The 41,829-nt window shown below is 38.1% G+C and carries 35 protein-coding genes and 2 tRNA genes; 17 read left to right on the top strand and 20 right to left on the bottom strand.

Translation table 11 applies throughout. The annotated features are described in order from the left end of the window. Positions 1-371, top strand: a 371-nt coding sequence (locus QNI22_RS39515; protein WP_314520102.1) for a T9SS type A sorting domain-containing protein, incomplete at its 5' end; no start/stop codon positions are given. An 87-nt stretch (positions 372-458) separates the two neighbouring features. On the opposite strand, the gene QNI22_RS39520 is transcribed toward QNI22_RS39515, so the two are convergent. The 6 genes from QNI22_RS39520 to QNI22_RS39545 form a co-directional block, all read right to left on the bottom strand. After that, entirely contained in the window at positions 459-815 is a 357-nt protein-coding gene (locus tag QNI22_RS39520; protein ID WP_314520104.1) for a carboxypeptidase regulatory-like domain-containing protein, read from the bottom strand. 59 nt (positions 816-874) lie between these two features. After that, positions 875-1,576, bottom strand: a complete 702-nt coding sequence (locus tag QNI22_RS39525; protein WP_314520107.1) for a methyltransferase domain-containing protein — start codon at positions 1,574-1,576, stop codon at positions 875-877. Between the two features lie 106 nt (positions 1,577-1,682). After that, positions 1,683-2,783: a type III polyketide synthase gene (locus QNI22_RS39530; protein ID WP_314520109.1), complete on the bottom strand. Its 1,101-nt coding sequence runs from the start codon at positions 2,781-2,783 to the stop codon at positions 1,683-1,685. A gap of 159 nt (positions 2,784-2,942) precedes the next feature. After that, positions 2,943-4,547: a hypothetical protein gene (locus tag QNI22_RS39535; protein WP_314520111.1), complete on the bottom strand. Its 1,605-nt coding sequence runs from the start codon at positions 4,545-4,547 to the stop codon at positions 2,943-2,945. A gap of 140 nt (positions 4,548-4,687) precedes the next feature. Beyond that, on the bottom strand, positions 4,688-5,098 hold the full coding sequence (locus QNI22_RS39540) for an EVE domain-containing protein (RefSeq protein WP_314520113.1): 411 nt from the start codon (positions 5,096-5,098) through the stop codon (positions 4,688-4,690). A gap of 111 nt (positions 5,099-5,209) precedes the next feature. Next, entirely contained in the window at positions 5,210-5,695 is a 486-nt protein-coding gene (locus QNI22_RS39545; protein ID WP_314520114.1) for a hypothetical protein, read from the bottom strand. 257 nt (positions 5,696-5,952) lie between these two features. On the opposite strand from QNI22_RS39545, the gene polX reads away from it, so the two are divergent. Continuing rightward, positions 5,953-7,638, top strand: coding sequence for a DNA polymerase/3'-5' exonuclease PolX (gene polX, locus QNI22_RS39550; protein ID WP_314520117.1), 1,686 nt, complete (start codon positions 5,953-5,955; stop codon positions 7,636-7,638). Positions 7,639-7,687: 49 nt separating this feature from the next. Here polX and QNI22_RS39555 read toward each other — a convergent pair whose 3' ends face one another. Then, a complete protein-coding gene (locus QNI22_RS39555) occupies positions 7,688-8,425 on the bottom strand; it encodes a tetratricopeptide repeat protein (RefSeq protein ID WP_314520119.1) in 738 nt (245 codons plus the stop codon). A 73-nt stretch (positions 8,426-8,498) separates the two neighbouring features. On the opposite strand from QNI22_RS39555, the gene QNI22_RS39560 reads away from it, so the two are divergent. Together QNI22_RS39560 and QNI22_RS39565 are read left to right on the top strand one after the other, a co-directional pair. Next, positions 8,499-8,571: transfer RNA gene (locus tag QNI22_RS39560), tRNA-Lys, on the top strand. A gap of 176 nt (positions 8,572-8,747) precedes the next feature. Next, positions 8,748-8,820 (top strand) — tRNA-Lys (locus QNI22_RS39565). 186 nt (positions 8,821-9,006) lie between these two features. Here the strand turns inward: QNI22_RS39565 and QNI22_RS39570 are convergent. Then, positions 9,007-10,056, bottom strand: a complete 1,050-nt coding sequence (locus tag QNI22_RS39570) for a serine hydrolase domain-containing protein (protein ID WP_314520120.1) — start codon at positions 10,054-10,056, stop codon at positions 9,007-9,009. A 216-nt stretch (positions 10,057-10,272) separates the two neighbouring features. On the opposite strand from QNI22_RS39570, the gene QNI22_RS39575 reads away from it, so the two are divergent. After that, positions 10,273-10,812: a dihydrofolate reductase family protein gene (locus QNI22_RS39575; RefSeq protein ID WP_314520122.1), complete on the top strand. Its 540-nt coding sequence runs from the start codon at positions 10,273-10,275 to the stop codon at positions 10,810-10,812. Between the two features lie 125 nt (positions 10,813-10,937). Here QNI22_RS39575 and katG read toward each other — a convergent pair whose 3' ends face one another. Further along, a complete protein-coding gene (gene katG / locus QNI22_RS39580) occupies positions 10,938-13,211 on the bottom strand; it encodes a catalase/peroxidase HPI (RefSeq protein WP_314520123.1) in 2,274 nt (757 codons plus the stop codon). A 343-nt stretch (positions 13,212-13,554) separates the two neighbouring features. On the opposite strand from katG, the gene QNI22_RS39585 reads away from it, so the two are divergent. Both QNI22_RS39585 and QNI22_RS39590 read left to right on the top strand, forming a co-directional pair. Next, entirely contained in the window at positions 13,555-14,388 is an 834-nt protein-coding gene (locus QNI22_RS39585; protein WP_314520124.1) for an oxidoreductase, read from the top strand. A 73-nt stretch (positions 14,389-14,461) separates the two neighbouring features. Beyond that, positions 14,462-15,370: a helix-turn-helix domain-containing protein gene (locus QNI22_RS39590; RefSeq protein ID WP_314520125.1), complete on the top strand. Its 909-nt coding sequence runs from the start codon at positions 14,462-14,464 to the stop codon at positions 15,368-15,370. A gap of 513 nt (positions 15,371-15,883) precedes the next feature. Here the strand turns inward: QNI22_RS39590 and QNI22_RS39595 are convergent. Beyond that, positions 15,884-16,114 (bottom strand): hypothetical protein, encoded by a 231-nt coding sequence (locus QNI22_RS39595; RefSeq protein ID WP_314520127.1) that lies wholly within the window; start codon positions 16,112-16,114, stop codon positions 15,884-15,886. Between the two features lie 483 nt (positions 16,115-16,597). On the opposite strand from QNI22_RS39595, the gene QNI22_RS39600 reads away from it, so the two are divergent. After that, on the top strand, positions 16,598-18,223 hold the full coding sequence (locus tag QNI22_RS39600) for a sensor histidine kinase (RefSeq protein WP_314520128.1): 1,626 nt from the start codon (positions 16,598-16,600) through the stop codon (positions 18,221-18,223). Between the two features lie 19 nt (positions 18,224-18,242). Here QNI22_RS39600 and QNI22_RS39605 read toward each other — a convergent pair whose 3' ends face one another. The 3 genes from QNI22_RS39605 to QNI22_RS39615 form a co-directional block, all read right to left on the bottom strand. Further along, the gene (locus QNI22_RS39605) at positions 18,243-18,629 is read right to left on the bottom strand and encodes a hypothetical protein (protein WP_314520129.1); all 387 of its coding nucleotides are present in this window, start codon (positions 18,627-18,629) and stop codon (positions 18,243-18,245) included. A 338-nt stretch (positions 18,630-18,967) separates the two neighbouring features. After that, the gene (locus QNI22_RS39610) at positions 18,968-20,023 is read right to left on the bottom strand and encodes an Atu2307/SP_0267 family LLM class monooxygenase (protein ID WP_314520130.1); all 1,056 of its coding nucleotides are present in this window, start codon (positions 20,021-20,023) and stop codon (positions 18,968-18,970) included. A gap of 716 nt (positions 20,024-20,739) precedes the next feature. After that, positions 20,740-21,108 carry a DoxX family protein gene (locus QNI22_RS39615; protein ID WP_314520132.1) on the bottom strand — a complete coding sequence of 123 codons (369 nt, stop codon included), beginning with the start codon at positions 21,106-21,108 and terminating at the stop codon, positions 20,740-20,742. 120 nt (positions 21,109-21,228) lie between these two features. Here QNI22_RS39615 and QNI22_RS39620 point away from each other — a divergent pair, with 120 nt between their 5' ends. Genes QNI22_RS39620 through QNI22_RS39630 form a run of 3 tightly spaced genes read left to right on the top strand, consistent with a single transcriptional unit; the run spans position 21,229 to position 22,686 of the window. Next, positions 21,229-21,636, top strand: a complete 408-nt coding sequence (locus tag QNI22_RS39620; protein ID WP_313988479.1) for a winged helix-turn-helix transcriptional regulator — start codon at positions 21,229-21,231, stop codon at positions 21,634-21,636. A gap of 22 nt (positions 21,637-21,658) precedes the next feature. Further along, entirely contained in the window at positions 21,659-22,354 is a 696-nt protein-coding gene (locus QNI22_RS39625) for a hypothetical protein (protein ID WP_314520135.1), read from the top strand. Positions 22,355-22,380: 26 nt separating this feature from the next. Further along, positions 22,381-22,686, top strand: coding sequence for a hypothetical protein (locus QNI22_RS39630; protein WP_314520137.1), 306 nt, complete (start codon positions 22,381-22,383; stop codon positions 22,684-22,686). 187 nt (positions 22,687-22,873) lie between these two features. Here QNI22_RS39630 and QNI22_RS39635 read toward each other — a convergent pair whose 3' ends face one another. The 3 genes from QNI22_RS39635 to QNI22_RS39645 form a co-directional block, all read right to left on the bottom strand. Then, positions 22,874-24,040: a DUF8202 domain-containing protein gene (locus QNI22_RS39635; protein WP_314520140.1), complete on the bottom strand. Its 1,167-nt coding sequence runs from the start codon at positions 24,038-24,040 to the stop codon at positions 22,874-22,876. Continuing rightward, positions 24,019-24,801, bottom strand: a complete 783-nt coding sequence (locus tag QNI22_RS39640; RefSeq protein ID WP_314520143.1) for a hypothetical protein — start codon at positions 24,799-24,801, stop codon at positions 24,019-24,021. The genes QNI22_RS39635 and QNI22_RS39640 overlap by 22 nt, the downstream gene beginning before the upstream one ends. 424 nt (positions 24,802-25,225) lie before the next feature. Further along, the gene (locus tag QNI22_RS39645) at positions 25,226-26,344 is read right to left on the bottom strand and encodes an NHL repeat-containing protein (RefSeq protein ID WP_314520145.1); all 1,119 of its coding nucleotides are present in this window, start codon (positions 26,342-26,344) and stop codon (positions 25,226-25,228) included. Between the two features lie 563 nt (positions 26,345-26,907). Between QNI22_RS39645 and QNI22_RS39650 the strand changes: the two genes are divergently transcribed. Next, complete coding sequence (locus QNI22_RS39650) at positions 26,908-29,016, top strand: PAS domain-containing protein (protein WP_314520146.1); 2,109 nt, start codon at positions 26,908-26,910, stop codon at positions 29,014-29,016. A gap of 175 nt (positions 29,017-29,191) precedes the next feature. On the opposite strand, the gene QNI22_RS39655 is transcribed toward QNI22_RS39650, so the two are convergent. Next, on the bottom strand, positions 29,192-30,319 hold the full coding sequence (locus QNI22_RS39655) for a TlpA disulfide reductase family protein (protein WP_314520147.1): 1,128 nt from the start codon (positions 30,317-30,319) through the stop codon (positions 29,192-29,194). A gap of 647 nt (positions 30,320-30,966) precedes the next feature. Between QNI22_RS39655 and QNI22_RS39660 the strand changes: the two genes are divergently transcribed. After that, complete coding sequence (locus QNI22_RS39660; protein ID WP_314520150.1) at positions 30,967-33,558, top strand: PAS domain S-box protein; 2,592 nt, start codon at positions 30,967-30,969, stop codon at positions 33,556-33,558. 193 nt (positions 33,559-33,751) lie between these two features. On the opposite strand, the gene QNI22_RS39665 is transcribed toward QNI22_RS39660, so the two are convergent. Beyond that, entirely contained in the window at positions 33,752-35,119 is a 1,368-nt protein-coding gene (locus QNI22_RS39665; RefSeq protein WP_314520152.1) for a Gfo/Idh/MocA family oxidoreductase, read from the bottom strand. 342 nt (positions 35,120-35,461) lie between these two features. Here QNI22_RS39665 and QNI22_RS39670 point away from each other — a divergent pair, with 342 nt between their 5' ends. The 3 genes from QNI22_RS39670 (at position 35,462) to QNI22_RS39680 (ending at position 39,048) form a co-directional block, all read left to right on the top strand. Beyond that, on the top strand, positions 35,462-36,811 hold the full coding sequence (locus tag QNI22_RS39670; RefSeq protein ID WP_314520154.1) for an SBBP repeat-containing protein: 1,350 nt from the start codon (positions 35,462-35,464) through the stop codon (positions 36,809-36,811). Positions 36,812-37,102: 291 nt separating this feature from the next. After that, positions 37,103-37,780: a response regulator transcription factor gene (locus tag QNI22_RS39675; protein ID WP_314520156.1), complete on the top strand. Its 678-nt coding sequence runs from the start codon at positions 37,103-37,105 to the stop codon at positions 37,778-37,780. Continuing rightward, entirely contained in the window at positions 37,777-39,048 is a 1,272-nt protein-coding gene (locus QNI22_RS39680) for a sensor histidine kinase (RefSeq protein ID WP_314520159.1), read from the top strand. Before QNI22_RS39675 ends, QNI22_RS39680 begins: the two co-directional genes overlap by 4 nt. A gap of 205 nt (positions 39,049-39,253) precedes the next feature. On the opposite strand, the gene QNI22_RS39685 is transcribed toward QNI22_RS39680, so the two are convergent. Together QNI22_RS39685 and QNI22_RS39690 are read right to left on the bottom strand one after the other, a co-directional pair. After that, a complete protein-coding gene (locus QNI22_RS39685; protein ID WP_314520160.1) occupies positions 39,254-39,793 on the bottom strand; it encodes a carboxymuconolactone decarboxylase family protein in 540 nt (179 codons plus the stop codon). Between the two features lie 301 nt (positions 39,794-40,094). Then, a complete protein-coding gene (locus QNI22_RS39690) occupies positions 40,095-40,661 on the bottom strand; it encodes a hypothetical protein (protein ID WP_314520162.1) in 567 nt (188 codons plus the stop codon). 976 nt (positions 40,662-41,637) lie between these two features. Between QNI22_RS39690 and QNI22_RS39695 the strand changes: the two genes are divergently transcribed. Further along, a partial coding sequence (locus tag QNI22_RS39695) for a hypothetical protein (protein ID WP_314520164.1) occupies positions 41,638-41,829 on the top strand: 192 nt, incomplete at its 3' end.

Below are 41,829 nucleotides of genomic sequence, written 5' to 3' on the forward strand. Positions count from 1 at the left end.
TAACATATTCATTTTTGGATAGTTCACCACTATCAGGAGTAAATTATTATCGGTTGAATCAGATAGACAGAGATGGGAATGGTTCGTATTCAAAAGTAGTGACTGTGAAGATAGGTCAGAGCAGTGGAGGATATAACTTTGCTTTGTATCCCAATCCGTCAGATGGTCAGAGTTTGTATTTACATACAGATTACAGTGGAAAGGCGGTGTTGAATCTGTATACGATTCAGGGTGTATGTGTGAAGAGTATGGAGTTGGAAGTAGGTGGTGGAGAGACTTTGTTACCGGTAAGTGGTTTATCAGCAGGAGCTTATCTAATGCAGATCACCACTGACAAACAAGTGTCTCATCAGAAACTTATTATCAAGTAAGGAGTATTTAATAAATATATTCAATAAAAGAAAGACGCCCTATATATAATCATACAGGGCGTCTTTCTTTTAACAAAGTAAATATCATTATTCAATAATGATATTTACTTTGTTTACTGCTCCTGATTTTAATTCTTGGGTTTGTGTAGAACCGCCTGAATTATCCAGATCGCCTTTGCTAACAGAAACATAGTAAATCTTTGGTTCCAGACTTCTAAAGATAACAAACCCTTTATTACTGGTAGTCTGAGCTGCCGAAACAGGATTTTGTTCTTTTTCAAAGTCTTCCTGTGTTTTATATAATGTTACTTTAGCTCCTTCCTGAATATTTCCTGCATCATCCAGAACAGTCACACGTAAAGCTGTAGTTGTTATCTGTTTAGGTGTTGTAAACGCAAATGAAAGGAGAGTGAAAATAAATAATCCAAGTGCTGCTTTTTTCATAGGTCTAGAAGAATAAAAGAAAATAATAGAATAGATCGCTTTGTATACTACCATATATGTCAGGCAAAAATAACCAATCGCCAGCGAAAAGCCCAGCACCAGGTTAATTCATATTTTTTGATACCTGCCTGATTCAGGATCCTTTCCCAGTCAGAGCGAAGAAACCCCCTCTTAACGGATAACTTTGCATCATATCTGACCATCTCGGATCGTGAAAACCATCGGGTCAGCCATTTAATAGAGTGATAGGCAAACCAGTGGCGATGCAGATCGTTGATCACTATTCCTACGCGAACCTGTTGTTTGAGGTTACGAAAAAGTGAAATGAGTTGTTCATCTGTAAAATGATGACAAAACAAAGTACCCGTGACAATATCATACGATAGCTGCCTAAAGTCATCAGAGAAGACATCCAGATTGAGATAGGATATTTCTGGATAAGGAAATGTGTGTTTCTGGGCATACCCGACAATATACTCATTGGCGTCGATGCCTGTAAACTGAACAGGTTGTTGCCGTTTTCTTACCCATTGAGACATACATATAAGCATGTCGCCACCCCCACATCCGAGGTCTGCTATTTGTAGCGTTTTACTCGATGTATTATAATGCTGAAACAATTTTGTAAGACCTTGCAGAGTTACTTTATTACCTCCCAGCCACTTGTTGATAAACCTGAGTTCCCGAAGAGTCTGGTCCATAACTTCCCCACCCGTACTAAACTCGTCCATGATCTCTTTCTCATAACTGCGTGTTTTCATAAGTCATCTCCTTACATAAATAAAATAAGTATAGTAGCTCTATTTCGTATACTAACAGACTATTCTTTAGTGAATTTTTGACACATACAGCTGTCTGCTCAAGAGATTAGTGTACCTGTAACAACATTGATTCCAAGGTTAGGCCAGGGCCAAATGCAAAACTTAGTATCCGCTTGCCTTTGTCTGCAAGCTCTAATGTTCTTTGAATAGACTGAAGTACAAATAAGACAGTTGGAGATGACATATTCCCATAGTTACGAAGTATCTCATAGGCGTGGTAATTATCTTCAGGTGACAATGCGAGTTGCTTCTCTATAACTTCAAGAATTCGTTTTCCTCCTGGATGGATGGCAAAGAGTGAAATATTTTCTAATGAGACAGTGAGATTTCGGAAAAGATTTTCAGTAAGAACCTGAATACCTTGTTCAATCAGATCAGGTACATAGGCAGATAAAGTCATTTCAAACCCAAAGTTGGAAATATGCCATGCCATATCTTTTTTACCTACCGAAATGAGATCTCCATAGAAGGATTCCATATATAAGGATCCAGGAGTTGGAGTAGATTGTACCAGTACTGCTGCTGCACCATCTGCAAACAAAGCATTCGCCAGCAAATGATCATCCGTATTATGTTTTTGAAAATGAATGCTGCATAACTCTACACATACAATCAGCACTACCGCGTCTGGATTAGCCCTGCAGATATGGTCTGCTGTTTTCAGAGCTGGAAATGCAGCATAACATCCCATGAAGTTTATGGCAGTCCGTTGTACATTGGTAGGTAAGCCAACTTGTTCCACAATTTCAATATCAACACCGGGTGCATACATGCCTGTGCAACTAACTGTAATCAAATGTGTGACACGTTCTTTCGCAAAGCCAGGCATTTGTTCAAAACAGTTTTCAATGGCTTGAATACATAGTGGTGTTGCATTTTTGCGATATAATTCCATTCGCTGGTCAATGGCGGGGAATGGTTCCATCCCAGGATTATTACCATAAAATTCAAACTCGCCAGAGGTATGTGTGTAATCTGACAGAACAGTGTGTCGTGTATGTATCCCTGTAGCACGATACAATGCCCGTAACCGTCGGGATGCTTCCGAATCTATTTCCAGAGCATTGGACATAAAATCGGCTACCTGTAATTGAGTAATCTGATAAGGTGGAACAGCTGTACCTATGGCTGTAATATGGCTCTTCATGAATAGTGGATAAAACAAAAATCAAATATGTACAAATGAAAATACTTTTCGGGGCATTTTGTTCGAATAGTATAAAAAATCGTGCTGTCAGATAGTATGTACAATAAAAAACCCGTGAGATAAGCTCACGGGTAGCAAATAGCTGAATAATCTGGACTATTATAAATCAACTTTTTCCAGATAAAAGACTTCCCTGCGGCCTCGTGCTTGCGCATTTTCGTCGTTTCTGATACGTTGATATCCCCAGGCAAGGAAGTGATTTCCATACCAGTACTCAATGTCATCGGTAAGAGATCTTTTTATTTTATCTCCTGTATATTCCGTACTTAACTGTACAGACTCTTTTCCTTCCACTACTTCAGTACCACGAATCACCTTAGTCCGAAGCTTTCCCCCCTGATTGTAGGCAAGAGTAACCTGATCATTACTATCAAAATTAACTTTAACCTTCTCTTTTAATACAAAGGTTTTGACATCATTAATTTCAAAGCTATTATCCCAGAGTAGATTACCTTGTAAATCAAAGCCTGCAATGACTGCATGGGTATACACATATCCATCAAATACAGGATAGCTACGATACCCGGAATAAGGGCCGTAAGACCATGGACTCCCAAACCCGATACCGAACCCTCCCATTCCAAATCCACCTACCATAGGTGAGCCAAATCCACTATTGCTATTCCGATATTCCGGATAATATGCCTCGGCAATCATGATATATTGATTGTTTCGCTGAATGATATCGTGTACCAGCAAGCGATACTGCAATTTCAGATCTTTTCCTTTCTTTTTCTGTTTTTCAATTCGGGCCGCCATCTTTTCCTGCTGACGTCCACTCATGAATTTGAAAAAGTTTTTGAAGTCCGTAAAGCTATAATATCGGGTAAACTTTTCCTGGCCTTCTTGTAATTTGGTGATATACAGTCCTTGCGAGTAATCAGCTGTACCTGTAAAGACAGAGCCCTGCCCCATACCCCAATAGTTATAGGTTGAAGTCCTGCTATATACGGGTCCTTGCGTACCAAAAGTGCCTATGACCAGCTGGTTGGTACTATCAAGATTGGAAACTTTTCCTCCCAATAAGTCATATCGAATTTCTTTATCTGCTGTAAGAGTTACATTATGAAGAACATTACCTTCTGGAGAATATGTTTTGATAAAAACATTTTTATCCTTGCCTTTAGTGGTAACAAATACAGCATTGATAACTCCATGCAGACTATCTGCCTCTATGGATTGCAGATCAGTGCGTGCCCGGAATGCTGTTGGTAATACCTTGGTTTGGCGTTCAAGTAGGTTAATACGTACCAACACAGGCTCATTACGGGTTTTGCCTGCCATAAAGATGTTATTGTCAATAGCATCAAAGTCAATAATATCCAGACGGTCTATTGAGCTAAACTCATATTTAGCTGCAAATCCGGCACGTACATTTAGTTTTACTACCTGATAGATAGGCGTTTTGTAACGACTGAACAGAAGATATAAAGCTTTGTTTCTGTAAACATATCGGGTTAAGTCCAGTGAAGGATTTACCAGACAATCTACTGACCAATCCTGTTGCAGATCTGTGTTATACCGGGTAAATACATACTTGCCACGATCAACTTCTGAAAATAGCACAACTCCTTCTGACTCAACTGGGACAATGTGCATATTTTCTGCTTTTGTACGGGCTTGTATCTCTACTCTGCGTCCGCTTTGGGCATAGCTTACAACCACACAGAATGTGAGAAAAATTATAACAAACGATTTCTTCATAGGTGATAGGAACGATTTTTTATCTTGTAAGATACTAACGAATTTAAAGCAAAAATCGTGTCAGAGGAGTCAGAATAAGAAATAAATCCAGCTAAAAGTCATGTCCAGTCTGGATTTATCTGCAAATATCTATATTTTTTTCATTCTTTACTTCCTAAACCTACAATTATGTCAAACTCTTCAGCCTTAACAAGCATGACAGATAAGCGACTTTGACGAATCAATCCAATCTGGTTGAGGCGATCATCTTTTTTTATCTGCTCAAGCGTAACAGGTTTATCTAATTTTTGTTCTGGTTCCAGATCTACTACTACCCATGCTGGGTCCTCTGTAGTTGGATCTTGGTAGGCTTCACGTACTACTTTGGCAATGCCTACTATTTCTTTCCCCTCATTGCTATGGTAAAATAGTACTCGATCATCTATTTTCATGGCTTGCAAGTTATTGCGTGCCTGATAGTTGCGTACTCCATCCCAAAAAGTCCGCTTATCTTTTTCAAATTTTTCCCAAGGATATTTGACAGGTTCGGATTTGACGAGCCAATAGTTCATGCTAAGAATAAAGGTTGTATAATGGATTGCAAAAACAAAATCACGCAAATCTATGCAAAAAAGCCAGATCTGCGTGATTTTGTTGGATGATATCAATAGGATGGGAAATTATCAGATCTCTGATTTGCGTTTTACTTTCAGTATATCTTTACTTACAGAAATAACTTCAAGAAAGTATACGCCACTTTCAGCACCTTGTACTGTTACTTTCATAGTATTACCAAACTTAGTTCGTTCCCACTGACCCATTACTATCTTCTGTCCATCTGCGGGTCCAATATCAAACCGGACTACCATACCCTCTTTTTGAAATTTAATAGCTTTGCGTCCACGGGCAGGAGGGAACGCATATCCTTCCGGGCGGTAAACTTCTATCCCATCTCCTTTTTCATCTTCAAAGGAGTTTACCCATTTTTGATAGAGAGCTGTATTATTAACTGATGCAGATCCGGTAGATGTAGTAGTCTTGGCAGAAGAGGTACTCTTGGATGTTGAAGCTGTTGTTTTGGATTTCTTTGTTTTACTTTTGGGTTTAGTCTGTGAATAGGCAACAAGTGAAATCAATGTCAATAGTACAATGAGTGAAAGACGTTTCATAAAAACGAAGATGTTAAATGTGAAAATTATTATGTATAGATTTGAGGTAGTTACAAGTATAGATTATAGGCATGTAAAAACAGATCCATAACACTGTATCTGATTTCTATTTTCTTATTGGAAAACAGTGTGCAGAAATCTTCTTCTGCCTTATTTTTAAGGGAAAATAGGATAGGGTTTGTCTGAAATGATTCATAACCATTACTTAACTTACTGCCAATCTTCTTTTTGGTATCTGAATCTAAAAATAAATACAAATGGAAAACAATGAAATTATCCGGTTGTTTGAACTTACTACCAAATTGTTTGAACTATATGACGAAAATCCATTTAAAATACGGTCATACACCAATGCGATTCTGGCTCTTGAAAAAGTAAGCCAACCTTTAGGCGCACTCTCTGTTGAACAACTGACCCACATTGAAGGGATAGGTAAAAGCATTGCTGATAAAATATTTCTACTGAATACGGAAGGAACCTTTCCAGAGTTACAAAATCTGCTTGCTCAAACTCCTGAGGGAATAATTGATATATTGAATATCAAAGGGTTGGGGCCAAAAAAAGTGAAAATATTGTGGAAAGATCTCGGAATAGAGACCACAGATGCCCTTCTTCAGGCTTGTGAAGAAAACAAAGTAGCCACTTTGAAAGGATTTGGTGAGAAAACACAGGAGAATATCAGGCAAGCATTGCTTTTTCAACAAGCCAATACAGGTAAGATGCATTATGCTGATGCCGAAACATCCGTAGCTTTTCTGCTAAAGACATTCAGTGATTGGAATATAACAGCACAGCTAACCGGACAGATGGCCAGAAAGAGTGATGTGGTTGAAAAGATACAATTGGTAGTGGCGACGGATTCACCTGCCAGTGTTGAACAAAAGTTAGATCAGTTACCCGAACTGGAAAAATCCAGCAATTCAGGACCTTTTGCATGGCGGGGACACCTGGCTGCCAGCGGATTACCCATAGAAATACTTTTTGTGAAACCAACTGCATTTGTAAGCATTACATTTGTATACTCAGCCACTCCTGAGCACTCAGCACATATTACAGAACTAGGTAAAACATTATTTCAGGTTGCTGTAGGAAATTCTTATACAGATGAGAAACAGATTTATGAAAAAGCTGGATTGCCTTATATTATTCCAGAAATGAGAGAAGGATTGGATGAGTTTACCTGGATGAAGACTCATGCTGCAGAAGAGATTGTTGAGTTGAAGAACCTAAAGGGAACTTTACATAATCATAGTACATACAGTGATGGAAAACATACACTTGAAGAGATGGCAACCTATTGTCAGTCTATGGGATATGAATATCTTGGTATTTCAGATCACTCCAAATCCGCTTTTTACGCCAATGGATTACAGGAAGATCGTGTAGCACGTCAGCAGACTGAAATTGATGTGTTGAATGAAAAATTAGCTCCATTCCGGATCTTTAAAGGAATCGAGTCAGACATTCTGAATGATGGGTCGCTGGATTATGATCAAAGTGTGCTGAAGACTTTTGATTTCATTGTGGCATCCATTCACTCTAATCTTCGTATGGATGAGGATAAAGCAACTCAGAGACTGATTAAGGCTATTGAAAACCCCTATACAACTATATTGGGGCATCCTACCGGACGATTGCTTCTACGTCGTGAAGGCTACCCGATTGACCATAAGAAAGTGATTGATGCATGTGCTGCCAATGGTGTGATTATTGAGATCAATGCAAATCCCTGGCGACTGGACATTGACTGGCATTGGGTACCATATTGCATGGAAAAGGGAGTGATGATAAGCATCAACCCTGATGCACATGAAACTGCTGGATTGCATGATATGGCTTATGGAGTGCATTCTGCCCGTAAAGGGGGATTGTTGACTTCGATGACATTTAATGCACTGTCTTTGACTGATGTTGAGGCATACTTTCAGAAACGTCGTTCCTGATAAAGAACCTGTAGATACAGGAAGGTAGAAAAGTTGCTTTCCTGTATTCTTACTCTATCAACCACACATTCTGCTTGCGTATAAACGCTGGCTTGCCAGCCCACTCAGTCCGTATCCAGATATCCTGTTCGCCTTGAACATTGACACGATGTCCCTTACGAATAACCCGAACCAGCCTGGCTCCAGCAGATGGTGCATTCATCAGGTATGAATAGTCTTCAGATACAATAGCCTTGCGGTTATTAAATTGTAGATTAAAAATGGCTAGAATCGCTCCTAGAAAAAAGATTAGTGCCAGTCCATGTCGACCTGCGACAAATGTGCCTCTTATTTTTTTGCGAATCATCCCAGCCAGCATCCAGAGGCTAAGCAGACTTAAACCAAGTACCACAAACAAATAATAACGCTGGTAGAAAATCAGAAAGAAATCCCAGTCACTGTAGTCATATCCTATTAGGTTATTGCGCATGGCTATTTCGTTCATTTTTATAGCTGCCTGCTGACTAGGGTGACGCTGGTAGTACAAGTTAAGATAGTGCAAACTTCGGGTATAGTCTCCAAGACTTTCTGTAATAAATGCCATCTTTAACAACATTGCGGAAGATACTTCCTGTTGTTTTTGCATGATATCTTCATAGATAGCTAAGGCTTGAGTGTAGTTTTTTTTTGCAAAAAGGGAGTCACCTTGTTGGATACTAGAGACAGCTAATGCTTTTTGAGGAAATATATGGCTTATAATCAGCGCAATACAAATAAGTGTGATTTTTTTTGTGAGAGATGCTTGCATTGTGTTTCTGGAGTTCATACCTTTGCACCGCAATTTACGGAAAAGGGGTAAGAAAAAAAGTAAAAAAGTAAAAGATTCCGTAGCTCAGCTGGTAGAGCAATACACTTTTAATGTATGGGTCCTGGGTTCGAATCCCAGCGGGATCACAAGTAAAGTTGCCTGGAGCCTGCAAAAGACGCAGGTTTTTTAGTTTATCTGATTCAAGTGTTACTTGAACTGGGGAAGTAGTACGTCATTGGTTTGTTAAGAATCTAAGAATTGCATTTGGGCTATAAATAATAATGTAGTCTATTTGAAAGAAAGTGCTTGAAAGAAAGTGCCAGATTCCGTAGCTCAGCTGGTAGAGCAATACACTTTTAATGTATGGGTCCTGGGTTCGAATCCCAGCGGGATCACTAAAAAAGCTCTGAAGACATTGTTTTCAGAGCTTTTTTTATACCCTTCTTTAAAAGCAATATTTGTTTTATGGAGAAATTCTAACAGTACTATTTCTGGTTTGAAAATAACAAAAAAATAAATAGTATATACGTTCCAGCAGCAGACAAGGGTCGTTGTATATATGGTTCAAAAGAGCAACCTTGTTACTTGTTTTCTTGTTTAATTGCAGGAATAATATATTTCAGGATTATCTCGAAAGGAAGCTTACCTCTCCAGTTGCCATAATTGCTACCTGTAAACACCATTGTTAGATTATATTCTGGAAGCAACATCATATATTGTCCACCATTTCCAGAAGCAAATAAGATTTCCGTATTGATATCTTTGTATTTCAAATTCTCTCTGTACCAGAAGAACCCATAACGTGCACTTTCATATTTTGCGTTTGGGATTCTGGAATAGCGGGTAAATGAAAAATCAATGATAATGTGGCAATTTGTAGATAGCTTTATCCAGTCTGTGCTTATAATCTGTTTGCCTTTCCAATTCCCATTGTTTTGGACCAAATATATGATTTTGAGCATGTCTGTAGGCTTCATGTAAAAGGAGCCTGCGGTCATACCTTGGCCTTTGGGTGATATGGTCCATTTATAATCATTGATTCCTAAAGGTTGAAAAAGATTTACTTTTGCAAATTCCATAACGGTCATTCCACTAGCCCTTGCTATGATTTCTCCTACAAGCATGGGTTCATTGGAATTATAAGACCAGTTTAGTCCTGGCTCTCTAACTAAGTCAACTCCCAGGCAGTAGGATACCCAATCTTCGGTTTTAGACATTTCCTCTTCGCATTCCGGTCCCATACCATAAAACTCTTCGCAGTTTAATCCTGAGCGCATTTCTAATAGATTTCGAACACTGATATTGCGTTTGGCTTCGTTTTTAAGTTCAGGAAAAAAACGCCCTAGTTTGTCATCAAGTGAAATTAGTTTTTTGTCGATGGCAATTCCTGCCAAAAGACTTGTTATGGATTTAAAAGATGAGCGCATGTCGTGTTGACTGTCTTTTTTAAATTCATTAAAATATTCCTCTATAATAATCTTATCGCCATGTTCAACTACAATAGCATCAATCTTAGGGTATATTTTGCTGGCTATTTTGGCTTTTAACTCTTCAACGAGTGAATTATTTACTTGCTGTGCCTGGCAGTTTACAAATAGTAAAATCAAGACAGCAAAACATATAGGTTTCATAAAGTATGGCTATTATTGGTCGATTATAAAATGTGAAAGTCAAGGTTAGGTACTAAGAGGATGCAATTTGAATAAGATAGGTTGCATGATTTTCTGATATAATCTCAATAATCTTTCTATCCATTTGAGGAATATACACCTGTTATAGGTTTTGTTGTAACTTGTTGCAGAGTTACTTATTGATATTTTTATACTTCAATTTTAAAGAGGATTGTTATGAATAAAAGAAATCTTGTATTTATTGCCACAAGTATAGATGGATATATTGCAGACAAAGATGGTGGAATAGATTGGCTTCATTCAGTCCCTAATCCAGACAACGAAGGCATGGGATACAGTGAATTTATGTCTCGTATTGATGCGATTGTAATGGGACGTAAAACGTTTGAAGTAGTTTGTGGATTTGATATAGAGTGGCCTTATCAAAAGCCTGTTTTTGTTTTAAGTAACAGTATGGTAAGTGTCCCTAATAAATATAAGGATAAAGTGTCGTTAGTGAAGGGAGAATTGAGAGAGGTTTTAGGTGAAATTCATAGAAGAGGATTTTATACCCTATACATTGATGGTGGAGTAACAATTCAAAGCTTCTTAAAAGAAGATCTGATTGATGAAATGACAATCACGCTTATTCCTTATCTATTGGGTGGAGGTGTTCCATTATTCTCAGATCTTTCTGAACAGTTATCATTCAGATGTATTGATACAAAAATCTTTCTAAGTAAAGTTGTTCAGAATCATTTTTTGCGAGAAAGATAATGTGTTATGCGTGTAAGATAGTTCAAATGCTGGTTTTAAGGAAGGCAATAAAAAAGGGGCATCAAATCACGATACCCCCTTTTGGTTATTATTCATTAATAATGGATCACAAATTTGATTTACAATTAGGCCAAGTCAAATCTGTCCAGATACATCACTTTAGTCCAGGCTGCAACAAAGTCTTTTACAAACTTACCTTGAGCGTCTGCACTTCCGTATACTTCGGCGATAGCTCTCAGTTCAGAGTTAGAGCCGAATACCAGATCTGCACGGGTGGCAGTCCACTTCGGCTGACCAGTAGCACGACTGTTCCCTATATACAGTTCCTTATCTTCGGAGATGGCTTTCCATTCAGTACTCATATCGAGCAGGTTCACAAAGAAATCATTCGTAAGCTGACCTGGACGTGTAGTGAAAACACCATGTTTGGAGCCATCAAAGTTAGTGTTCAATGCACGCATACCACCTACTAACACTGTCAGTTCAGGTGCCGTAAGTGTAAGTAAATGTGCCTTATCTATCAATAATGCTTCAGTTGCTACAGAAGATTTTGATTTGCGATAGTTTCGGAATCCATCAGCACGAGGCTCCAGGTAACCGATTGATTCTACATCTGTTTGTTCCTGTGATGCATCCATACGACCTGGTGCAAAAGGAACAGTGATTGGCTGTCCGGCATCCTGTGCTGCTTTTTCAACTGCAGCACTACCTGCCAGTACAATTAAATCTGCCAGAGAAACTTTTTTATCTCCTGTTTGTGCACTATTGAATTCTTTTTGGATACCCTCCAGTTTACTTAATACTTTTTGCAACTGTGCCGGATTATTTACCTGCCAGTCTTTTTGTGGAGCCAGACGAATACGGGCACCGTTTGCACCACCACGCTTATCAGAACCACGGAAGGTAGAAGCTGAAGCCCATGCTGTGGAAACTAGTTCTGATATGGTTAATCCAGATGCTAATACTTTTGCTTTCAGGGCTGCAATATCATTCTCATCTATTAACGCATGATTAACAGCTGGGATAGGATCTTGCCAGATCAGCTCTTCCTGTGGTACTTCAGGACCTAAGTAGCGTGCACGAGGTCCCATATCACGATGTGTTAATTTAAACCATGCCCGGGCAAATGCATCTGCGAAAGCATCAGGATCGCTTAAAAAGCGACGGGAAATTTTTTCGTACTCTGGATCCAGCCGTAATGCGAGATCAGTTGTGAGCATAGTAGGACGATGTTTTTTTGAACCGTCATGTGCATCAGGAATAATACTGTCTGCATCTTTGGCCACCCATTGGTGGGCGCCACCAGGGCTTTTCGTTAATTCCCATTCAAATGCAAACAGGTTTTCAAAAAAGTTATTACTCCACTTAGTAGGAGAGATTGTCCAGGTTACTTCCAGACCGCTGGTAATGGTATGAGCGCCTTTTCCAGAACCAAAGCTGTTTGACCAACCAAAGCCTTGCAGTTCCAGATCGGCTGCTTCAGGCTCTTTGCCTACATGTTCAGAAGATGCTGCACCATGAGTTTTACCAAAGGTATGTCCTCCGGCAATAAGAGCTACAGTTTCTTCGTCATTCATCGCCATGCGGCCAAAGGTGACACGTATGTCATGTGCTGCTGCAATAGGATCAGGATTACCATCAGGCCCTTCTGGATTCACATAAATCAGACCCATATGGGCTGCAGCTAGCGGCTCCTCCAGATTACGGGAGTGAAAGTTTCCATCAGCATCTTCATCAGAAGGCAATACTCCATGATCCGATACACCTGTTACCCCTTTAGCATAACGGTTTTCGTTACCTAACCATGTAGTTTCAGATCCCCAATATACATCTTCACTTGGTTCCCATACATCTGGGCGTCCACCTGCAAAACCAAATGTTTTAAAGCCCATTGATTCAAGAGCTACATTACCTGTAAGGATCAGTAAGTCAGCCCAGGAAAGTTTGCGACCATATTTTTGCTTGATAGGCCAGAGAAGTCGGCGGGCTTTATCAAGACTTACGTTGTCTGGCCAACTATTAAGAGGTGCAAAACGTTGCTGTCCTTCACCTGCACCACCTCGTCCATCTGTTACACGATAAGTACCTGCACTGTGCCAGGCCATACGAATAAACAATGGTCCGTAATGCCCAAAGTCTGCTGGCCACCAGTCCTGTGAGTCAGTCATAAGTGCGTGGAGATCTTGTTTTACCGCTTCCAGATCCAGACTTTTGAATTCTTCAGCGTAATTAAAGTTTTCTCCCATTGGATCGGATAGAGAAGAATGCTGGCGCAGAATGTTTAGTTTTAATTGGTTTGGCCACCAGTCACGGTTTCTGGTTCCGCCACCTCCAATATTTTGTTTCATGCTACCATTGTGAAATGGACATTTGTCGATACCATTTGATTCTTTTTCCATCTTTGTAAGTTTAAGATTTATGTATTAGGTGAATGTCTTTTGTACTACAGTGGTAGTACAGGACTATAAAAGTATACTATTAGAAAATATAATCACAATCAATTGTTTCTATAATTTAATAGTTAAAATCTATTAGTTGAGTCTTTAGCTGATTTACCTAACTATATTGGAGAAGTTTGTTTACCATGGAGGCTAGTGAGCCAAAATTACACTTTGCCAGAAAATGCTTTTTTAAACTTCTCACTCCGAATTAAAAAATGGATACAAGAAAACCAAATCCGGATACATTTAAATGTAATTGGAATATGAACTTTGCATCATCATCTACTAAAAATTATTGACTATGAGCAAAGTTTGGTTTATCACAGGTGCATCCAGAGGTATTGGAGCAGAAATTGTAAAAGTAGCATTAGCAACAGGAAACAAAGTAGTTGCCACTGGACGTAATACAGAAACAATTACAAATACATTTGGCAATTCAGAAAATTTTCTTGCTTTAAGACTTGATGTTACAAAAGAAGAGGATGCTGCTAAGGCTGTACAAGCAGCAGTTGATAGGTTTGGGCGAATTGATGTATTGGTCAATAATGCTGGGTATGCATTGTTTGGGGCTGTGGAAGAATTAAGTGATGAAGAAGTAAAAAAGCAATTTGACACAAATGTATTTGGATTGCTTAATGTGACAAGAGCTGTTTTACCAGTTATGCGTAAACAAAGGTTCGGACATATCTTCAATATTTCTTCTACAAGCGGTTTGGTTGGTTTTGCCGCTTCATCAGCATATTGTGCAACAAAGTTTGCTGTAGAAGGTATTAGTGAGAGCTTGTATCATGAAGTACAGCCACTGGGTATCAAAGTTACTATTATTGAACCAGGTGCATTTCGTTCAGGTTTTTTGAGCACGGAATCTTCTGTTTCTTCCATAATGAATATTGATGATTATAAGGGAACAGCAGGAATAGTTCGTGAGTATATTAGACAACTAAATAATGCCCAACCGGGTAATCCTGTGAAACTTGCTGCTGCATTATTGACTCTGGCTGATGAAACGCATCCTCCGCTAAGATTTGTAGCAGGTACAGATGCTGTTGCTCTTATGGATACATTGTATGAATCCAGAATGAAAGAGTATCAGCAATGGCGTTCATTGTCTGCCTCATTAGGATATGATAGTTAGTAATCTACTTAGAAGAGTGAGTGTGCTTAATTTTAGCTGTTTTTATTTCTCTGGTTTGAAAATGGATGAAGAGATGAATGAAATACATACAATACATTCGGTTGCGGAAGCCCATCGTTTTTTCGGATTACCAAAACCTATGCATCCCTTGGTCAGTGTTATAAAATTTGAGAATGTTAATTTTACTGTAAGCAATATGTGGAAACGTTTTACTAACAATTTATACACAATTGCTATTAAAAAGGGAAGTAACGGAAAAATGAAGTATGGGCAGAGTATGTATGATTTTGATGAAGGCATTATGACACTGACAGGTCCCAGACAAGTATTCTCTATTAGAGATATACAGGATATAGTGGTTTCAGGCTATCTGCTTACTTTTCATCCGGATTTTATTCAAGCCTATCCATTGGCAAAAATTATTAATAAGTATGGTTTCTTTTCATATGCTACTAATGAAGCTTTGTTTCTTTCAGATAAAGAAGAGCAAATCATTCTGGATTTGATGAAGGCTATCGAGCAAGAGTACAATGCCAATATTGATAAGTTTAGTCAGGATGTAATGGTGGCTAATATTGATTTACTCTTAATCCATGTAGACAGGTATTACAATCGTCAGTTTATCACCCGAAAAAATCTGCATAACGATATTTTATCCAGAATCGATAGTTTATTAGACGACTACCTTACTAACGAGTCAAAAGAACACAATGGCTTGCCTACTGTACAGTTTTTAGCTGATAACTTGGCTGTATCTCCTACTCATCTCAGCGATTTGCTAAAAAATGCTACAGGACTTACTAGTTTACAATATATCCATATGAAATTGATTGACAAAGCGAAGGAATTGCTTGCTACTACTAATCTTTCTGTTAGTGAAATAGCCTTTCAGTTAGGATTTGAATATGCGCAGTCCTTTAATAAACTATTCAAGAATAAGACCAAAGTGACACCGCTCGAATTCAGACAATCTTTTAACTAGGCTCTCATGCTTACCAATACACAGATGTTTGTTTTAAAGGTTAGTTCTCTTGAATAAAACCTGCCGGCTATGTATTGTAAATATCTCCTGTAACTTTCTTTTAATTATAGGGGAAGTGATCTTTTGTAATTGTCTGTTTTAATGTGGTAGTCATTCTCTGTAGTATAAAATGTAATAGAAACCAAAAGATTAGGGTCTTGAAATGTGGGTAGTCTAGGAAAATCATTTGGTGTAGTTTCGCTTACCTTAGAGAAGGTATATTACTAGCTATCAACTCAAGAAATGGCAAGCATTGCGTGTTTGAATACTTTTATTAATTCTGGAAGGCATGTATTGGCAATATAATAATCTATAATAGCTAGCTTGTGGACTGTGATAAGACTGGCTGAATCAATTCCTATAATAGTGCTGAACAGTTGATCTCCTATCTATAAAGGTCTGAGCAGATGAACATTATCTGAATTGATCATCATTGCGTCAGTGCCTGGCCCGAATTTTTCCAACTATTGCCTGTCATGTAGAAATCGTTAAGAAAGTTAACCGTTTTTGCATGTCAGAAAATCCTCTTAACCATACAAACTGATCAGGCTGATCTACTACTATAAATTCTCCTGGTATATACTCATCTAATTGTTGCATTTTTTCTACAAAGTGTGTATCAAAATATTCTACAAAACGATTTATTGTATTTGGCTTGAGTAGATAGTTTCGAATTTCAAGCACTTTTATTAACTGATTTGTCATAAGAATTTAGATTGAAATTACTTCTCATTTTGTGGGAAGATGCAGGAAGACAAAGAAGATACATAAGAAATATTCGATAATATACAAAAAAGTATAAGGATAAGATATCTCATCTTCAATTAGATATCTTAGTTAATAATGAAAAATAGGTACTAGGATACTATTTTAAAAATATCAAATTCCTGTAGAATATGTACATGTAACACATGAGATAAAGAGATGTCTGGTATAAATATTGTGTTTTAGCTGTGGATTATATAAACAAATTTATATGATGTTGCTGGATTTTGTAATAGATAGTTTGTATACTTGATGCCTAACGTACTTGAATCTCTATAGAATGCTGTTACTATCCTATAGATATACAATAATGCTATATAACCAACCTATTTTTCGGAATAATTTTTGGCTGTCCTATTGCCTTTCAAACCATTTACATGCACCAAATAGAATATCGGTTTTGAGCTTTTCTACTAATTGTGAATGATTGCATTTTCTAATACATTCCGAATCATTCTGATAATCACCTTGTCAGTAGTGTTGGGAATAGGTGTGCTTGCTTATTTCCGCTTTCAGTCCTATCGTGAACAAACAGGATGGGTGATCCATACTCATCATGTTATTGAGACTGGTGAAAGGATGTTTTCATGTCTGAAAGATATTCAGATTGGTCAACGGGGATATCTGCTCGGTGGAGATACATACTTTCTAACTCCCTATCATCAGGCAATGGATTCTCTGCCTGTGAAGCTAATAGAACTGACATCTTTGACCCGTGATAATAGTACGCAACAGAAGCGAATTGCTACGTTACAATCTATTATAAAGCCAATGCTTGCAGACATTGAACGCAGTATAAATGATAAGAGAGAAGGAAACACTCAGAATGTAGAACTTTATCTGGCCGCTGGACTTAGTAAGCCACAAATGGATAAAGTAAGATTGTATGTTTCTATTATTCTGGAAGAGGAGCGGCAATTATTAGCAAAACGCATGCAACTTCAGCGTCAGGAAAGCCACTATACAGAATGGGTGATTTATATAATCATAGGATGTTTTATTACCTATATGTTATTTACATTCTGGCAGATTCGTCGGCAGTTGATTGCAAAGTACCATGCCTCTCAGGAATTGCATAGACTTAATCATGAATTAGGAGCTGCCAATGAAGAATTAGCGGCTGCTAATGAGGAGATGGCGGCCGCTAATGAGGAAATGGTAGCTATGAATGAAGAACTGACCTCTACAAATGAACAACTAATCGTCAATAGCAATACTTTACTGGCAACTAATCAGGAGTTAAATCAACTCAAAAACGAATTACAGGATCGGGTTGCAGAACGCACGCGTGTATTGGAACAAACTCTACTGGAGTTAAAGGAACGCAATCACGAACTGGATAACTATGTATACAAAGTATCACATGATCTGAGAGCACCTTTGGCTTCTATATTGGGATTACTACAGTTAGTAGATATGGAGATGGTTAACAAAGTTCCTTCCGTAGAACAGATAAAGACATACATGGAACTGATACAGAACCGGGTACATAAAGCGGATCAGTTTGTACAATCTGTACTGATGCATTCCAAATCACTCAATCTTACTATACAACCTAAAACAATCGATTTTTTAGATTTGATTCGTGAAAGCTATAGTGAACTACAGTATATGAAAAATGCCACCACGATTGATTTGCAGATAGAGATTGATGAAGATGCTGTATTTCAGTCAGATGAATTGTTTATTGGAGCGGTTATAAAAAATTTCCTTTCCAATGCTATTAAATACCAGGATACTGCCAAGTCGCATGCATATGTAAGATTTGAGATACAGACAAATGCCAGGGAAGCAATTATTCATATTAAAGACAATGGTATTGGTATTGAAGATCAATATCAGAGCCAGATTTTTAATATGTTTTTTAGAGCAACTGCACAATCAGATGGTTCAGGGTTAGGATTATATATAGTACGTCAGATTATAACCCGACTGGGTGGGTCCCTAAAAATGGAGAGTCGTTGGGGTAAAGGGACTATGTTTACAATTACTTTGCCTAATCTTCGGCAGGACATGACCGTAAAAACAGAGTTGGAACATACCGAATGACTAGCTGATTATTAGTTCACTAGGTAAACGCAGGTAACTTTTTCAAAAGATTAAGCAGCGCTTCTGTCGTAGTCGGTTTCTGGAAGAATGTAGTTGTACCACCCAGTATCAGTGCATTGGTTGTAGCTAAACTGGCATTTGGGCAGAAACCAACTATAGGAAGTAATTCTCCTGACTGCAACAACCGTAATTGCCTGAGAAGATCCAGGCTTTCTCCTTCTGACATTTCACTATCCAAAAGAAGTAATGAAACAGTATTTTCCTGTTCCAGAAAACGCAATAACTCTTCCTTTTCCATGAAAATGTAGTATGTCCAGTTGGGAAAGTTTTGTTGTAAGATGGATTGTAAAGTAGCGATCTCGTCTTTATTACTTTTCAGAACCAATAAACGAAAAGAGGAGGGCATTTAGTTTATAAATAGACTTTACGTGTAGCAGGACCTTGACTGTATGAAGAATAGCTGAGTGGCTGCTAAGGTACATAAAATTAATCATACATGGTTTAGTGGTCAATGCAGGAGGTTATATGTTTGTTACTGTCTTACTAATAAATTATAAGTAAATATTTTCAGCTAGCAAAGGGATATATGTTAGATTTGGGAATATTTATTTTGCCCTGCTGCAACAAGTGAAAAGTAGGACTTGAATACTATATAGTTGATAATGTGTATTATACAAATAAATCACTGTCGTATTTTTAATAATGTGACAGTGATTTATGCATTAAAGTAGACTCACCACTTCTTTATTTTTCCTGCAGTTCAGAGGTAACACCTAACTCTTTTCGTATAACTGGAGCTACTTCGGTTCCTAATAACTCAATAGACCGCAGAATCTTTTCATGAGGTAATGCTCCTTTAATGATCTGACCCAGAAATCGGGTATTGTTAAATAACTTGTGCTGATAACGTAGTTTATTGATAATATCCTGTACACTACCTACAAACAGTGGCCCGTCTGGAGAACGTAGAAATTCGAATTGCTGACGTGTCATAGGTGACCAACCTCTTTCGCGCCCAACCCGATTCATGAGCAATTCGTAAGAAGGATAAAATTCACTGGCAGCTGTCTGCGAATCTTCAGCAATGTAAAACTGGGAATTAATAGCCAGTTGTAGTTGATCTATATTGTGTCCTGCTTCTTTTGCTGACTGCCGATAGAGGTTGACAAATGGAACAAACTGAGCTGGCATACCTCCCAGAATAGCTACTGTCATGGGTAGGTTCATCTTGCCAGCACGCACAGCAGAAGCCGGAGTACCACCAACTGCAATCCATATAGGTAATGCTTGCTGATAAGGTCTCGGATATACACCTAGATTTTGAATAGATGCACGATGTTTGCCTTTCCAGCTTATTTTTTCATTTTCGTTGATCTGTACCAGCAATTCCAGCTTTTCCGCAAATAACTCATCATAATCATTCAGGCTATAACCAAAAAGTGGGAAAGACTCAATAAAAGAGCCACGACCTGCCATGATCTCCGCACGACCATTGGAAAGAAGGTCTACAGTGGCAAAGTTCTGAAATACTCGTACCGGATCGGCAGAACTCAACACGGTAACAGAACTGGATAAACGGATATTTTTGGTCACAGCAGCAATGGCTCCCAGTGTTACTTCCGGAGCAGAGATAATGAAGTCGGAGCGGTGATGTTCACCTACAGCAAATACGTCCAGTCCGATTGCATCTGCCAGCTTAGCCTCTAGCAGCAACTCCTGCATGCGTTGATGTGCCTTCACTGCATGGCCGGATACGTTCTCATATGCTACTTCACCAAATGTACTTATTCCTAATTGCATGGTATGTCTTTGTTAGTATTATGGTATGTCTTTTATTATAGAGGGTAACCCAATCTGATGTAAAAGAATTCCGAAACTGAAAAGCTATATAGAGGATATTATAGAATAATCTGTATTTTAATTGTGTGTAAATAGTATAGGCGGACTATTTTTTTATGGTGGGAATGTATTGATTAAATAACAGTTTTTTTGTTGGTAGAGAGTGGGTTTTGAGTCTTGTTTGTTCTGGGATAGGTAGGGTATAGGATAAGTTTTATCATATATTTTGTTTTTAGATGCTTACTTTGTTATTTTTGTTTGCATTTTTTTTTCTCATATATTCATCTTACATCTCTTCTGTATTTAATTCCTGTAAACACCGAAAATGTAACGTGTCAGTGTATAGCTTGTAACAGTTAACTGGCTGGCACAGAAGAGAAGATACTATCAGCAGATCTGTTGCCACCATAACTAATTGCACTGCTGACCAATAACACTGAATTTATTTATATGGATTTATTAAAAGAGAGGGTTTCTATTTAATCGTTAACGAAACTACAAAAGCCGACTTTTATAAGGTCGGCTTTTGTTTGTTGAAAAGCAATAGATTAAATGTGTGTCTATTCAAGTGTTCGGAAATGGCTAGCTACTTGAGCCAGGCAAAAACAACAAAACCCGGACAGATGTGATATGAGATTCCATTAATAGTAATTGCATTATAATTGACTTTGGGTGATTTATGAATTCGATGGTTCTGGAGAAGGTAAAAATACGGATGAATCTCTCAAAAATGTCGCTATCCAAACCAGTATCAGAGGCATCATGGCATTGACAAGCGGACCATTGTGGGAGAGTTCGGTGGCAATGGCTCCTGCAAAATAACAAGTCAGCAAAATAAAGCCGATTTTCATCGTTTTAGGATAGATAAACAAAGCTGTAAATGCGATCTCCATGATACCCAGTAAGGTAATATATTGACCTACACCTACTTTGTTCATAACATCTACAATAGACTGGTTTTTAGTTAGCTTCATAATCCCGCTTAAGATAACCATCAGACTTGCTAGTGCTGTCACAACCAGGGTAATAATTTTTCTGATTTTCATATTCTTGGGTTTTTGTTATGCAGCAAAATTATGCATATTTGCTATCCAAATGTAAGTAGTATACAAAAGGTTAGTAGTAACCTTTAGGTTAGTGGTTTAGAAATTAAATAACTTGAGAATATGGAAACAAGAAAAATAAAACATGCCCATCACGACACTACACAGTGTTATTCTCGCCTCAATGCCATCGGAGACGCCTTGTATGTACTGGGAGGCAAATGGAAACTGCGTATCATTATGGCATTGTCGGAAGGCAACCTGCGATTCAATGAATTACAGCGACTAGTAAAAGGCATTTCTCCACGTGTACTTTCCAATGAACTGAAAGAACTGGAATTGAATGGTTTTGTAAAACGTCACATTCATACAGAAGGAACCGTGTTAGTAGAGTATGAACTCACTGAATATAGTGACACACTGGGGGACGTATTATATGCACTAAGCGAGTGGGGAATGATGCATCGCGAAAATATTCGCAAGCAGATGAGAACAGGAGATGTAGTACCTGCAGGTGAAGCGGTGGAATAGATTTTACCACTCAAGTATAAAAATGAAACTAATTTTGATTAAGTTTTCCATACTTCTCCTTCTTACTAGCCTGAGTCTGGTATCTCAGGCCGGTAAGAATATAATATCTATTGAACAACACTGGGTATCTACCACTTATCGCAAATGTCTGGCAACAAAGTTACCCTGTGATTGCTCTACTCGTCCTGATAGATACTTATCTATTAATATAGATACAGTTCATGATGAGTGTATCATTCTTCCAGTAGAATCCAATGAGACATATCTCTTTGACCTTCAAAAAAGCGCTTCTAATGAATATATTGTTATAGGAAAATCAAATGATTCAATTCGAAATTTGGGATCTATAAGGTACATAGATAAACACCTACAGTTTACAGCAACACATATTGTTACTACCTTTGTACAATATGTAGAGAATGGGATAGATAATTACTCAGATCAATGGTATGAAAGATATAATATTACCCTGATCAACGGAGCATTACAACAAAGAAACTATCCCTCAATGGAAGCTATTTTAAATAGAGATTCATTGTATTGTACCTGTAACTGGGAGCTAGGAGTTAACCTGGTAGGTTCTAGACAAAAAAACGAATCATGGATTCTTGAACAAAAAGGTACAAACCTTTACGTATATGAATACACCAATGTAAATGAAGATAAGTCGTTCCCCGTTGTTATCAAGAAAAAGAAAATAGCAAAGTATAAGGTGTAACAGAAATATTATAATTTTTATCAGGTATGTCTTTCGAATATACGGCTATTTTCTCAGAAGAGAGCAAATTGTCTGATATAGTCTATCAACTCCAATTGCAAAATCCTTATTATACAATACTAGATCTTCAGATAAATACGGAGTCATTATCATGTAAAATACTAATTAATGAGTTAGATAAGCAAAGGATCTGGGGTGAAGATGCTATTCTTACAATTAATGGAAGCAGTGTTTATCTTATAATCCATGTAGGTCCACGTCAGAAACTTGTAAAGTTTGTGGAGAGTATTTTTGAAAATGAGGGTATCATTATAACTTTTAAGGAGGAATAATATCCATATTTTATCATATCAGCAATGATTTCGTTAGCCTATTTATACTTATAGTGCTAAAGTTCTGGAATAAAAATTAGACTCAATAACTGATCTCTTTATATAATCGCTTTGTCCAGGTTTTGTAACTCAGATAGATATCCAAATAACAAAATCTGGACTATTAATTTTATACTGTTTCTAAGTGTTATTCAATAACCAGCTTCTGAAACTTGCTTTCCACACCTTCTCCTGTTAAGCGAACCAGATACACACCTTTAATCAGTTGAGTGTTCATCGTAAAGATACGTGTATCTGGTGCTTTTAATTTATCAGAATTAAGTATATGTCCGGAGAAGTCATAGATTGTGTAATCTGTATAAGCAGGTGTTGTTCCTTCAAAGGATAAAGAGATACTATCTGTAGAACGAGCAGGATTTGGAAAAACTGTAAATTGTGTAGTTGGTCTTTTGGATGTGTAAGAGATTGAGATGACAGAAGAATAGTTAGACTCGCCAGTAACATCTGTTTGTTGAATACGGTAATACGCAGTCGCCACTAGTGGATTGGTATCTGTATAGGAATAAGGTGATTGTTGACTGGTAGTGCCTTTTCCAGTAATAGTAGCAATAGCCTCATAATGAATCCCGTCCAGACTGCGTTCTACTGTGAATTTGGCATTGTTAGTTTCAGACGCTAAATTCCATTGCAATATAACTCCCTCATTTTGTGCATATCCTTTAAAGTTAAGCCATGCAACTGGTAGTGGTGTAGTACTGGCAGAAGATGCCAGAGTAATGAATCGTGTTGTACCTGTTGGGATCATTGTAATAGAAATACCCGAGACACTAACAGTATTGCCAGATACAGAAAAGGTAAGGCCACTGAGTGGAGAATGGGTAGTGGCATCACTAAAGTTTCCATCTGTATCTACCAGCAAACGTAAGTCGCTTGGGTTTAATCCGCCAATACCAGACTCTAACGTCACATCCCAGTTAAATGTACCTGTAAAGCCTGTATTGGTTACCTTCCACTCACGGCTTATTCTGGAAAATAGTCCCAATGGCATTTCAGATACAGAAGCAGAAGTAGCACGAAGCCTGCTTCTATTAGATCCCATCAGAATGTACTGATTGTTAGTAAGAAATGACCCTGTATTGGTTGTATTATTGGCTGTTAACGTAGAAAGGTAAACCCGTGCAGAATCGTCATAGTTGTGTGATTGACGTTGTAGCAGGCTGCTATTATCATCCCGCGCAATTCCAATGATATTATTATTGTAGGGCGAAGCTACTGTAAATATAGTGCTACCTGCGGAATTAAGGTAGTTGTTGGTCATTGTAATGCCATATTTTACAGCAAGATACGATTCCACTTGTTGGCGTTGTGTTGCTGAATGCCCGGATAAGAAATTATTTCAGCTATTCTTCCATCAAAATAGTTGGTTTCGGCAGGGCGGTGTCCAATCTGCGCCAGTGTACTAGCTGTGTTGATGCTACTATTGGCAGAACCGTTGCTATAGGAAGTAATAGAAGTTGTAACCCCATTGATTGCTCCAAAGGTGGATGCACTTAATGCCTGAGTTTCAGAAGCCGCAACTGAGAATGTAGCAATGAATGGTCTGCTATTAGTAGCAGAGGCAGAACCTCTTACCCGACCATCTGTATCCACAATGAGGCGGTTGGTATTGGTTATATAGCGAAGATGTCTGCCCTGATTAGTCGTTCCGGTAGCATTAGTGCCTTGTCCAATTACTGTGTTTTTATCAATTGCAGAAGAAGGGAAGGTAACTGTATAGAATGTACGTGCCTGAGTTCCTGAGCCAAGCGGATTTTTGGCAGCTGTCAAACTTAACATCTGAGATGATGCAGCTGTAAATTGTAGATCTGAATTGTAATTGAATAAGGTAGTGCCTGTAGTAATATAGGACGGGGCTGGTGCAGATCCTGTTGCATTGTTTGTTTGTGTGCTATTATCTATCCAATTTGTAACAGTGGTAGTTCCGGTAACACCTGTATTGGCTTTAAGCCATAGATTTAAATTAGTCGAGATACCTGCGGGTGATTGAGCCCAAACCACTGAATATCCAGAACAAATAAGGACCGATGTGAAGCATAGTACTAAAAAAGATTTCATGAATTTTAAACTAGTGTGCGTGTATAAAAAGGGAAATGTTCTAATTGAAATGCAAAACTCTGAGCGGGAGTAATCGTCAGATTATCAAAGAGGTGAAGGGGATTGCTATAGGCATTTGTACTCATATATACCTGTGTAGGATATCTGGTGATTGAGTATTCGGTAATTGAGGTGTTTTTGTAGATCAATGAAATTGTGGAGAGGATAAATAGATAAATAGCATCAGGTAGCTTCCGGGATTTATTCAATTCTAGTCGAGAATCGAAAAGGTCGCTATAGTAGTTCAAACGGGAATTTCAGGAATTTTACTTCTGACTTGCTTCTGAACCCAAAAATGAGTGTGGGTTTTTGGTGAAAGGCTTGGGGGGACTATACCCCCCAAGAATAAAGAGTGAGTAAGTTTTATGTTTATGAAGCAATAACTTCAATTAGGCCATACATAGGTTGCTTTACGAATGCAGTGATTGTACTTATCCAGATAGATTACCTCTCCTTTTTTGTTTACAACCAACCCATAACAGGTATTTGAATGACCTGGACTCGTATCTGCATAGTCAGCTGAAAGCACATGATTAGTCAGTCGGAATACATAGTTGTTTGTAGTAACCATATTAATATGTAATCCTGCCTGGTCTACAACAAATAGTTGTTTACTATAGGAATCATAGTGTACACGATGTGGTTCATATACTGTGGACTTTTCCAGAAGGCAGTCTTTGCCATACCCTGTACCCAATCCGATGTAAGTAGACACAGTGCCATCGGGAGCGATCTTACGTATCCGGTGATTAAACCAATCAGGAATATACAGATTGCCATCATCATCCATTGTTAAATCATCAAATCGGCAAAATTCCGCTACATTGGCTGCTCCATCTTTATAGTTACAGATTTGAGTATTCATGTCCACTTTTCCGGCAAAGGTGCTTACCATTCCTGTAGTCAGATTTACTTTGCGTACACACCGCTCCAAACCATCTGCAATATAAAGATTACCTTGTTTGTCCATGACAATACCCACAGGTTGATCAAATTTCGCTGTCGCCAATGGTCCATCTTCATATGTCTTTCTGGTACTGGTACTAAGCCGGGTAACTTGCCCGGTAGAGGTGATACGAAATATGCCATTTGGAACCCCCAACTTGTCTCCGCTATCAACAGCGTAAAGCGTTACTCCATCACGAGGGTCTACACATATATCTGTAATGGCACCAAATCCTGTGGCAAAAGTAGTGACATTACCCTGGGGATCCAGCTTGCGAATTACTGTACCACCAATGTAACTTTTAAGTTGATCAATAATATAAATGTTATCATTCTTGTCAATTGTCATCTGGCAGGGATTGTCAAATTGTGAATTGGTTCCTGCTCCATCTGCATAACCGGGTTTGGTATCCTTGCCAGCTATTGTTTTAATCGTAACAATAGGTGGAGATGTGTGTCCTCCTTCTCCACCTGGGCTAGGTGAAGGATTGGGTTCAGTACAACTTGTAGATGTAATCAGAGAAACGAGTAGTCCCAGATAAATAAAGGAAGTTTTCATAGTTGTTTATAGTTGTTAAAATAGCTTGTAGAGTTATGGTGCTTACATGTGTTGTAAGACTAAGACATTGAGTTTGTTGATGTAAAATTGATCCATCTGGCTATATAAAGCTATCTGCTTGTGTGTCAACTGTTGTAAATGAGGTACCTGACTACACAAATGACATCCTAAGGGTATAGTTGTACCTGAATGGCATTATAGGTTGTGAAGGGGGTATTTCAGGGGTATGTCCCTAAACTTTCCAGTAGACCTGTTAGTTTCAGAAATCCATTTTCTGTATGGGACTAATTAACTGGTTCCATGGATTGTACAGAAAACCAGATAGTTGGCATGCATACGGTTTCTGGTTATCTAACATAGAAAAATATGTCTTGATCGACATAATAAAATACTCTATCGAAAAGCATAAAACCTCGTCTATTCAATACGAATTAATGATAAAATGTGCTATTGTACTAAGTAATAATACTTATGTGTGGTGGTGGTTTATGTGTGATAAGGTGCATTGAATAAAGAGCAAGGATATAATTTGTATCGTATCAATCAATTAATAGCAAAACTCTATGTTCAGAATTTCTACATTAGCACAATGGCGAAAAGCGACTCAGACTCATCAGTCTTTCCAGAAAACGCTTACTGATATTGAAAATGCTCGTACATTTATCAAAGCTATCCAGGAAGGTAATTTGATGGAAGACTATCCTGGTTGGAGTAACACAGAGAATACAGCCACTTCAGAGAACTCACTTGCTGAGGCATTGTTGCAAATGCGTGATCATATGAAGGCAATGGCAGAAAAAGAAGCACAACGCACCTGGATTACAGAAGGGTTGGCGCAGTTTGTAGATATTTTGCGTTCACACCATACAGATATACAACAACTCTACGATCAGATTTTGGCTTCTCTTATCAAATACCTGAAAGCCAATCAGGGAGGTTTGTTTGTGGTTAGAGAAGAAGATGCAATGCAGAAAGAGGTATTAGTTGTGGCAAGTGAGACAACAGAAAGAGGAGAACAGTTACAGCATCGAAAGGGAAATAGTGGTGATAAACTTAGTAGTAACAGACTTAGTAGAAGCAATATTAGTCTGGAAATGGTCGCATGTTATGCCTATAACCGCAAAAAATTTCTTACCAAAACAATGAGTGCAGGTGAGGGGCTTGTGGGACAATGTTTCCTGGAAGGAGACACAATTTATATGACTGAGATCCCTCAAAATTATGTAAACATTAGCTCCGGACTAGGAGAGGCTACACCTCGCTGCATTCTTATCGTTCCTCTTAAGCTAGATGATAAAGTACATGGTGTAATTGAGCTGGCTTCTTTTTCAAAGTTTGAACCTTATCAGATTGAATTCATTGAAAAACTGGGAGAGAGTATTGCCTCAACAATTGCAAATGCAACTGTTACAAGTATGACGCAGAAATTGCTAGCCATGTCACAGCAGCAAGCTGAAAGCCTACGGGCACAGGAAGAGGAATTACGTCAGAACCTGGAAGAGATGGAGGCTACACAGGAAGAGATGTTACGTCGGCAGGCACAAGTTAACGATCTACTTCAGCGTTTTGATCTGGCTGCCCGCACTACTACGGAAGGGCTTTGGGATATGGTGGTACCTGCTAACCTGGAATTTACAGATAACACTCCTTTTCAATGGACAGACAAATTTCGTCATATGTTGGGTTATACAAATGAGAGGGATTTTCCAAATCGTCTGGATTCGTGGTCTAATCTATTGCATCCGGATCATAAAGAAAGAACGTTAGCTGCCTTTTCTGCACATTTGCTTGATTTCAGTGGACAGACACCTTATGATGTTGAATATCAGTTAAAACTGCGTAATGGAAATTTTAAGTGGTTCAGAGCCGTCGGAAATACCTTGCGGGATAATAACGGGCGCCCTCTTAGAATCGCCGGTTCCCTAATTGATATTCAACAGTCGCGTGAACTGGAAGGTATTATGACGTCAGTAAATAATACAATGGCTACCATTGAATTCGATAAAAATGGTACTATACTGGATGCCAACGCCAACTTCCTTAATCTGATGGGCTATTCATTGGAAGATATCAAAGGAAAGCATCATAACATGTTTGTTGAGGCTATTTATCGAAATTCCGATGACTATGCCCAATTTTGGAAGAATCTTAATCAAGGTATACCACAGATAGGAGAGTTTGCCCGATTGACAAAAAACAGGAATAAAGTATGGTTACATGCTAGTTATTCCCCTATCACAGATCAGGGAAGGGTAACTAAGATAATTAAGTTTGCGCAGGATGTTACTCACCATAAAAAAGCCTCTTTGGATATGCAGGGGCAACTACAGGCTATTGACAAAGCGTTTGCTGTTATTGAGTTTACTACAAATGGTGAAGTGCTGATGGCCAATGATAATTTTCTAAAATTGATGGACTATGATCTTACAGCTATTCTACATAAACATCATTCACTATTTGTGGATAAAGAACAGTTAGATACTTATGAGTATGAGCAATTTTGGAGAAAATTACGTTTGGGAGAGGCGATTAGTGGTAATTTTGAACGCGTCACCCGAAGTGGAAAGAAAATATGGATAAAAGGTAGTTATAGTCCTGTGTTTGATCTGGATGGGCAAGTATATAAGGTCATAAAGTATGCTCAGCTTATACATGGTGCTGATGAAGAATAGAAACCTGGTTTTAAAGATACTATATATTTTTGGGGAATATACGTTGGTAAATTCAATAGGTAGATCTTCAATGGACCTGAAAACTATTGAATACTAGCAGATGGTCAACAATCTCTTGCCAAATAGACAAGAGATTGTTTTATTGTTCACAGGTTGGTTAATGTAGCGATTGTGATTACTTTTCTAAAACACTGTCCAGGATTTGTTTCGCTTTAGCTAAACCCTCTTTGCTGGATGCTTTTGATACTATTTTTCCTTCTGGGCTGATTAATACTACAGTAGGAAAAGACTCAATCATATACTTTTTGATAATGCTATCTTGATGGCTGTTACCTTTTTCCTGATACAGTTGTGTCCATGTGATATTATAGCGTCCTCTTATTAAGGGCTTAATGTTTTTAACATCTTCCTTTTTCTCATAGGCTATACTGATAAACTCCACATTCTTGTCTTTGTATTTCAGATAAGCTTCTTTTAGTTCCGGTAAAAGAGCTATGCATGGACCACACCACGTTCCCCAGAAGTCAATCAGTATGTATTTACCTGCAAGAGTAGATGAGTTAAACGGAATACCATCTACATCACGGGTAATAATTACCGGAGCTTTGTTTCCTGTATTTACTGTATCAGCAATTTTGATTTCTTTTAATAATTGAGTGGCTAAAGAATGGCTCTTCAAATCTTCAGGCCAGTTGTTTATAACTCGTTGGCTACCCTCTACACCCATTAACTGCCAATAATAGGTTAAGTAATGAAGACTAAGGAAATTTTTAAGATTTCTACCAAGGTAATTTATCTCTTTCGTTGTAATCTGGTCTTGTACACTTTCTTTCTGTATGGCAATAGCTTTTACTCTCGCTGAATCCTGTTCTTTGAGTGCCTTATGATAGCTGATTTCGAACTCTTGTTCCTTCTCGCGAATTGGGTTGATAACTGTTTGTTGGAAAGTACGCCATGATTGACTAAGCGTAGAACTTTGTAATGTGATAGAATGTATATCTTTACCTTGTATCTGTATCGTGGTATCCCAGATAAATTGCACCTTATTTGAGAGATCTTCTGTTGCCAGAGCATAGAAGTTGATCTCCTGCACTGGATGTTTAAAGCTGAATTTACCAGTTCGGGTATGAACAGAATCGATCTTTTCATACACATTGCCATAAGCTTTATGACTAACAGCCTTGAGTAGAAATACTTTTTTGTTTTTCCAACTATCAATATGCCCCTCAACCGCTAACAGATTTTGGGCATGTAACTCCAGAAATACAAATAGACTGCTGATAAAAAATAAGAGAGGCTTCATAAGTGTAAAAAGTTGAGTAGTAAAGGGTATGAAACAAAGATGTTAGGGTGTTTTGGTGCGTAACAGCTTTGGGCAATTATACATAGTAAATGTATTGTTTCCTATAGGAAGTGTATTGATTCTGTGTGTTTTATAGTTTTTAGGCTACTGTTTTTATAAAACACTCTCTGTATTTGTAGAGGAGCATAAATAGGGCGTTATAGTATTGGTTTATGCATACAACTGAATATAACTTTGACAATGGCATTTTATAGAAAAAATGTCTATTAGATACCTGTAAATGGCAACTAATAATCTTGTAGATCACTAGTGTTTCTTTCTGTCGCACTTCTGAATACGATCCATGGCTCTTTGAATATAATCGTGATTTTCTCTAAATACCCCCTAAAAATACAGTGCAATATTTAGAGAAAATTCTTTCTGTATGAAGTAAGTAATAATGCTTAGTTTTGTTTTTTAATGTTTTGATATGCAGTGAGTTGTGTATTGGGACTCTTCTGTTGGAATTTGCAAACCATTTTCTGAAAAGTTTTGTGTGAGGCAATTATCCGGTTGTGGTGATAGGTTGGCTTGTTAAAGTCAACACTATTCTTTTGTAGCCTTCACTGACTTGTATTTCCTATTTATACATATCCTCTAAAGACTACATGTTACTACCCTTTGCACTTATTGATTCCAAAAAGCTGAAAGGCTTGCAAAAATCTAACACAGAATATCTGCAACTTTGCGAGCAGAACCAGCAAGCTTCCACATTTATCAGACAAATTGAGGAAGGTAATTTGCAGGCAGACTTTGCATTGATTGATGATTCAAACTCTACTCAGAAGCAGAATCCGTTGATAATCGCATTGGCGAGTATGCGCCAACGTATGAAGGAAATTGCGAGAAAAGAACATGAGCGTACCTGGACAACAGAAGGATTAGCCCGGTTTGTAGAGATTCTTCGTGAAAAGAATACATATGGAGAACAGTTATATGATGCAATCCTTGCTAATCTGATTAAGTATATGGGGGCTAATCAGGGCGGACTGTTTGTCGTTCATGCTCAAAATGATGACCCTTCTACTGAAGATACACTTGAAATGGTAGCCTGCTATGCCTATGATAGAAAAAAATATATTCGTAAGCAGATTGTGGCAGGCGAGGGACTAACCGGACAATGTTATCTGGAAGGAGAAACCATTTACCTGACTGATATTCCTGGTACTTATGTGCACATAACTTCCGGATTGGGTAAGAGTGCTCCCCATTGTTTGGTATTGGTTCCTTTGAAACTCAATGATCAGGTACTAGGAGTAGTCGAACTCGCTTCTTTTAATTCTTTTGAGCCTTATCATATTGCATTTGTTGAAAAATTAGGGGAAAGTATCGCTTCTACTATTGCAAATGCACACGTATATCAGCGTACACAAGAGTTGTTAGCTCAATCACAGAAACAGACTGAGAATCTCCAGCTTCAGGAGGAGGTATTGCGTCAGAATATGGAAGAAATGGCTGCTACTCAGGAAGAAATGCAGCGAAAACTTCAGGAGAATGCTCGTTTAAAAGGTGAGTTAGATGCCCGTATGCATGTTCTTAACCAGGCAGCATTGCTTTCAGAATCTGACTTATATGGAAATATCACGTTTGTCAATGACCGATTTTGTGAAGTATCTGGTTGGTCACGAGAGGAGGCGCTTGGCAAACCACATAATGTTGTCCGGCATCCAGAAAACCCTAAGTCCTTGTACAAGGATATGTGGACAACAATAAAGAGTGGTCGTATTTTTCGGGGAACCTTTAAAAACAGGGCAAAAAATGGTACTACTTATTGGGTAGATGCAACGATTGCTCCCGTATTGGACGCAGAGGGGAATCCAATCAAATATATTGGTATCCGATATGACATTACAGAGCAGTTCGAAAAGAGTGAAGCCTTAGGTGCTTTATTAAAAGAAAGTCAGCTGCAGCAGGAGCAGCTTAAAGCACAGGAGGATGTATTGCGTGAAAGTATGGATGCTTTATCAGTAGTTCAGGAAGAAGTACGCATTCGGGAGGCAGAAGCTCAGAATTTGCTTCTCGCTTTTCGTACTGTGAGTGATACATTTGCCTGTATTGAATTTGACATGCAGGGCAATATACTGAAAGCTAATGTTAATTTTCTACAAACGGTAGGGTATGAAGAAGATGAAATACAGGGACAACAACATCGTTTGTTTGTAGATCCTGTGTATGCACAAAGTACAGATTATGTCCGGTTCTGGCAAAACCTACAACAAGGTAATGCTTTTACCGGAGAAGTAGTACGTCTGAAAAAGGATAAGACTGCAGTTTGGATGCAGGTATCTTATGCTCCTGTTCGAGATAATGCAGGTAAATATTATAAAGTAGTAAAATTAGCTATAGATATAACACATCAAAAGCAACTGGAGATTGCTGCTCAGCAACAGATGGAAGAGCTTAAAGCTCAGGAGGAAGAGCTACGCCAGAATATGGAGGAGTTAATTACGAGTCAGGAAGAGATTGAGAGGCAGAGTATTGAATTGAGAGGGCTTTCTGCCGCTGTAAATAGCACACTGGCTACCATTGAATTTGATCCAACTGGAAAAATACTCACTGCTAATTCTAACTTCCTGAACCTAATGGGTTATAAACTGGAACAGATTGTAGGCAGATCTCATGCAATTTTTGTTGATCCATCGCATGTTATTAGTGCAGAGTACCGAATTTTTTGGGAAGAGTTAAGTAATGGACATCCTCAGGTGGGCGAAGCCAGGCGATTTACAAAGAATGGCGAAGAAAAGTGGCTTAGTGCAAGTTATACTCCTGTATTTGGACAACAGCAGGAAGTAATCAAGGTTATCAAATTTGCTCAGGACGTTACCCAGTCCAAATTACAAGCATTAGATAGTAGCAATCAACTAACCGCCATTAATAAGGTATATGCGATTGTTGAGTTTGATATAGAAGGAAATGTCCTGCATGCTAATCGAAAGTTTCTCGATCTGATGGGCTATGACTTTGAAGAAATTAGTGGTAAACATCATTCCTTATTTGTTTTAAAACAAGATGCGGAATCTGCAAAGTATAAACATTTCTGGCAACAGCTCCGAAAGGGAGAATTTGTAGAAGGAATATTTGAACGTCTAAATAGTGAGGGGCAAAAAGTACATATCAGAGGAAGCTATAACCCGATAGTTGATATGCATGGTAAGGTTTATAAAATCATCAAACATGCACAAAAACTAGACTCTGAATAAAAGATAGAGGCAACTATCAACTCTTTTGTGATGGTTCAAACAGCATTCTGTATTTTTTATAACATGTTTCTGGAATGGATATCAGCAAACAGATTATAATAACTAAGAGTAGCTGATATTTTATCCGGATGATATAAATTTTTCAACATGGTAGGATACTTATAAATGTCCTACCATGCTTCTGTAAATACATTCAGACATGTTCCGGATCTGGGTGTATCCATGGGCTACGATACGAACGTGCCAGTAGACGAGTAGCATCTGGATCTCCGATTACCTGCCGAGCTATCGGATCGTAGGTAAGTGGTCGACCTGTCTGCATGGCAATGTTTGCTAGTATACAACTGGCTGTAGAGATATGGCCTTCTTCGATATCGGCTACAGGTCGCCCATTGGTTTCTATTGCACCAAGGAAATTCAACATATGCAGTCGGGTTGCCGGAGCGGCATTAAGCTCAATACCTTGTTCCTTCAGATCTTCAGGATACTTCTCTTTTTCGTATACTACATCTTTGTGAATCTTTTGTCCTTGCCCTGTCGGAATAAAATCATACTGCATGGTACTAGCTATTAGGGTACCTTTGTCTCCATACAACGTAAAAGACCATGGATAGTCTGGATTAGCAGCAGTTCCCCAGGTGCGGTGTTGCCACACACAGTTTAGTTCATCATACTCAAACACTGCCGTTTGTGTATCTGCAATATTCGATTTACCTTCTTTCTGTACATAAATTCCTCCTGTAGAACTGATTCGTTTGGGCCATCCCAGTTTTAACATCCAACGTACAGTGTCCAGCATATGAACGCACATATCACCAATAATACCGTTGCCATATTCCATAAATGTACGCCACCAGCGTGTATGAGGCAATCCATCAAAGGGACGCATAGGAGCAGGACCTGTCCACATATCATAATCAAAAAAGTCAGGAATAGCCTGAGTTGGAGGATTGCCATTGTTTCGCATATGATAATAGCAACACATTTCAACATGTGAAACCTTACCCAATAAGCCAGCATCTACAATGTTTTTCTTTGCTTCGATCAAATGAGGGGTACTTTTACGTTGAGTACCCACTTGTACTACTCGTTTGTATTTTCGTGCAGCTGCCACCATTGCTTCACCTTCCAGAACATCTACACTGATAGGCTTTTGTACATATACATGAGCACCTGCTTTCATGGCATCAATAGCTTGAAGAGCATGCCAGTGATCAGGAGTACCAACCAATACTATCTCTGGTTTTTGCTCCGATAACAGTTTGCGATAGTCGCCATACTGAGCTGGAGTCTTTTTGGACTGTTGCCGCTGGCTGACCATGGTTGCGGCCTCTGTTAATAAATGTTTATCTACATCACATAATCCTACTACTTCAACGGGTGCAACCTGTATCAACCGAAATAAATCACTTTTCCCATACCAGCCAGTACCTATCAGCCCTACACGAAGTTTTTTAGGTGGATACAGAATATCCATTGCATTAGCACCCAGCGTAGTTAATGCCAGTGAAGCAGAAGCCGATTTCAGAAACTGGCGGCGGTTAATGTGAAAATCATTCATTGATATTGTAAGGGTTTTTGGGGTATAACATGATTACTTGTATCTGTAAATTCAGATGTTGTCTTTACTTTTAAAATAATCTGATCTAAAAGCTGTATTTACAGAATAGTATAAATATAAAGTACGAACCCTTCGCTTTTTAATTTATTGTAAGTTTTTTTTAAGGGATAGGATTATTTAGTGCGATACGAAGTTATTTTGGACAAAGTGCCGGAGCAGAGTTTATTCTATTCAATCAAGAAGAAAAAGATATCTTTGTTTTTTTCTTCTTGATGTATTTCTGTGCTAATTAGTATCTATATAAGTGTTTTTTCATGAATAGGTAATTACATATATTCTATTATGTTCCGATATCAATTACGAAGTTTGGCAGTGTTTTGCATGGCCATATGTATGCTGATTCTATCCTGTAAAAAGGATGAAGTTTCTTCTAGTAATTTTGTAAAAGATATTGCCGGAGATATGGTGATGGTTGCAACCTATGCTGACAAAGGAGGAAATCTATATATCACTGGAAATTTTTCAGGTGTTGTTACTCTAGATAGTATTACCTTAACAAGCAAAGGGGATTATGATATTCTAATTGCTAAGTATGATCATTTAGGTAATATTATATGGGCTAAAAGTGCTGGTAGTACAGATAAAGAAGAAGCCGCTGATATTGTGGTTGATAATATGGGCAATATATATATTGCAGGAAATTTTTATGGTAATACTACCTTTGAAAACAATTCTTTACTCAGTAATGGAGATAAGGATGTCTTTTGGGCAAAATATGATTCAGAGGCTAAATTACTATGGGCAAAGAGTGCAGGAGGTATAGGTAAAGATGAAGCACGTAGTTTGGCAACAGATATTTCAGGTCGGCCTTATCTTACTGGTGCTTTTAGTGAGACAGTTACTTTTGGGAGTAGTTTGGTAACAAGTCATGGGGGGACGGATATTTTTGTTGCAAAGCTAGATGATTTGGGTAGTGTACAATGGGTAAAACAAATGGGTGATAGTGGCAATGATAGTGGATGTGGTATTGCTGTTGATGGCTTAGGCAATATCTTCGTGGCAGGTTTTTTTGTTGAAAGTGCTACTTTGGGTAACCTTACCTATACTAGTTATGGAGGAAAAGAAGGCTTTCTGGTAAAATTGAATGCTGATGGTGAAGTAAAGGTAGTTCATACTGCAAATGGGTTTAAGGACGATGAGTTTCAGAGTATTGTAGTGGATAAGTCAAATAATGTTTATGTTACTGGTTATTTCACTGAGTCGGCAGATTTTGATGGAATCACTTACTTTAGTGCTGGCGATGCTGATATGTGCATTATGAGATTAGATACCACAGGAGCTATGATTTGGCAACGCACATCTGGTGGTGCAGGAAAAGATATAAGTTATGGGATTACACTTGATCGTATGGACAATGTCTATATAACCGGATATTTTAATGGTAGCGCTAAGTTCGGGAATGTTACTGTAGCTTCTAGTGGAGAAGATGATGTATTTGTGGCCAAATATAGTGATTTGGGGGATATTCAATGGATAAGACAGGCTGGAAGCTCCTCAATAGATTCTGGAAATGATGTTGCTGCAAGCCCAGACAACAGCGTATATATAGCTGGACATCATACTAATGACATTGTAATAGATGGAATAACGTTAACTGGGAATGGGCCATTCCTTTGGAAAATGGAACAATAACCTGATTATTTTAACGATTCATAGAGCCTCCTGTTGGTTATTGACAGCAGCCTTTTATCTTTAATAGGCTGTCTAAACAATTAGGTAAATAAATTGGCTTGTTGAACTTCTTTTAAAATAATCTAAACATCTTCTAAAAGAACTGTGATTGAAAACAGTATTTTTTCAAAGAAATATACTATCTGCCTTGATTTAGGATAGTTATCTGGCAACTCAAGTCCGGTTTTCTTTTCTCCAATCCCGAAAATCTACAGAATTTATCTTCAACTTTGAGTATTACAAACTCATTGTATGAAAATCCTTATTGTTGAAGATCAATTGCAAATGGTAGATACACTAACTACCTATCTGGAGCGTAGTGGGTATATATGTGAAGTAGCTACCAACTATGAGAAGGCCGAAGAGAAGATTGGTGTATATACCTATGACTGTATCCTGCTCGATATCACCCTGCCTGGAGGAAACGGGTTGAATCTGTTGACACTATTGCGTAAGCAGAGAACCAATACAGGAGTAATTATCCTATCTGCGAAAGATTCCGTAGATGATCGTATTACCGGATTGCAGCAAGGCGCAGATGACTACCTGCCCAAACCTTTTCATCTGTCTGAACTCAATGCCCGATTACAAGCCTTGTTCCGTCGACTAAAATTTGAAGGCAATCACTCCGTACATTTTGAGAATATGGAAATAGATATTGAAAGTCAGAAGGTTCGTATCAATGCTACTGAACTTGTACTTACCAAGAAAGAGTATGAATTATTGCTGTTCTTTGCCTCCAATCCAGAACGTGTACTAAGTAAAACGGCTTTAGCTGAGCATATCTGGGGTGATAACAGTGATCAATCCGACTCGTTTGACTTTCTGTATTCTCAGATCAAAAATTTACGTCGGAAGCTGAGTGAGGCAAGTGCTTTCTTTACCATTCAGGCTGTATATGGACTGGGTTATAAACTTTTCAGAGAATGAAAAAGCGTACATTACTTCAGATTACCACTCGTTCCTTTCTACTTATACTGCTGGTTGTACTCATTCCCTGGACGGCGTTTTTCTATTTTCAGATTCGGTCAGCGATCTATCATACTGTAGATGAATACCTTGACAACCGTAAGTTTGAGATTATTCGTGAGACTACTCATAATCCAGCTTTGTTGAATATGCATTCCGGACGAAAGACAGATTTTGAACTTAAGCCTGTTTCAAATCAGGAGGCCGCAAGTATAAAAGATAAACATTCAGATACTCAGGTGTTTGAGCCGTTGGAACAGGAACTGGAGCCTTACCGCAAACTGGAAACCACCTTTTCGTATGCAAACCAGCCATATAAGCTGACTATTTTTTCCTCTTTAACAGACTCTCGCAGGCTTCTTTCCATTTTGTTAAGGGCAGTAATTGTACTTTTTATAACACTTATGGTCATACTCCTGATTATGAATCGTTTAGTTTTACAACGAGTATGGCGACCTTTTCATACTACATTACAAAAAATTCATAGCTATCGGCTAGACTCGGATGCCTCTATTGTTTTTGAAGATACTCATATACGTGAATTTTCAGAGTTACATGAAGCATTAAGTCAATGGATGTTGAAGGCATATCGTACATACCAGCAACAGAAGCAGTTTACCGAAAATGCATCCCACGAACTTCAAACCCCATTGGCAATTGCCCGCAACCAGATCGAGTTATTAACTGAAGATCCTTTGCTATCTACTAGTCAGGCCGATTTATTACAGGTTGTTGAGCAAAACCTGAGTCGTATGTCCCGCCTTAACAAAACCTTGTTGTTGCTCGCAAAGATTGACAATAAGCAATTTCCTATTACAGAAACTGTAGACGTGGCATCTCTTACCCGACGATTACTGGAAGAACTCTGGGAAGTTGTCACCTATAAAGAGCTGACTACACAAGTTGACGTTTCCGGAGCAATGATTGTCACTATGAATCCTGACCTGGCAGAGATCTTCTTCGGGAATTTGATTCGGAATGCAATCTTCCATAATATTCGCCAGGGCTATCTAAATATCTCCGTTACCAACCATCAGTTTAAGATTGAAAATAGTGGTAATGCTTACCATCAGGACCCTATTCAGTTGTTCGAACGCTTTGCAAAAGGTTCAGAGACCACTTCTTCCGGCTTAGGGTTATCCTTGGTGCAGTCGATTGGGAAACTATATGGTTTTACTATTCAGTATACAGTTAGGGGAACTACTCATCAGATAGATGTATTTCTGTAGTCTGGAAAATCTATAGGAGGGGGAGTATTACAACTGTGATTGTAGTAGGCCTAAAACTATAGAACCCCCAGGAAAATCCCAGAGGTTCTATCCCCCTTTTATAAACACAATTATATTTTTAAACAGGGCAATCCTGTATGATTTGTCAGAGTCAATGTCCAGCTAATCAGGCCTGATTAGCTGGAAAGTAATTAGTTTGAACCAATTAAAAACTTGTATAGCCTTCATAGGCCAGCTTTTTCCCTACTTCCAGATACGCCTCTTTGGGCTCTGGTGCCCATGTTCCCAATCCATCCACATACCGGTTGAACATACAAAATGCGGCTGCAATCAATACTGTATCATGAATTTCCAAGTCCGTAGCACCTTCTGTACGGGCTGCATCAATATCTTCAGCCAATACATATTTGCCTCCCTGCTGAACTTTGTGAGCTATATTTAGTAATGAACGAAGCTTTGCTGAAATTTCATAGTTTTGTATGCCTGCTTTGATGTCATCAATCAAGTCTACCGATGCATTCATATGTGCTACAGCCGCAGCTCCATGTGAAGTATGACAGAAATGACAATTGTTCTTATAAGATACATAGGAAGCAATTATCTCTCGTTCAGCACTGGAAAGAGTAGAATCTCCCCGCAACAATACCTCTGCCAGTTCATTCAATGGTTTGGCTGTGTGTCGGTTGTAATCCATCAGCCCAATAATTCCGGGCAATTCTTCATTATTCAGGCGAATGTGTGCCATAGGTATGGGTTATAAGGTTGACAAATAGAAATAGTAAAATCAATAATTCATCTCAGAACTCATATACAAAGCATACAATCAAGCTCATGCATAGTTAGTAGTTCTGGCATAGAAGTAGTAGCCTAAGAATAATCAGAAGAGGTTGCCTTCTGTTGTGTAGATACCCGTTTTCAAGAAAGCTAATAACAATTTTTATCAGTTTGATGATATAATTGTCTTGTCTTACCACATTTTATGTAGTATAATATAGACAAAGTCACAAAGTCTTGAAAATGATGTCACAGTTGACAGAAAACGGAAATTATGCCTGCCGGGGAGGAGGATAGATAGCTTCCAGATAAATAGATTGTATAGACGAAGGAGATGGCTCCTGCACTTTCTGTGTTTGTTCTATAATAGAATGAGAAAGGGTAAGAACAGTTACAGGAAGATATTCAGGAGCAAAGGACTTGATATTTTTCTGTGCTTTGCCAGAATCTGTATGTGAATAGTCCATTGCCAGTGTTTTGGCATGGTCTGACATATTCTGCTTTACTTTCTCCTGCTGTTTATTATTGACACAATATACTATAATGGTGTCGTTTTTAATACTCATAAACGCCTTCTCATAGATCTTTCCCTGATGTTCAAACTCACCTTCTACAGCTATAGGCGCCTTATCTGGCTGATGATAAAGGCCAATAGGCATTTTAAATACGACCCAGTCTGGATTATTTTCTGAGAGAGAGACTGAATGAGAAATATTTGTATCCAGAATATTGCGGAGTTGTTGTCTGGCTTGTCGTTGTTGTTGAAAAAAAAGAATAGAATATCCTATTGTATTGAACAGGAGCAGACACAGCAAGCCGATAGATACAGTTCTTTTCAAAGGAGATTCAATTTTTTACAATATTAATAAAAAATATAAATAAATCAATGAAAAACTAAACTTTGTATAACCCTATTTTCCAGCCAGAATAATTGAGTGTTTCATGAGTCATAATTTAAAGGAAATAAGTATTTGGGATAGGTTATATCCAATTTAAATAGATACTTATGTTTTTATAATTTATATAGGTGTTTATCCTTATTTAAAGCATAGGTAATTAATGGCAACTGAAAAGTCAAACTATGTTGAATTATAGACTGGCTCTTTTAGATTAGCGTATTTTGCGAATTTAATTTGTGGATCAGTTTCTATGTGTAATGTAAGAATCTCTACACCTTCTGATATAAAAATAGCGAAAATATAATTTTTGTGAAAGTTGGTTAAGATAAATTACAGCACGGTTTTTTGAGTTAAAAGTTATATGAAAAATAAAAAAAGTATAAAATACAAGTAAAATCTCTAAGCGTTTTGGTTCATATATTGTTTATGTAAAGACGATACTGAAATAAAGTATGTGTTTTTTTGCTTTAGCACGTATGTTTTTTCTTCTCAATGGAGATAAAGTTACTTGTTGGGAATTAAAGTAAACACTACACTATCTTTTTGAAAGAGAGTCTGCTCTTTTTTTACGTTTTTAAATGACAGGTGACTAGTACAGTTAGATATTTTTGCTGAAAATAACCACAATATATTTCTAATATACTCATAATTAATTACTTAATTTTTATGAGTTCCCTGAAAAAAGTATCAGGGAACTCTATTTTTTGTGACCATATTCATAGTGATACCTCAAATTCTTATCGAATATATAGCGTTGTAAGAAATTCCCCCACAACGCAAGAAACGTCCTTTATTTAATCTTCAATTTTGAATCATAACTCTGTCTCATTCAAGTTACTATGTGACTAAGAAAGTTGAGCTTAGAGTAAATAGTCTCTAAAGAAATAAAGCGTTTAAGTATATTTTTCCAAAATAGATGAAAAAACGATTACTACGTACATTAAACTATATTATCCTTTTATTTGGATTTTGTTCTATAGTAAACGCCCAGAGTTTATACTGGGTAGGCGATGGCGGATCGTGGAATGATGCCAGCCACTGGTCTGCTACTTCGGGTGGAAGTGGAGGAGCTGGGGTGCCTACCACTTCAAACGCAGCCATCTTTGAT

Source organism: Xanthocytophaga agilis, assembly GCF_030068605.1.
GTDB classification, from domain to species: domain Bacteria; phylum Bacteroidota; class Bacteroidia; order Cytophagales; family 172606-1; genus Xanthocytophaga; species Xanthocytophaga agilis.

What these genes read in the sequence shown, in the direction of transcription:
- QNI22_RS39520 (WP_314520104.1), bottom strand. Translation starts at nt 815, where the DNA reads ATGAAAAAAGCAGCACTTGGATTATTTATTTTCACTCTCCTTTCATTT.
- QNI22_RS39525 (WP_314520107.1), bottom strand. Translation starts at nt 1,576, where the DNA reads ATGAAAACACGCAGTTATGAGAAAGAGATCATGGACGAGTTTAGTACG.
- QNI22_RS39530 (WP_314520109.1), bottom strand. Translation starts at nt 2,783, where the DNA reads ATGAAGAGCCATATTACAGCCATAGGTACAGCTGTTCCACCTTATCAG.
- QNI22_RS39535 (WP_314520111.1), bottom strand. Translation starts at nt 4,547, where the DNA reads ATGAAGAAATCGTTTGTTATAATTTTTCTCACATTCTGTGTGGTTGTA.
- QNI22_RS39540 (WP_314520113.1), bottom strand. Translation starts at nt 5,098, where the DNA reads ATGAACTATTGGCTCGTCAAATCCGAACCTGTCAAATATCCTTGGGAA.
- QNI22_RS39545 (WP_314520114.1), bottom strand. Translation starts at nt 5,695, where the DNA reads ATGAAACGTCTTTCACTCATTGTACTATTGACATTGATTTCACTTGTT.
- polX (WP_314520117.1), top strand. Translation starts at nt 5,953, where the DNA reads ATGGAAAACAATGAAATTATCCGGTTGTTTGAACTTACTACCAAATTG.
- QNI22_RS39555 (WP_314520119.1), bottom strand. Translation starts at nt 8,425, where the DNA reads ATGCAAGCATCTCTCACAAAAAAAATCACACTTATTTGTATTGCGCTG.
- QNI22_RS39570 (WP_314520120.1), bottom strand. Translation starts at nt 10,056, where the DNA reads ATGAAACCTATATGTTTTGCTGTCTTGATTTTACTATTTGTAAACTGC.
- QNI22_RS39575 (WP_314520122.1), top strand. Translation starts at nt 10,273, where the DNA reads ATGAATAAAAGAAATCTTGTATTTATTGCCACAAGTATAGATGGATAT.
- katG (WP_314520123.1), bottom strand. Translation starts at nt 13,211, where the DNA reads ATGGAAAAAGAATCAAATGGTATCGACAAATGTCCATTTCACAATGGT.
- QNI22_RS39585 (WP_314520124.1), top strand. Translation starts at nt 13,555, where the DNA reads ATGAGCAAAGTTTGGTTTATCACAGGTGCATCCAGAGGTATTGGAGCA.
- QNI22_RS39590 (WP_314520125.1), top strand. Translation starts at nt 14,462, where the DNA reads ATGAATGAAATACATACAATACATTCGGTTGCGGAAGCCCATCGTTTT.
- QNI22_RS39595 (WP_314520127.1), bottom strand. Translation starts at nt 16,114, where the DNA reads ATGACAAATCAGTTAATAAAAGTGCTTGAAATTCGAAACTATCTACTC.
- QNI22_RS39600 (WP_314520128.1), top strand. Translation starts at nt 16,598, where the DNA reads ATGATTGCATTTTCTAATACATTCCGAATCATTCTGATAATCACCTTG.
- QNI22_RS39605 (WP_314520129.1), bottom strand. Translation starts at nt 18,629, where the DNA reads ATGCCCTCCTCTTTTCGTTTATTGGTTCTGAAAAGTAATAAAGACGAG.
- QNI22_RS39610 (WP_314520130.1), bottom strand. Translation starts at nt 20,023, where the DNA reads ATGCAATTAGGAATAAGTACATTTGGTGAAGTAGCATATGAGAACGTA.
- QNI22_RS39615 (WP_314520132.1), bottom strand. Translation starts at nt 21,108, where the DNA reads ATGAAAATCAGAAAAATTATTACCCTGGTTGTGACAGCACTAGCAAGT.
- QNI22_RS39620 (WP_313988479.1), top strand. Translation starts at nt 21,229, where the DNA reads ATGGAAACAAGAAAAATAAAACATGCCCATCACGACACTACACAGTGT.
- QNI22_RS39625 (WP_314520135.1), top strand. Translation starts at nt 21,659, where the DNA reads ATGAAACTAATTTTGATTAAGTTTTCCATACTTCTCCTTCTTACTAGC.
- QNI22_RS39630 (WP_314520137.1), top strand. Translation starts at nt 22,381, where the DNA reads ATGTCTTTCGAATATACGGCTATTTTCTCAGAAGAGAGCAAATTGTCT.
- QNI22_RS39640 (WP_314520143.1), bottom strand. Translation starts at nt 24,801, where the DNA reads ATGAAATCTTTTTTAGTACTATGCTTCACATCGGTCCTTATTTGTTCT.
- QNI22_RS39645 (WP_314520145.1), bottom strand. Translation starts at nt 26,344, where the DNA reads ATGAAAACTTCCTTTATTTATCTGGGACTACTCGTTTCTCTGATTACA.
- QNI22_RS39650 (WP_314520146.1), top strand. Translation starts at nt 26,908, where the DNA reads ATGTTCAGAATTTCTACATTAGCACAATGGCGAAAAGCGACTCAGACT.
- QNI22_RS39655 (WP_314520147.1), bottom strand. Translation starts at nt 30,319, where the DNA reads ATGAAGCCTCTCTTATTTTTTATCAGCAGTCTATTTGTATTTCTGGAG.
- QNI22_RS39660 (WP_314520150.1), top strand. Translation starts at nt 30,967, where the DNA reads ATGTTACTACCCTTTGCACTTATTGATTCCAAAAAGCTGAAAGGCTTG.
- QNI22_RS39665 (WP_314520152.1), bottom strand. Translation starts at nt 35,119, where the DNA reads ATGAATGATTTTCACATTAACCGCCGCCAGTTTCTGAAATCGGCTTCT.
- QNI22_RS39670 (WP_314520154.1), top strand. Translation starts at nt 35,462, where the DNA reads ATGTTCCGATATCAATTACGAAGTTTGGCAGTGTTTTGCATGGCCATA.
- QNI22_RS39675 (WP_314520156.1), top strand. Translation starts at nt 37,103, where the DNA reads ATGAAAATCCTTATTGTTGAAGATCAATTGCAAATGGTAGATACACTA.
- QNI22_RS39680 (WP_314520159.1), top strand. Translation starts at nt 37,777, where the DNA reads ATGAAAAAGCGTACATTACTTCAGATTACCACTCGTTCCTTTCTACTT.
- QNI22_RS39685 (WP_314520160.1), bottom strand. Translation starts at nt 39,793, where the DNA reads ATGGCACACATTCGCCTGAATAATGAAGAATTGCCCGGAATTATTGGG.